Below are 55783 nucleotides of genomic sequence, written 5' to 3'. Positions count from 1 at the left end.
TCACGGCGGTGGACGACCTCTCCTTCACCGTCCATCCCGGCGAGGTGCTGGGCTTCCTCGGTCCCAACGGCGCCGGCAAGTCCACGACCATGAAGATGCTCGCCGGCTTCGTGACCCCCACCGCCGGCACGGCCCGCATCATGGGCGAGGACGTGACGGAGCGCCCCGTTCAGGCCCGTCGTCACCTCGGATACCTGCCGGAAGGGGCGCCGACCTACCCGGAGATGACCGTCACCGGATTCCTCCTCTTCACCGCCCGCGCCCGGGGATACCGCGGCACCGATGCGGGCGACCGGGTGCACGACGCGATGCGGATGACCCAGCTGGAGGAGGTTCGCCTCCAGCCGATCGAGACCCTGTCCAAGGGCTTCAAGCGCCGCGTCGGCCTCGCCCAGGCCTTGCTGCACGACCCGCCCGTGCTGGTGCTGGACGAGCCGACGGACGGGCTGGACCCAAACCAGAAGCACGAGGTCCGCAGCCTCATCGCCCGCATGGCGGCGGAGAAGGCCATCCTCATCTCCACCCACATCCTGGAGGAGGTGGGCGCCGTCTGCACGCGCGCCATCGTCATCGCCCGCGGCCGCATCGTGGCGGACGCCACCCCGGCGGAGCTGGCGGCGCGCGGCCCGGACCTCGACACCGTCTTCCGCAACCTGACGCAGGAGGCCGCGTGATGGGCCCCGTGATGACCGTCGCGCGGCGGGAGCTGGCCTCCTACTTCGCCACCCCGGTGGCCACCGTCTTCATCGTCATCTTCCTGGTGATGTCGGGCACCCTCACCTTTACCCTGGGTAACTTCTTCGCCCGCGGCACGGCGGACCTGCAGCCCTTCTTCGCCTTCGTGCCGTGGCTCTTCCTCTTCCTCGTGCCCGCCATCACCATGCGCCTCTGGGCGGAGGAGCGGCGGCTCGGCACGATCGAGCTGCTGCTCACCCTTCCCATCGCCGGGTGGCAGGCCGTGCTCGGCAAGTTCCTGGCGGCCTGGGCCTTCTGCGCCATCGCGCTCGCCCTCACCTTTCCGCTGATCATTACCGTCAACGTGCTGGGAAACCCCGACAACGGCGTGATCGCGGCGGGCTATCTCGGCTGCCTTCTCGTCGCCGGCGCCTACCTGGCCATCGGCGCCGCCATCTCGGCCCTCACGAAGAACCAGGTCATCGCCTTCGTCCTCGGGGTCGCGGCCTGCTTCCTCTTCGCGGCCGCCGGCTCGCCGGTCGTCACGGAGTTCCTCTCCCGCAACCTGCCCTGGATGGCGGAGACGGCGCGCGGCCTCTCCGTCACGGACCGCCTCGGCGCCTTCTCCCGCGGGGTGGTCGCCTTCCGCGACATCCTGTTCTTCGCCAGCTTCATCGGCGTGTGGCTCTTCGCCAACACCATCGCCGTCGACCTTCGCAAGGCGGACTGAGCCCGTGAGCGACCTCCCCACCATCCCCGTCGGCGCCCCGAAGCCGCGGGGCCGCGGCACCGTCATCGCCCTCGGGGCGCTCGCTGCCGCCGCGGTGCTCGCCGTCGGCGTCAACGTACTGACGGACCGCTACCTCTCCGGCGCCCGCGTCGACCTGACGGAGCAGCGCCTCTACACCCTGTCCGACGGCACGCGGCGGGAGCTGGCGAACCTCCGGGACCCGATCACCCTCCGCCTCTTCTACTCCCGCCGCCTCGGCGCCGCAGTCCCGGTCTTCGGCGCCTATGCCGACCGCGTCAGGGAGATGCTGCGGGAGTACGTCGCCCTCTCGGGCGGGAAGATCCGGCTGGAGATGCTGGACCCTGAGCCCTTCTCGGAGACGGAGGACCGGGCGCTCGGCCTCGGCCTTCAGGCCGCGCCGCTCAACAACGAGGGGGAGCAGGTCTATTTCGGCCTCACTGGCACCAACCTGCTGGACGACGAGCGGACCATCCCCTTCTTCCAGCCGGACCGCGAGCGCTTCCTGGAATACGACCTGACGCGCCTCGTCCACGAGCTCTCCAATCCCTCCCGCCCCGTCCTCGGCCTCATCTCCTCCCTGCCCCTGAACGGCGACCCGCGCGCGATGATGATGCGCGTGCCCGGCGCCGGGCAGCCCTTCCAGGTGATGACCCAGCTCCGTCAATTCTTCACCGTGAAGGAGGTGGGGCCCGACACCCAGTCGATCCCGTCCGACGTGCAGGTGCTGATGGTCGCCCACGCCCAGGACCTGCCCGCCCCCGCCCTCTACGCCATCGACCAGTTCGTCATGCGCGGCGGCAAGCTGCTGGCGCTGACGGACCCGCACAGCGAGAGCCAGGCCGCCCGCCCCGACCCCACCGGGCGCCCCGCCGGGCCGACCTCCTCCTCCCTCGACCGCCTGTTCAATGCGTGGGGGATCGAGGCGCCTTCGGACCGTGTCGTGCTGGACCAGCGCGGCGCCTGGCGTGTCCGCGCCGCGCCGACGGACCGCGTCGGCTCGGTGGACTACCTCGCTTGGTTCACCGCCCAGGGCGAGAGCCTGGACCGCTCCGACGTGGCCACGGCGGAGCTGAACGGCCTCGCCTTCGCGAGTGCCGGGGAGGTGCGGAAGCGCCAGGGCTCCACCGTGGAGCTCACCCCCCTCGTCACGGCATCGCCTCAGTCGCAGCTGGTGGATGCCGCCCGCGTGCGGCAGGCGCCGGAGCCGGCCCGGATCCTGGCGGATTTCCGGCCCGACGGGGGGCGCCACGTCCTCCTCGCGCGCGTCCGCGGCATTCTCCGCAGCGCCTTCCCGGAGGGGCCGCCCGCCCTGCCGGAAGGGGTGCAGCGCGCCCCCGGCCTGCCCGCCCATGTTCAGCAGACGAGTGCCCCCGCCAACCTCGTCGTGGGCAACGACACGGACATCCTCGAGGACCGTTTCTGGGTCCGGGTCCAGGACTTCTTCGGCCAGCAAGTCGCGACCCCCACCGCCGACAACGGCGCGCTGGTGACGAACCTCGCCGACACGCTGGCGGGCGGGGACAGCCTCATCTCCCTGCGCTCCCGCGGCGAGAGCCTGCGGCCCTTCACCCTGGTGGACTCCATGCGCTCGGAGGCCGATGCCCGCTACCGCCAGACCGAGCGCGGCCTGACGGAACGGCTCCAGGCCACCGAGCGCCGCCTGCGCGAGCTGCGCCAGGGCCCGTCCGGCGCCGCGACCGGCGCGAACGGCGGCGCCGCGGCCGGCGCCGGCACGGTCATCACCCCGGAGCAGCGGGCCGAGATCGACGCCGCCCGCACGGAAATCCTGAACACCCGCCAGCAGCTGCGCGGCGTGCAGCGGGAGCTGCGACAGGGGATCGAGGGGCTGGAGACCTGGCTACGCGTGGTCAACATCGCCCTCGTGCCCGCGCTCCTCACCCTTTTCGCGATCGGTCTCGCGGTGATCCGCGCCCGGCGGCGCGCGGAGGCGCGGGGGTAGCGCCATGCCGCTGAACCGACGTCACCTGACCGTCCTCGGCGGCGCCGCGGTGGTGGCCGCGGGCGCCGCCGCCCTCCTGGCCGGGCCGGAAGGCACACCGCCCCGCCCGGAGGCTCCGCTGGCCTTCCCTGCCCTGTCGGGCCGCCTCGCCGCCGCGCAGCGCGTCGAGGTGCGTCAGGGGCCGGGCAGTCTCACGCTCCAGCGCGGCACGGGCGATGTCTGGGCGCTGCCGCAGAAGGCAGGCTACCCGGCCCGGGCCGACCGGGTACGCGCCCTCCTCGTTGCCCTCACCGAGCTGCGCCTGGCGGAGCCGCGCACGGCCGACCCGGAGGCCCTGGCCCGCCTCGGCCTCGACGAACCGGGCCTCAACACCCCCGCGCTGCTCCTGCGGGTGCTGGACGGCGCCGGCGCCCCGCTGGCCGAGCTCGTCGTCGGGCGCCGGCGGGTGCGGACGATCGGCGGGCCGGAGGGGCCGGGCGGCGAGACGGCCTATGTGCGCCGCCCCGGGGAAAACCAGTCCTGGCTGGCCGAGGGAAGCCTGCCCGTCGATGCCGACCCCGCCCTCTGGATCGAGCGCGAGATCGCCAACATTCCGGAGGAGCGCGTCCGCCGCGTCTCCGGCACGCGGGACGGCAGGACCGTGGAGCTGCAGCGGGAGGAAGGTCCCGATGGCCGCCTCCGCCTCGCCGCCCCCGCGAACGCCCCGCCGGCCGACGAGGTCTCGCTCGACGAGGTCGGCCGCGCCCTGGAAGGGCTGACCCTCGTCGATGTCCGAACCGAGGCGGAGGCGCCCGGCGAGGCGGCGGGCGAGGGCCGATTCACCCTGACCGACAACCTGAGCGTCACGGCCCGGTTGCGCCAGGAGAACGGCAACGTCTGGCTCCTCCTCTCCGCGACCGGCGACGAGGAGGCCGCGCGTCTCAACGCCCGCTGGCGCGGCTGGGCCTATCAGGTCGGCGCCTGGAAGCTTCCCGCCTTCGCGCCGAGCCTCGACACGCTGAAGAAGCGCGAGGGGTGAGCGGGCGGGAGTATCCGGACCGGCCCTGGATCGGGATCGGCCTCCTTGCCTTCCGCGGGGAGGAGGTGCTGCTCGTCCGCCGCGCCCGCCCGCCGCGCGAGGGCGAGTGGACCGTGCCCGGCGGGGCGCAGGACCTGGGCGAGTCGGCCGAGGAATGCGCCCGGCGCGAGCTGCGGGAGGAGACGGGGGTGGAGGTCGGGCCGCTCTCCCTCGTCGCCTGCGTGGACATCGTCCAGCGCGACGGGGAAGAACGCGACGGGGAAGGGCGCGACGGGGGCGGGCGCATCCGCTTCCACTACACCATCATCGACTTCGCCGGCCGGTGGACTGCCGGCGAGCCGAGGCCGGGCGACGACGCGACGGAAGTGCGCTTCTTCTCCCCGGCGGAACTGGAGGGGCTCGACCTCTGGGACGAGACCCTCCGCGTCATCGCCGAGGCGAGAGGGCGGCTGCCTCCGGCCTAACCGGCCCCCTTCCCGCTAGGCGTAGAGCCTCTCGTTCTGCAGGTTGGTGTAGATCCCGCTCACGAACTCGGCGTAGCCGTTGAAGAGCTTCGTCGGCACCCGCTCGTTGCTGCCCAGCAGCCGCTCGCTCGCCTGGCTCCAGCGCGGATGCGCCACCTCCGGGTTCACGTTGGCCCAGAAGCCGTACTCGCTGGCCTGCAGCTTCTCCCAGTAGCCAACCGGCCGCTCCGCCTGGAACGTCACGCGCACGATCGATTTCGGCGCCTTGAACCCGTACTTCCAGGGCACGATCGCCCGGATGGGCGCGCCGTTCTGCGGCGGCAGGGGCTTGCCGTACATGCCGGTGGCGATGAAGGCCAGCTCGTTCCGCGCCTCCGCCATCGTGAAGCCGTCGGAATAGGGCCAGGGATACCAGCCCTGCCGCAACCCGGGCATGGTGTCACGCTGGGTCGCCGTCTCGAACACCACGTAGCGCGCCTCGGGCTTCGGCGCCGCCAGGCGCACCAGCTCCGACATCGGGAATCCGGTCCAGGGCACCGTCATTCCCCAGGCCTCCACGCAGCGGAAGCGATAGACCCTCTCCTCCAGGTTCACCTGCCGCAGCAGGTCCTCCAGCCCGATCTCGCGGGGGTTCGCCACCATCCCCTCGAAGCGGATGGACCAGGGGCTGACCTTGAGCCGCTGGGCCGCGGCGGCAATGCTCTTGGACCCGCCGAACTCGTAGTAGTTGTTGTAGCTGGCGACGTCCCGCTCCGGCGTCACGTCGCGCCCGGGCTGGAAGCGCGTGTTGCGCATCGCTGGGGCGGCGGCCTGGGCGGCCGCGCCGCCGGGCGCCAGGGCAGCCCCGGCCAGCGCGGCGCCAGCGCCGAGCGCGGCCCGGCGACCGAGGACGAGGGCTTCGGGGGTCGCGGCGCTCTCGGGCAATTCCCAGCCGCGGCGGATGCGGATCAGCATGCTGACCTCCAAGGAAGGTGCACCACAACTCGGGTCCTCGGCGCCCGATTCAAGACGCCGCTTTGCGTTGCCCCACTCATGACACAAGCCCAGCCCGCAGCGGAGCGATGCGGGGGTCTCGCCCGGCCTCGCCGCCTGCTTCCCCCACGGCCGGCCGGGGCCGGGATTGCCGCTAGCCCTGCAGGCGCAGTCCCGCCTGCCGCACGATGCCCCGGAACTTCGCCAGCTCCGAAACCAGGAACTCCCGCGTCTCCTCCGGCGTCGTCGGGCGGGAGGGATCGACCCCGGCCCCGGCCAGCCGGTCCCGCACCGCGCCCTCGGCGAGCGCACCGTTCACCGCCGTGTTCAGCGCCGCGAGCGCCGACGCGGGCAGGCCCTTCGGGGCGAGCAGGACGTTCCAGGTCGTCACCTCGAAGCCCGGCGCCACGGTCTCGTCCAGGGTGGGGATCTCCGGGAAGAGCGGGTGGCGCGCCCTCGACGTCACCGCCAAGCCGCGCGAGTACCCGTCCCGCAGGTGCGGCGCGGAGGAGGCCAGCACCTCCAGCGAGTAGGCCACCTCGCCCTTCGCCAGCGCCTCCATCACGGCGGAGCCGCCGCGGTAGGGCACGTGCTCCGCCTGCAGGCCGCCCACGGAAATCTTCAGGTACTCCCCCGTCAGGTGCCCCACGCCGCCGACGCCGGAAGTGGCCCAGGAGAAGGCGTTGGGCCTCGCGCGCACGGCCTCCACCATTCCGCGCGCGTCCCGCCAGGGCGAGGCGGCCGGCACCACCACCACCAGCGGCCCGCCCCCGATCGCCGCGATCGGGGTGAAGTCCGTCACCGGGTCGTAGGGCGTCTGGGAGGGCAGCGCGGCAGGGTTGGTGGCGTGGGAGGAGGCGGTGGCGACGAGCAGGGTGTACCCGTCGGCAGGGCGCTGCCGGACCCATTCCCCGCCCACAGCCCCGCCCGCCCCGGCCCGGTTCTCCACGATGATCCGCGCCCCCGGCCCGAGGCGCGGCCCCATCCGCTCCGCCAGCACCCGGGCCGCGATGTCGGTGGAGCCCCCGGCGAGGAAGGGCACGACAAGGCTGATCGGCCGGTCCGCCACCCAGGCCGGGGCCTGCGCCAGGGCGGGCATGGCCAGGACGGGCATAGCCACGGGCAGGGCGGGGGCCGACAGGGCGGCCTTCACGAGGGCGCGGCGACGCATGGAACGATCCTCTCCGGCGCGACCCCTCTGCCAGTCGGCGGGAGCCATTGTCGGGAGTGTGCCAGGACCGTCGGGCCGGTGCATAGGCGTCCGGGCCGGAGATCAGCGAGACGGGGTCAGCGAGACGGGGTCAGCGCGGCCGCGGCAGCAGCGCGGCGGGTTCCTCTCCCGGCGGCGTCTCCACCCGGAACAGCCGGTATCGCTCCGCCTCGACGCCCTCGCGCGCCCGCACGACCTCGCCCAGCGGCGCGGCGCCCGGCCAGAGGGGCGCCCCCTCCCCCCGCCGCAGGCTGCGCAGCATCAGCCCGGCCCGCCCGGCGGACGGCCTGGGCAGGGTGAAGAGATCCCAGCGCCCGCCGACCGCGACCACGGGCATTCCGGGTGGCAGGTGGAGCGCGAGCTGGGCCGCCAGCCCGTACTCCTCGGCGGCCACGAAATCGGCGCCGGCCGCCGCTCGCGCGGCCTCCACGTCCCGCGCCAGCTCCGGCCATCCGGCCAGCCGGGCAAGGGTGGGGTCCGCGGCGCGCGGCAATGGCACGGGCGAGAACCCGGCCTGGAGCAGGACGGCGAGGGTCATCCCGCCCCCGATCCAGGCGCCGATCCGCTGCCACCGCGCCGCCGCGAAACCGGCCGCCGCGATGCTGGCGGCGGGGTAGAGCACGGCCGGCCAATTTCCCTGCACCCGGCTTCCCGTCGCCTGCCAAAGGAAGATCAATGCCGCCGGCACGACTAGGGCGGCCAGCAGCCCCGCCCCGGCATCCCGCCGCGCCCAGGCCGCGACCGCGAGCCCCGTCCCGGCGGCGCAAAGAATCAGCAGCACCGGCGAGGCCAGGGCGAGCTGCCCCCCGAGCAGTTCCCAGACATAGCGCAGGCCGAACTCCGCCCCCGCCCCGGCCCGCCCGCCCTGCTTCGCGAAGGAGGCCCAGCCATGCGCCGCGTTCCACACCAGCACCGGCAGGAAGAGCAGCACGGCAACCGCCCCGCCGAGGTAGAGCCGGCCATCCCGCCACCAGCGGCGGGCCGAGGGCTCCGCGACCAGCCAGAGCAGCAGCCCGGCCCCGAACAGCGCGGCCGTGTACTTGGAGAGCAGGGCGCAGCCGGCCAGGGCGCCGACCGCCAGCCACCAGCGCCCGTCGCCCGATGCGTGGAGGCGCGCCGCCGCCCAGAGCGAGAGGCACCAGAAGACGAAAAGCGGCGTGTCCGGCGTCATCAGCACCGCGCCCGCATTCGTCAGCGGCATCGCGTTCAGCAGCAGCGCCGCCCACTTCCCCGGCCGCCGGTCCGGGAAGAGCGCGTCCCCCGCCGCGGCCACCGCGAGCGAGGCCAGGGCCATCCCGAGCGGCCCGAACAGCCGGATGCCCAGGGCATCGTCGCCCAGCAGCGCCGTGCCGGCAGCGATCCACAGCGCGACCATGGGCGGGTGGTCGAGGTAGCCCGCCTGCAGGTCCCGGCCCCAGACCCAGTAGTAGGCCTCGTCCGGCGCCAGGGGCAGCAGCGCCGCCGCGGCGAGCCGGAGGGCGGTAAGCGCCAGCAGGCCGAGGATCCAGGGGCTCACCGCCCCCGCCAGACCAGGGTGGAGGAGACGGCGTAGTTCCACACCACGGTCAGCAGCGCCCCGGCCGCCCCGGCCAGGCCCCAGCCGGCCAGCCCCTCATGGACCAGCAGCCCGGCGATGCCGACATTCGCCACGGCCCCGATCGTGCAGACCGCGTAGAACAGCGCCAGCCCCCGCGCCAGCCGCGGCCCGCGCAGCCGCAGGTCGCGGTAGGTGATGCGGTTGTTCAGGAGGAAGTTCACGGTCATTGCCGTGAAGGTGGCGGCCCATTGCGCCGCCTCGAACTGCAGCCCCGGCACCTGCGAGGCGAGCAAGAGCACGGCCAGGTGCACCACCAGCCCCACCGCGCCCACGGCGGCGAAGGAGATGAAGCGCCAGGGCAGCAGCCCGCCGAGCGCCTTGTCCGCTAGCAGCCCGAGAAATTCCAGCAGCACCGTGGCGTCGAGCTTGGACTCGCCCGCTACCCGAGGCCGGAAGCGGTAGGGCACCTCCGCCACCCGAAGCGGCCGCCCGGCCGAGAGCAGGATGTCCAGCAGGATCTTGAAGCCGCGGACGGAGAGCCGGGGCGCGATCGCCTCGAAGAGCGGGCGCGGCATCAGGAAGAAGCCGCTCATCGGGTCGCCCACCGGGGTGGGCAGCAGCATCGCGGCCAGCCGCGTCCCGGCGTCGCTCACCCGGGCGCGGCCGGCGGAGAAGCCCGCCCCGGCCTCGCCACCCTCCACGTGGCGGCTGCCCACCGCTACCTCGGCGCCACCCCTCCGCACCGCCGCCAGCATGGCCGGCAGGATCGTCTCGTCGTGCTGCAGGTCGCCGTCGATCACCGCGACATAGGGAGCGGAGGAGGAAAGCACCCCTTCGGTGACCGCGGAGGCGAGGCCGCGCCGCCCGACGCGCCGGATGCCGCGCACACGCGGATCCCGGGCGGCCAGCTCCCTCACCCGGGCGGCGGTGCCGTCCGGGCTGTCGTCGTCCACGAAGACGACTTCCCAGGCCGTGCCGGAGAGCGCCGCGCCCAGCCGCTCCACCATCGGGGCGACGTTCGCCGCCTCGTTGTAGCAGGGCACGACGACCGTGATCTCGGCGGGGAGGAGGATTTCGGCCGGCACGGCGGCGGCTTACCCCGCGCGCGCACCCGCCGGAAGGGGGCCCGGCGCTACGCCCATCCCGTGCCCCCTTCCCGGCCCCGCCGGATGGGCGTAGCGCCGGGCCGATGCCCGACCTCCTCCTTCCCGGCCCTCTCTCCTCCGGCGCTCCCTCCCCGGGCATCCTGGCGGCGGTCGCCCTCATCGTGGCGCTCTGCGCGGTCTTCCGGGGCTTCACGGGCTTCGGCTTCGCCATCATCGCCGTGCCGCTGATGAGCCTTGCCCTCCCGCCGATCCTGGCGGTTGCGGTGGCGGCCGGGCTGCAGCTCCTGGGCGGGCTGATGGATTTCCGGGGCGCCGCGCGCGAGTGCCACTGGCCCTCCGTGCGCTGGCTGGCGGCCGGCTCCGTCGTCGCCTCGCCCCTGGGCACGGTGCTGCTGGCCTGGCTGCCGGCGGATGCGGCGCGTCTGGTGCTGGCCGGGGCCTGCGGCATCGCGGTGCTGGCGCTCGGCATCGGCCATGGCTTCCGCAGCATGCCCGGGCGCAACACCACGGTGGCGGCCGGGGCCCTCTCCGGCCTGTTCAACGGGCTGGCCGCCATGCCCGGCCCGCCCGCCGTGGCCTACTACCTCGCCCTGCCGATGGCGCCCGTGCAGGTCCGGGCCTCGCTCCTCGTCTTCTTCCTGTTCTCCGCCCTGCTCTCCAGCGCCAGCCTCCTCGCGATCGGCGCCTTCGGGCGTGTGGAGACGCTGCTCGTCCTCGCCGGCACGCCGCTGATGCTCGCCGGCTCGTATCTCGGTGCCCGGCTGTTCAGGCGGCTGGGCGGGGCGCATCGGCGCGTCTCCCTGCTCACCCTGGCCCTCGTGGCCCTCCTCACCGCCGCCCGGGGCCTCGCCGGGCTCCTGGCCGGCGCCGGGTAGCGCGCGAGGGCGGAGGAGCGGGAGGGCGCCGTCAGGGCCAGCCGACCAGCCGCAACGCGGCTTCCGGCCCGGCCAGCATCTCCACCAGCCGCAGCCGCTCCACATGGGTCAGGCCCGCGGACGACCCGTCCCGGGCAACCCTTTCCGCCGCTGCCGTCAAGGCGAGGTCGTAGCTCTCCGCCCCGCCCAGGCGGCGCCCGCTGCCCTCGATCCGGCGGAGCAGGCGCGCCGCCTCCTCCAGGGACGGTGCCGCGGCCCGGGCCGCGGGGCGGCCGGATCTCCGCAGCGCGGCGAGCGGGGCCAGCAGTTCCTCGGAGAGAAGCCCGGCAAAGCTCGCCCGGCAGGTCTCCTCGGCGGCCCGCCGGATCGCCTGAAGCCGCTCCCGCCTGGCCGGCAGGCCGAGAAGGCCGGAAGCCTCGAAGTCATCGGCCAGGGCGCAGACAGCCAGGGCGTCGGTCGCGGCGCGGCGCGCGCGCCCGCAGGCATCGGCCGGCGGCACGCCCGCCGCCTCGCGCCGGTGCAGGTACTCGTCCACGGCGCCCTGCACGGTGCGGGCCGCCTGGGCCGAGCCGGGGGGTGAGAGGCGGGCGGCGAGCGCCGCGATGCTCGCCGGGCGCGAGGCCCGCACCATCAGCAGCCGGAGGACCACCTCCAGCGCCGCGCCGCCCTCCGCGACCGCGCCCTCCAGCGCCTGGTGGGCCAACACTTCCGGAGGCCCTTCCGACGCGGCCTGCAGCGCGGGCCAGATCGCCACGGCATGGCGCCAGCCCGCCGCGCAGCGCTCCCGCAGCGCCGGGTACTCCCGCCGGGGCAGGCCCGAGGCCTCCCACCCCGCGGGCGGGATCTCCGGCAGGATCCCGGCGGCAACCGGCCAGAGCGTCCGGCCGAGCTCGAGGACGCGCAGGGGCTGCTCGGCGGTCAGGCCCGCGCAGAGGGCGTCCAGCCGCCCCGCCTCCGGCCCCAGCGCCGCCTCGACCGCGGCGGAGATCGCCCGCAGCGCCGTGCGCGGGACCCCCGCCGCGCCCGGCCTCCAGGCCGTCGGCGGCACGATCAGCGTGTCGAGGGGGAGGAAGAGGAGCCGGGTGAAACCGAGCGGGCGCGGCAGGTTCATCTCACGCAGCCGCGGCCGCGCGCGCTCCAGCAGGCGGTCGGCGCCGGCGCGATCGGGCAGGTCGTCGATCAGGGAAACCACCCGGGCCAGCTGCTCCCGCGACGCGTCGGCGAGCGCGCCGCTCAGCAGCCGCAGCTCGGTGAGGGCGTGGCCGGTAAGGGCAGGCCCAGTGGGTGAAGAGCTGAGGGGCGTGGGGCCGAAGGGGGCGGGGCCGGTCGGGGTGCAGGCCGTCACAGGCATTCTTTCACGATCGCCTCGTTCCGCTCCGTCAGCTCGAGCAGCCGGCCCGTGCGCCAGTCCGTCATGCGGATCACGAACCGGCTGCGCATGCTGTGCGTGATGCTGTGCGGCTCGTCCGGTGCCTCCCCGGTCGCCTCGCCCGTCCAGCGGGTGACCTCGCGCGGCATGCTCGGCACCATCACGGCCATCTCACCGATCGTCGCGGCGCGCCCCATCCGGTCCGCGCTGCGCCAGAGGCCGGTCATCACGGACCAGCCGTCCAGCAGCCAGGCCAAGCGGGCGGTCTCGTCCAGCACGCCCTCCGCATCCCTCGTCCAGCGCAGCAGTAGGCCGCGCAGGTCCTCGGTCGCGGCGAGGACCCGCTCCACCAGGATCCGCCCGGCATCGACCGTGAGTCGGGCGGAACGGGCGATGAGCGAGGCGCAGCCGGAGTGCTGCGAGTCCACCGCCAGCTCGCCCCATCGCGCGACCTCCTCGGCCATCTCGCCGAGGACGAGGAGTTCGCCCTGGTAGCGCGCCCGAGTCGGGTCACCGCGGAAGCCCACGGCGAGATAGGCCTCGGTGAGGCCGTCCATGGCGGTCACCACGGCCGCGGGGGAGAGCCCGGCCTCATGGGCGAGGCGGGCGACGGCGCGCTCCGCGCGGCGCTGCACGCTCAGCGGCGCGTCCCGCTCCGGCGGGAGCGCGTGCTCCCCCGGCGACTCCGTCTGCCGGATGAGGAGCAGCAGGAGACGGTAGTTGGTGACCAGCCGCTGGTTGGCCTGGGTCCGCGCCGCCTCGGTGGCTGCCGCGGCGGCGTCCTGCCCCGCATAGCCTTCCCGCGCGACCTGCCGCGTGGCCCCGGTGATGGCGTCGGGCGTCACGGCCGGGATTCGTTCGATCAGTTCTACCAGCTGCCGGTCGTGCAGCGTGGGCGTGCAGATGTCCGAAAGCCCCCGCAGCGGCAGGACGTAGAAGCCCCGGACGCCCGCCGGGCTCGGGACGGCGATCTCCAGCCCTCGCCGGCCGCTCGGCCGCACGCGGCTGCCGAGCAGCATCGGCGTGGTGAAGCGCACCATTACCCCGCGCTCGAGGAATGTCGTCGGACGGGCATCGTCCACCGGCCCGGGAAGGACCGCCTGCTCTGGCCTGGGCTGCATGAGGTCAGGGTGGGGCAGAATGCCGAAGGAAGCGTAACCGCCGGCGCCTGCGGCAGAAGATCCGGGAGCGGATGCGACATCCGCTGCGGCGCCGCCGAACGGCGCTGTTCTCCGCAGGCCCGCTGTCTCCTGCCCTCGCCAGGCCGGACGCCCGGGGGTGGGAAGCGGCGACCCCGTCATCGAAAACGCGCGGGAAGCGCTGGCCGCGGCTTACCGAGCGGCGGGACCTGGCGGGGCGGTCAGGCGAAGACCGCCGAGGCGATCCACTGCGGCGTGAGGGTGGCCATCTCGGCCGGCGACCAGCCTTGTACCGCGCCGGGAGGCGGAACCTCGGTGGTGAGCCGCGTGTGCAGCTTGCTGCAGGTGCCTTCCTTGGCCAACCACCTGGCGAGGTCAAGCGAGACGACTTCCTTGGGGGCTCTGGGCGCACCGCCCGGCCCGGTCGCCTGCTTCACCGACAGGCGCCGGGACACGCGCCGGCCCTCGTTCTGCTCCTGCCACCTCTTCAGTTCGCCCTTGTACAGCGTGTCGGCCTGCTTGTTCTTGCTCCTCACCCCTCTCTCATAGAGGCCGTGCTGATCGCGGACGTATTGCATCATCATCTGCCGGCGCCAGTACTCCCGGTCGATCGGCGGCATGGCCGTGAGCTCGAGATCGAGCCGCTCGACGACGCCGATGCCGGAGAGCGCCGCGAAGAGCGCGGCGACGCCGGCCTCCTTGCCCGCGTCGTCGGCGGCGAGATAGTCGGCAACGCCCTTCGCACCGGCCGTGGCCGGCTTCCACGCCTTGTCCACGGTCCAGACACGGAATCTCGTGGGGATGCGCGCCTCGGTCCAGTGGAACAGCTTCTCGCCGCCGTTGAAGGCGGCGTACTGATCCGCGTGGGTGCGGGCGAAGGGGCCGGACCCGTAGCTGACCTCGACCAGCATGACATCGGCGTTGACGGAGGCGTTGACGATCTCCGTCTCCATGGCGCGCCAGGCCCCCCGGGCATTGCCCTGCCACTGGCCGTACTGCGGCACGATGTTGGCGGAGACGTCGCAGCCGCCGAGCTCGAGGGCCATGACGTGGCCGAGCGCGAAGGGGGTGCCGGCCGTGTCGAACTCGCTGAGGCAGGGCGGCGGGTTGTCGCGGCCCTGGCTCGACTGCCGGAAGACCTGCCCGACAAGGTAGCGGGCGCTCCTCTTGCCGCCGACGGTGGTGGTGTGGATGAAGCAGTTCGGCTGCGCCTGCGTCAGCCCGGATCCCTTCTCCAGCATCGGGCGCCTCCTCCTAGTTGCGGATGCGGCACGCCGGGTCGCTTGCTCAACGGAAACCGCTTAGCGATGCAATCATGCACCTTTGCGAAACGTCAAGGCACCCTCGGCCGGGATGCGCCCCGCCGTCCGGGGGTCGCCCTACGCGAGGGCGGGGAAAGCGTGGTGCGCCCGCTGGGGCTCGAACCCAGGACCCCAAGATTAAAAGTCTCGTGCTCTACCGACTGAGCTACAGGCGCAAGCCGCGGCTTCCGCCGCGAGGGGTGCCCGACCTTTGGAAGGCCGGGCACCGGACGTCAAGACAGTTCGATCAGGCGACGCCCGCCGGGCGCATCCTCACGATCTTGTCGGGGTTCTGCACCGTCCCGCTGCCGCCGGCGCCGCGCTTGATCTTGTCCACGTGCTCCATGCCGGAAGTCACGCGGCCCCAGATCGTGTACTGGCCGTCCAGGCTCGGGTAGGGGCCGAACATGATGAAGAACTGGCTGTTCGCGCTGTTCGGGTTCTGCGTGCGCGCCATACCGCAGGTGCCGCGCAGGAACCGGGCCTTGGCGGCCGGGGTGAACTCCGCGGGCAGGTCCGGCATCTGGCTGCCGCCGGTGCCGGTGCCGGTCGGGTCGCCGCCCTGGGCCATGAAGCCCTCGATCACGCGGTGGAAGGGCGTGTTGTCGTAGAAGCCCTCGGACGCGAGGGCCTTGATGCGCTCGCAATGCTTGGGCGCCAGCTCGGGCAGGAGCTGGATGGTCACGGTGCCGTCCTTCAGCTCCAGCAGCAGGGTGTTCGCGTCGGCCTCGGCGGCGGGGGTCACCGCGCTGGTCTCATCGCTCATCTCGGATTCCCGTTCGGTTATGCGGCGGCGCATGGCCGCCGATGATGGGTCGGCCCTTGCTCAGGACCGGTGCCCAGGACCGGCGCTCAGGCCGGCACGTCGGCGGCGACGCGCATGCGGACGATGCGGTCGGGGCCCTGCACCATCCCGCTGCCGCCCGCGCCGCGCTTGATCTTGTCCACGTTCTCCATGCCGGAGATCACGCGGCCCCAGATCGTGTAGTTGCCGTCCAGGCTCGGACCCGGGGCAAACATGATAAAGAACTGGCTGTTGGCCGTGTTCGGCGCCGCGGTCTTCGCCATGCCGCAGGTGCCGCGCAGGAAGCGCGCGCGGGAGGGGGGTGAGAACTCGTCGGGGAGGTCGGCGAAGCCCTTGTCGCGGGCGCCCCCGGTGCCGGTGCCGGTCGGGTCGCCGCCCTGGGCCATGAAGCCCTCGATCACCCGATGGAACGGGGTGTTGTCGTAGAAGCCCTGCCGCGCGAGCGTCTTGATGCGCTCCACATGCCTCGGCGCAAGGTCCGGCCGCAGCTCGATGACCACCCGCCCATCCTTCAGGTCGAGGAAGAGCGTGTTCTCGCGATCAGCCTGCGCCATGGCAGGCGTCGTCAGGGCTCCAGCAGCCAGCCCAGCCGCCAGGAAATTCCGTCGCCGCATCGGCATTCTCCTCCAACCCTGCCCGGCTCGGTGCCGGGCTGTCAGCCGGTCCGGCCCAGGCGCCGGAGCGTGCGCTCCCGCGTCAACCCGGGCACGAAGCCGGAAATGTCTCCCCCCAGCGCCGCTATTTCCCGCACGAGGCGGGAGGCGATGAACTGGGTGGACTCCCCGGCCATGAGGAACACCGTCTCAACCCCGGGGTCGAGACGGCGGTTCATCCCGGCCATCGGCGCCTCGTAGTCGAAATCGGTGACGGAGCGGAGGCCGCGGATGATCACATTCGCGCCCACCTGCCGCGCCAGCGTCACCAGAAGCCCCTCGAAGGGGACCGCCTCAATGACCGTCCCGGTCTCCTGCGCGATGGCCCTGGTCTCGGCCAACACCAGCTCCAGCCGCTCCTCCAACGGGAAGAGCGGACCCTTGCCGGCGCTCCGGGCCACCCCGATCACCAGCCGGTCCACCAATCGCGCAGCCCGCCCAATCACGTCCAAATGGCCGTTCGTGACCGGGTCGAAGGTGCCGGGATAGACGCCGGTACGCTCCGCCGTGGGACGCTCAGCCACGGGGTCGCTCAGGCATCGGCCGCGCCGGGCTCGGCGGCGGCGCCCTCCGTCGACGTCCCGTCATCCACCACGACGAAGCAGGAGGTCACCTCCTCCCCCTTGTCCAGGCGGAAGAGGGTGACGCCAGCAGCCGGGCGGCCCATCACGCGCACCTGGTCGGCGGGCATGCGGATCAGGCGGCCGTTATCCGTCACCAGCATCACGTCGTCGCCCGGGCGCACCGGGAAGGTCGCGACGACCGCGTGGCCCTTGCTGCGGCCCAGCGGGATGCTCGCGATCCCCTGCCCACCCCGGCCGGAGCGGCGGTACTCGTAGGCAGAGCTGCGCTTGCCGAAGCCGGTGTCGGTGACGACGAGGAGAATCTCCTCCGCCTCCGTCAGCTCCTGCGCCCGCTCATCGCTCAGCGCCACCTCCTCGGCGGGCTCGGCGCCCTCCTCGGCCGTGGCATCGGCCGCCGCGCTCGCCTCCGCGGCCTCCTCTGCCGTCGCCTCGCCCTGGGCGCGGCGGCGGGCGGCGGAGAGCTTCAGGTAGGCGGCGCGCTCGCCAGGGGTGGCCGGGACGTTGCGCAGGACGGAGAGGGCAATGACCGCGTCGTCCTTGCCCACCAGCTTGATGCCGCGCACGCCCGTGGAGTCGCGGCCCGCGAAGACGCGCAGCACGCCCTCCTCCGCCGTGAAGCGGATGGCGCGGCCGAGCCGGGTGGCGAGAAGGATGTCGTCGCCCTCCCGGCAGGTCTGCACGCCCACCAGGCTGTCGCCCTCGTCCAGCTTCATGGCAATCAGGCCCGCCGCGCGCACGTTGCGGAAGTCCGAGAGCTTGTTGCGCCGGACATTGCCCGAGACGGTCGCGAAGACGAGGTGCAGGTTCTCCCACAGGCTCTCGTCCTGCGGCAGCGGCAGCACCGCCGTCACCTGCTCGCCGTCCTGCAGCTGCAGGAGCTGGCGGAGCGAGCGGCCACGCGCCGTCGGGCCCGCCTCCGGAAGACGCCACACCTTCTCGCGGAAGGCCATGCCGCGGCTGGTGAAGAACAGCACGTGCTGGTGCGTGTGCGCGTTGAAGCTGCGGATGACGACGTCGTCCTCCCGCGTGCCCGCCGCGCTGCGGCCGCGGCCGCCCCGGTTCTGGGCGCGGAAGGTCTCCAGCGGCGTGCGCTTCACGTAGCCGTCGCGGGTCAGGGTGACGACCATCAGCCCCGGCTCGATCAGGCTCTCGTCGTCCTGCTCGGCCAGCCCGTCCACGATCTGCGTCATGCGCGGGGAGGCGATCTGGGCGCGCACCTCCGCCAACTCCTGCGCCATCAGCTCCAGCCGCCGCGGGCGGGAGGAAAGAATCTCCAGCAGCTCGCGGATGTTGGCGGCGATCTCGTCCAGCTCCTGCTGGATCTTCTCGCGCTCCAGCCCGGTCAGGCGGCGCAGCGTCAGCTCCAGGATGCCGCGCGCCTGTGCCTCGGTCAGATGAACCGTGTCGTCCTGCACGAGGTTGCCGGCATCGTCCACCAGCGCCAGCAGCGCGCCGATGTCCCCCGCCGGCCAAGCCTTCGCCATCAGAGCTGCGCGCGCCTCGGCGGCATCCGCGCTGGCGCGGATGATGCGGATCACCTCGTCGATGTTCGCGACCGCGATGGCGAGGCCGATCAGGATATGGCCGCGATCCCGAGCCTTGTTCAGCCGGAAGCGGCTGCGGCGGGTGATCACCTCCTCGCGGAAGCGGATGAAGACCTGCAGCGCGTCGCGCAGGCCCATCTGGCGGGGCGTGCCGTCGTCCAGCGCCAGGAAGTTCACGGCGAAAGAGGTCTGGAGGTTCGTGAAGCGGTAGAGCTGGTTCAGCACCACCTCCGCCGTCGCGTCCTTCTTCACCTCGATCACGATGCGCATGCCGTCGCGGTCGCTCTCGTCCCGCAGGTCGGAGATGCCCTCCACCTGCTTGGCCCGCGCCAGGTCGGCGATGCGCTCGATCAGCGTCGCCTTGTTCACCTGGTACGGGACTTCGGTGACGATGATGGCGGAACGCCCGCCGCGCATCTCCTCGATCTCGCAGCGCGCGCGCACGGGGATGGAGCCGCGCCCCGTTTCGAAGGCGGCCCGGATGCCCGCACGGCCGAGAATGAGACCGCCTGTCGGGAAGTCCGGCCCGGGCATGATCCCCATCAGCTCCTCGAGCGTGACGTCGGGGTTGGCGATCATCGCCAGCGTCGCGTCGATCACCTCGCCCGGGTTGTGGGTGGGGATGTTTGTCGCCATGCCCACGGCGATGCCGTTGGAGCCGTTGACCAGAAGGTTCGGGTAGGCGGCCGGGAGGACCCGCGGCTCCTCCGCGCTCTCGTCGTAGTTGGGCGAGAAGTCGACCGTGTCCTCGTCGATCCCGGCCAGCAGCGCGGTCGCGGACTTCGCCAGCCGCGCCTCGGTGTAGCGCATGGCCGCCGGCGGGTCGCCGTCCATGGAGCCGTAATTGCCCTGGCCGTCGATCAGGGGCACGCGCATGGAGAAGGGCTGCGCCATGCGGACCATGGCGTCGTAGATCGCGCTGTCGCCGTGCGGGTGGTACTTACCCATCACGTCGCCGACTACGCGGGCGGACTTCTTGTAGGGCTTGTCCGCCGTGAACCCGTTCTCGTTCATGGAGAACAGGATGCGGCGGTGCACCGGCTTCAGCCCGTCCCGCGCGTCCGGAAGGGCGCGCGCCACGATCACGCTCATCGCGTAATCGAGGTAGCTGCGCTGCATCTCCGCCTCGATGGTGACGGGCGCCGTCTCGTCGAAGGGCCGCTCGTCCGGCGGTCCGCCTTCCGTCTCGCTCACTTATCGCCTTCCAATCCGGCCAGAACGGCCATCAAGAGCCTGCCGCCAGCATTGCGGCCATCAGAACGGGATGTCGTCGTCCAGGTCGGCCTTCGGCGCGTCCCAGCCGCCGCCACCCCCGCCGCTACGGGGCTTGCTGGCGCCGCCGGAGGAGGAGGACCGGCCGCCGTAGCCGCCGCCGCTGGATCCGCCGCGCTCGCCATAGCCGCCACCACCGGAGGAGCCGCCGCCGAAGCCGCCCTCCTCACCCCCGCCGCCGCCCTGCCCGCGGCCGCCGATCAGGGTCAACTCGCCCCGGAACTGCCGCAGCACGATCTCGGTGGTGTACTTCTCCTGGCCCTGCTGGTCGGTCCACTTCCGGGTCTCCAGCGCGCCCTCGATGTAGACCTGGTTGCCCTTCTTCAGGTAGCGCTCGGCGATCTCGCCCAGCTTTTCGTTGAAGATAGCAACCGAGTGCCACTCGGTCCGCTCCTGCTGATTCCCCTCGCGGTCCTTGTAGCGCTCGCTGGTCGCCAGGCGCAGGTTCACCACCCGGCCGCCGTTCTGGAAGTTCCGCACCTCGGGGTCGCGCCCCAGCGTGCCGAGGATGATCACCTTGTTGACGCCGGCCATGCCACCCACATCCCTGCCCGGCCGGGGAAGCCCGGGCCGAAGCCATCCACAACCAATTTCGAGCGGTTCCGCGCGCCGGGGCCGCGAATCGCTGCCGCCCGCCCACGAATCCTCACGGGGAAACCCAGGCGGGTCGCAGAAGCTACCCCCCGGGAGGCGGCAAGGCCACCCCCCGGGGGGAAGGGACGAGGCGCCCCCCGGCAACCTCTTCCCGCCGCCATTATATGGTGGCAAACATCCCTGAACACAATGCGAACAAAGGGTCGGATCGCCTGTGCCTGACAGCCTTCCCGAGACCAGCGGCCGCCTTGCCAACCGGGGCGGGCTCGAGATCGGCAGCGGCGGCCATATCCGCATCCGCGGCGCCCGGCAGCACAACCTCAAGAACATCGACCTCGACATCCCCAAGGGGACGCTGACGGTCATCACCGGCCTCTCCGGTTCCGGCAAGTCCTCCCTCGCCTTCGATACGATCTACGCGGAGGGCCAGCGACGCTACGTGGAGAGCCTCTCCGCCTATGCCCGGCAGTTCCTGGAGCTGCAGCAGAAGCCGGACGTGGACAGCATCGAGGGCCTGTCGCCTGCCATCTCGATCGAGCAGAAGACCACCTCCCACAACCCCCGCTCCACCGTCGGCACGGTGACGGAGATCGCCGACTACATGCGCCTGCTCTGGGCGCGGGTGGGCATCCCCTACTCCCCGGCCACAGGCCTGCCGATCGAGGCGCAGACCGTCTCGCAGATGGTGGACCGGACCCTGGCCATGCCGGAAGGGACCCGGCTGCTGGTCCTGGCCCCGATCGCCCGCGGCAAGAAGGGCGAGTGGAAGAAGGAGATCGCCGAACTCCAGCGCCGGGGCTTCGAGCGGGTGAAGGTGAACGGCACCCTCTACCGGATTGAGGAGGTGCCCGCCCTCAACAAGAAGCTGAAGCACGACATCGAGGCGGTGGTGGACCGCGTGGTGGTGCGGGAGGGCGCCCAGCAGCGCCTGGCCGACAGCTTCGAGACGGCGCTCGGCCTCTCGGACGGGGTCATCTACCTGGAAGGGGCGGATGCCAAGCCCGGGGAGGAGGGGGCGCGGACCGTCTTCTCCTCCCGCTTCGCCTGCCCGGAATGCGGCTTCACTATCGAGGAGATCGAGCCCCGGCTCTTCTCCTTTAACTCGCCCCAGGGCGCCTGCCCGGAATGCGACGGGCTGGGGATGGAGAAGTTCTTCGACCCCGCCCTGGTCGTGCCGGACGACGTGAAGACCATTGCCGAGGGCGCCGTAGCCGCCTGGGCCGGCGGCTCCTCCTCGCCCTACTACGACCAGACGCTCGAGAGCCTGGCGCGGCACTTCAAGGTTTCCACCAACACCGCTTGGGCCGACCTGCCCAAGGCGGTTCGGAGCGCCATCCTGCACGGCACCTCGGATGTCGTGACCCTGAAGTACAAGGACGGGCTGCGCGCCTACGAGGTGAAGAAGGCCTTCGAGGGGGTGATCCCAAACCTCGAGCGGCGCCTGCGCGAGACGGACAACCCTTGGGTCCGGGAAGACCTGCAGCGCTACCAGTCCGAGCGCCCCTGCCATGTCTGCCAGGGCGCGCGGCTGAAGCCGGAGGCGCTGGCCGTCCGGGTGGCGGACCTGAACATCGCCCAGGCCTCCGACCTGTCCATCCGGAAGTCCATGGAGTGGTTCGCGGGCGTCTTCGACCAGCTCTCCCCCCAGCGGCAGGAGATCGCCCGCCGGATCCTGCGGGAGATCAACGACCGGCTGCGCTTCCTCGTGGATGTCGGGCTGGATTACCTTTCCCTCGCCCGTGGCTCTGCAAGCCTCTCGGGTGGCGAGAGCCAGCGTATCCGGCTGGCCTCCCAGATCGGCTCCGGCCTCACGGGCGTGCTCTACGTGCTGGACGAGCCCTCCATCGGCCTGCACCAGCGGGACAATGAGCGCCTGCTCGTCACGCTCCGGCGCCTGCGTGACATCGGCAACACCGTGCTGGTGGTGGAGCACGACGAGGACGCGATCCGCGCCGCCGACTACCTGGTGGATATCGGCCCAGCTGCCGGCGCCGGGGGCGGCCGGATCATCGCCCAGGGCACGCCGGAGGAGGTGATCGCCAACCCGGACAGCGTCACCGGCGCCTACCTCTCCGGCCGCCGCTCCGTGCCCGTGCCGGCGCAGCGCCGGCAGCCCGACCCCAAGCGGCAGCTCAAGGTGGTCGGCGCCTCGGGCAACAACCTGAAATCCGTGTCCGCCAGCATGCCGCTGGGCACCTTCACCTGTGTCACCGGCGTCTCCGGCGGCGGTAAGTCCACCCTGGTGATCGAGACCTTGTACAAGGCCGCGGCCCGCCGCCTGATGGGGGCCGGCACGGTCCCCTCCCCGCACGAGCGGATCGAGGGGTTGGAGCTGCTGGACAAGATCATCGACATCGACCAGTCGCCGATCGGCCGCACCCCGCGCTCCAACCCTGCCACCTACACGGGCCTCTTCGCGCCCATCCGGGACTGGTTCGCGGAGCTGCCGGACTCCCGGGCGCGCGGCTACAAGGCCGGCCGCTTCTCCTTCAACGTCAAGGGCGGACGCTGCGAGGCCTGCCAGGGTGACGGCCTCATCAAGATCGAGATGCACTTCCTGCCCGATGTCTACGTCACCTGCGACACCTGCAAGGGCAAGCGCTACAACCGCGAGACGCTGGAGGTGAAGTTCCGCGGCAAGTCCATCTCCGACGTGCTGGAGATGACAGTGGACGAGGGGCTGGAGTTCTTCTCCGCCGTTCCGGCCATCCGGGACAAGCTGAAGGTGCTGAGCGAGGTGGGGCTGGGCTACATCCACCTGGGCCAGCAGGCCACCACCCTCTCGGGCGGCGAGGCGCAGCGCATCAAGCTGGCGAAGGAGCTGGCCCGCCGCGCAACCGGGCGCACCCTTTACATCCTCGACGAGCCGACCACAGGCTTGCACTTCGAGGATGTGCGCAAGCTCCTGGAGGTGCTGCACGCGCTGGTGAACCAGGGCAACACCGTGCTGGTAATTGAGCACAACCTGGAGGTCATCAAGACCGCCGACTGGATCCTGGACATGGGCCCGGAGGGCGGCGATGGCGGCGGGCGCGTGGTGGCCGAGGGCACGCCGGAGGAGGTGGCCGCGAGCCCGGAGAGTCACACCGGCCGTTTCCTCGCGCCCCTGCTCTCGGCGCATGGGGTCCAGGCACCGCTGCCCGCGAAGAAGCGCAAGCGCGCCTGACCGCGGCGCCCCGGTCAGGGGCGCCGCCACGGCTCAGGCGTTCCAGACCACCATCGTGGCCCGGGCGCATTCGTGCATCACGGTCAGGGCCCGCTGCACGGCGTCCTTGCCGATGACGAAGGGGTTGGGCCCGCCCGCCCGCTTCGCGGCCAGCTTCTTCGCCGCCTCGTCCCAGCCCGTATGGTTGGAGAGGAGCACATCCACCCCCTGCCGCGCCGCTATGTCGCGGGTCCGCGCCGTGCCGTCGATATAGGCCTGAAGGCGGCGAATGCGGTCGGGCTGGCGGTTGAAGTTGAAGGCGGTGCCGCCCCAGAGCACGCCGCGGTGCGTCTGCCCGCCATCCTTCAGGTCGATCAGCAGGGAGATGGTGCCCATGGTGTGGCCGGGAGTGGCGATCACGTCCAGCGCTGTGTCGCCGAGCGAGACCTTGCCGCCATCCTCCACCGCGATGTCCCGCTGCGGCGGGCGGCCCCAGGCCGGCAGGTCGAATTCGAGCTTCGTCTCCACCATCCGCCAGTCCTCGCCGCTCATCACGACGCGGGTGCCGTAGCGCCGCTGGAAGTGGCCGCAGCCGCCGTAGTGGTCGCCGTGGCCGTGGGTGACGACGAGGAGCTTCACCGCCGCCGGGTCCAGCCCGGTCCGGCGCATCCCGGCATCCGTGATGGTCTCGGCCTGCTCGTCATTGTCCATGGCGTCGATCAGGATAATCCCGTCGGAGGTCGGGACGGCCCAGGACGTCACCCACTCGCTGCCGAGGAAGACGAGGTTGTCGAAGGCCCGGCCCGGCGGGGGCGCGGGCATGCGGATCAGCTCCTCCATGCCCGGCCGGCGCTCGGTAGGCGGCACGATCATGTCGGCCAGGCGCATCAGCGGCGTCAGGTCCGTCCCCGCCGCCTCTCGCGCCAGGGCGAGGTGGCGCTGCGCCTCGGCGGAGAGCGCCGCCTGCGCCTCCGCGCGGGTTAGCGGGGCGGCGGCCATAATGCAGCAGGCGCAGCCGAGCTTCAGGAAGCGCCGCCGGCCGGGGTCAACCGCTTCCGCCACCAACCGGGTGGGCGCGCGGCCTCGCTGGAAGAACATCGGATCTCTCCTCCCCTGTGCTTCCCGGCAGCTTGCACCCGTGCGCCGGGCGGCGTCATCAGGAGTGCGTCAGATCCGCCCTGTCCAACCGGCCCAGGCCACGGCGACCCGGTCCCCCAGCCCGCGCGGCGCGGCCGGGGCGCCGGGCTGCCAGCTGGGGGAGAGGACCCGCCGCAGGTCGCGCCCCGCCAGCACCGCCGGCAGCGCGGCGGCCACGGCCCGCCCCGGCAGGCCCGCAACGGCCTTCCGGCCCGCCTCCAGGATCGACAGCCCCTCCCTCGCCAGGGCGCGCCCCGCCTCGACCGGGTCGGCAAATTCCGGCAGCGGGTCCCGCCCCTGCGCGACGAGGGCCGAGAGGCTGCGCAGCGTGCCGCCGAGCCCGTAGGCCGTTCCGATCAGCCGAAGCCCCTCCATGGTACCGTCAGTGGCACCGAGCAGCCGGCCGGTCTCGGCGGCCATGGCCCCGGCGGTGCCGCGCAACCTCTCCAACAGCGGGGTGGCCTCCTCGCCCGTCTCATCGGCCTCGCGCGCGTCGATCATCGCCAGCAGGGGCTCCGGGGCCAGCGCACCGGCCCGGAGGGCATCCGCCAGCGGCCCGGCCACCTCGTGGCGGCGTGCGGGGTTGCCGGACGCCGCCTCCTCCACCGCGTCCCGCCACCATTGCAGGCGGATCAGCACCATCATCGGCTCCCGCGCCGCCTCCCGCGCCCGGGCGAGCTCGTGGTTCAGGGCGATGAGGGTGAAGATCGCCTCCCGCGACGCGGCGGGCGCGAAAAGGGCGCAGAGGAAGCGGTCCGGGTCGTGCCGGCGCGCGAACTCGGCGAGGGATGTCGGGGCGGGCGTCTCGGCCATGCCGCGCCCCTTGGCCCGCGCCCGCCCCGCTGTCCAGCGGCTCTCGCGTTGGATTGAGCCGGCCCGCCCTTGGCCGAAGGACCCATCGGGGCGACATTGCGCGCCGAATCAGCGGCCCCGATTCAAAGCAAGGAGATGCCCCATGGCTTTCAGCCTGCCCCCCCTGCCCTATGACGTGAACGCCCTCGCCGCCCGCGGCATGCAGCAGGAGACGCTGGAGCTGCACCACGGCAAGCACCACCAGGCCTATGTCACCGCGCTGAACGGGCTGGTGGAGAGCAAAGGCCTTGCCGGCAAGACCCTGGAGCAGATCGTGGCCGAGGCCGGCAAGGGCGGCGCCGACTCCCTGCCCGTGCTGAACCAGGCCGGCCAGCACTGGAACCACCTGCTGTTCTGGCAGGTGATGTCCCCCAACGGCGGCGACGACAAGATCCCGGACGCGCTGAAGACCCGGATCGAGAGCGACTTCGGCGGGCTGCAGAAGTTCAAGGACGACTTCAAGGCCGCCGGCGTGGGGCAGTTCGGCTCCGGCTGGGCCTGGCTGATCGAGGACACCTCCGGCAAGCTGAAGATCACCAAGACCCCGAACGGCGCCAACCCGATCTCCACCGGCGAGGGCACCCCGCTCCTCGGCGTGGATGTGTGGGAGCACTCTTACTACCTGGACTTCCGCAACCGCCGCCCGGACTACCTCTCCAACTTCCTGGACAAGCTGGTGAACTGGGAGTTCGTGGCCTCGCTCATGGGCAAGGGCATGCAGTCCGGCCAGTCCGCCTGATCCAAGGGCGCTGAAACGAGGAAGGGCGCCGTGGGGAAACCCACGGCGCCCTTCGCGTATCCGGTCGTGGCCCCATCGGGCCGCGCGGCTCAGGCCTTGGCGGCGGCGTCGTTCGCGGCCGTCGGGCGGATCACGCTGCCGATCGTGGTGCGGACGATCGTCACGCGGACGTTCGGGGCAATCTCGGCCTCGATCTCGTCAGACCCCTCCTTCACCCGCGTGATCGTGGCCACCATCCCGCCGCCCGTCACCACGCGGTCCCCGCGCTTGAGCTGGCCGAGCATGTCCCGGTGCTCCTTCATCTTCTTCTGCTGGGGGCGGATGAGGATGAAGTAGAAGACGATGAAGATGAGGATGAGCGGGGCGAACTGCATGATCATGGCAGTCGCGCCGCCGGCGGCCGCGTCCTGGGCGTAAGCCGGGGAAATGAACATGGGGCTGGGCTTCCGTCCGGTATCTTGGGGTGCGAAGAGGGGCGGAAACTAGCCGTCCACCCCCCCGCGTCAAGCGCGGGCGGGCCGGCCACCGGGAAACGACGATGGACACCGCCCTTCTCACCCGCATCGCCGAGGCGCTGGAGCGCCTGGCGCCCCCGCCGCCGGCCCCGCCCCGGCTGGACGGGGCCGACGCCTTCATCTGGCACCCCGGGCCCCGCCCGCGCCTCTCACCCGTCCGGAAGGTCGCGGCCGTGGATATCGCCCTGCTACAGGGGGTGGAATCGCAGAAGGCGGCGCTGCTGGAGAACACGCTGCGCTTCGCCCGCGGCCTGCCGGCCAACAACGCCATGCTCTGGGGCGCGCGGGGCATGGGCAAGTCGTCCCTGGTGAAGGCGGCGCATGGCCAGGCGAACGCGGAACGCCCCGGAAGCCTGGCGCTGATCGAGATCGCGCGGGAGGACATCGTCACCCTGCCCGAGCTGCTGGAGATCTTGCGGGACAGCCCCCGCCGCACCCTGGTGTTCTGCGACGACCTCTCCTTCGAGCGGGAGGATGCCGACTACAAGGCGCTGAAATCCGTGCTGGACGGCGGAATCGCCGGGCGCCCGCCGAACGTCATCTTCTACGCCACCTCCAACCGGCGGCACCTGATGCCGCGGGACATGATCGAGAACGAGCAGCAGCGCGCCATCCACGCGAGCGAGGCGGTGGAGGAGAAGGTCTCCCTCTCCGACCGCTTCGGCCTCTGGATCGGGTTCCACAACTGCGACCAGACCACCTACTTCGCCATGGTGGAGGGCTATGCCGCCGCGCTCGGCCTGCCGATCGAGCGCGACGCGCTGCTGGCGCGGGCGAAGGAATGGACGATCACGCGCGGCGCCCGCTCCGGCCGCGTGGCCTGGCAGTTCGCGCTCGACATGGCCGGGGAACTCGGCGTGAAGGTGGAGGCCTGATGCGGCCAGGGGCTCGTCACGGCGCCCGGCAGGGGCCGGACGGACGCTTCCTCAACCCGGACGGAGGCGTGGCGGGCAATTCGCTGCGCGAGGTGTGGCGGATGATGCGGGAGGGGGGCGGCACGCCCTGGCCCCGCCACCTGGACGACCCGGCGGAGGACCCGCCGGCCGAGCCGCCGCCCGGCCACGCCGCGATCACCTTCATCGGCCACGCGACCTTCCTGATCGGCCTGCACGGCGGCCCCACCCTGCTGACGGACCCGATCTGGTCGGAGCGGTGCAGCCCCTTCTCCTTTCTCGGCCCGCGCCGCGCCCGGGCGCCGGGGCTGCGGCTGGAGGCGCTGCCGCCGCTGGACGCCGTGCTCCTCTCCCACAACCACTATGACCACCTGGACGTCCCGACGCTGCGCGCGCTGGAAGCGCCGCGGATCGTCACGGGGCTTGGGAACTCCCGCATCCTGACCCGCAACGGCCTGCCGGAGGCGGAGGAGCTGGACTGGTGGGGGGAGACCACGGTCGGCCGGGCCACGGTCACCTACCTGCCCGCGCGGCACTTCTCCGCCCGTGCCATTGGCGACCGCGGCCGGTCTCTCTGGGGCGGCTTCGCCATCCGCGTGACGGAAGGCGCGATCCTCTTCGCCGGGGACACGGCCCATGGCGGGCACCTCGCGGAGATCGGGGCGGAGGCGGGCCCCTTCGCCATCGGCCTGATCCCCATCGGCGCCTACGAGCCGAACTGGTTCATGCGCGTGGTCCACATGAACCCGGAGGAGGCGGTGCGGGCACGGGCGGAGACCCGGACGCGCACGGCCGTGGCGATGCATTTCGGCACCTTCAAGCTGACCCAGGAGGGCATCGACGAGCCCCCCCGCGCCCTGGCCGAGGCGCGCGCCGCGGCCGGGCTGCCGGCGGGCGACTTCGTCGTCCCGCGCTTCGGCCAGACCCTGATGCTGCCGCTGGGGAGCTGACGTTCAGAGGATCGTGGCGAGGCGATCGAACATGACGCGCCAGTCGCCCTCGGTCTCGTCGCTCAGGTCGGGCGGCAGCCCTTCCTTCGTCAGGGAGAGAAGGCTCCCGGCGGGATCGGGCGCGATCTCCACGACGAAGCGGTCCAGGCCGGAGCGCAGGGCGGGGACGCCGAAGGCCAGGACGATCCGGCGCGGCGGATCCACTTCGATGAACTCGCCGTAGCCCTCGTGCCGGGCGCCGCGCAGGCGGAAGACGCCGCCCGGGCGGGCATCCATCGCCAGCTCCTCGACATCCCCCACCAGGCCGGTGAACAGCCAGCGCGCCGCCACCTCTGGATCTGTCCATGCCTCGAAGAGACGCTCCGGCGCCGCGCCGAAGCGCCGCTGGACGAACAAACCCTCGGTGGTGGGATCGACGGCCATTATCAACCTCCGGTTGGGAGGAGGTTAACGCGCATTCCCGAAGATTCGCTGCTCCACCCTGTCGCCCACGCGGATGCCCAGCCGCTCCGCCGTGCCGGCCGCCAGCTCCAGCGTGGCCCGGACCGGGCCGTTGGAGCTGATGCTCGCGAGACTGCGGGGCACCGTGCGCTCCGCAATCCGCAGCACCGTGCCGTTTGCCGTAATGAACAGCATGTCGAGCGAGGTGATGGTGTTGCGCATCCACATGCTGCTCTCGCGGGGCTGGCCCCAGTCGAAGAGCATGCCCTCGTTCGGGGCGACCTCGGGGCGGAACATCAGCCCGATCGTCTGCTGCTCCGGCTCCAGCGCCATCTCCACCTGGAAGGCGTGGCGGCGGCCGTCGCGCGTCACGATCGCCAGCGGCTCGGTCGGCAGCTTCGGCTGCGGTCCCTCCTGCGCCAGGGCCGCCCCGGCGGGCAGCGCTGCCAGAAGGCCGAGGAACAGGCGGCGGTACATCCTCACTGCGCCCCGCCGGCCCGGCGCTGCGGCATCCCCTCCGGGATGACGGTCCTCACGAGGGTGGAATCCAGCGCCTCGTAGGCGTGATAGCCAATCGTCTCGTAGAGCTGCGCCCGGGTCTGCATCCGGTCCACCATGCCCTGGGTGCCGCCGTCCCGGCCGATGGCGGCGTAGAGTTCCTCCATGGCCCGGTTCGCCACCCGGAGGTGGGAGACGGGCCAGATCACCATCGCATAGCCCATCTCCTCGAACTCCTTGTCCGTGAAGAAGGGGGTGCGGCCGAACTCCGTCATGTTCGCCAGCAGCTTCACCCCGGGCATGCGGCGGGCGAACTCGCGGAACATCTCGGCGGTGTTCAGCGCCTCGGGGAAGATCGCGTCGGCCCCGGCCTCCATGAAGAGCTTCGCGCGGCCCACCGCCCCGTCCATGCCCTCGCTTGCCGCCGCGTCCGTGCGGGCGATGATGAACAGGTGCTTCCGGGCCCGCCGGGCGGCCGCGATCTTCGCCGCGAAGTCGTGCGGGTCGGCCAGCTTCTTGTCGTTCAGGTGGCCGCACTTCTTCGGCAGCAGCTGGTCCTCCAGCTGCACGGCGGCCGCGCCGGCATCCTCGAAGGAGCGGACCATGTTCATCACGTTCAGCGCCTCGCCGTAGCCCGTGTCGCCGTCCACCAGGGCGGGGAGGGAGGAGGCGCGGGAGACCTGGCGGACGTGCCAGCACACGTCCTCGACCGTGATCATGCCAAGGTCGGGCAGCCCCATATTCGCCGACATGGCCGCGCCGGAGACGTAGAGCGCCTCGAAGCCCGCCCGCTTGGCCAGCAGCGCCGCGAGGCCGGTGTGCGCCCCCGGCATGCGCAGGATCCCCGGGCGGTCCAGCAGCGCGCGGAAGCGCTGGCCGGCCGGGGCATCCGGCAGGTCGTCGCCGATCACGTAGGGCATTGGGGAACCTCCCGGGCGTGGCGCGGGGCAGGTGCGGCCCCGTCGGGGCGCCGGAACGGCCGGCGTCTTCACTTCAGATCAGGCTACACCGGCCCTTCCGAAGCGGCCAGGGGTGCGGCCCAGGGGGCGGCCCGGGCCGCGGCCGAACCGGGCCCGCCGAACGGGGCGCCCCTTCCCACCACACCTCCCCTCCCCTAGCTTGCGCCGCAGGACAGAACATCGCCGGAGAGACGCGCATGGACATGACGGGGAGCCGCCGCATCGAGGCGCCGCGCGAGCGCGTCTGGGAGGCGTTGAACGACCCCGCCGTGCTCCAGGCCAGCATCCCCGGCTGCGAGTCGGTGGAGCGGACGGGGCCGGACAGCTTCGCGGCCAAGGTGGCGGTGCGGATCGGCCCCATGTCCGCGAAGTTCGCCGGCAAGGTCACGCTAACCAACGTCAATCCGCCGGAGGGCTACACCATCACCGGCGAGGGCCAGGGCGGCGCCATGGGCTTCGCGCGCGGCGGCGCGGACGTGGCGCTGGTGGCCGAGGGGCCGACGACCACCACCCTCAACTACAACGTGAAGGCCCAGGTCGGCGGCAAGATGGCCCAGCTCGGCGCCCGGCTGGTGGACAGCACCGCCCGGCAGATGGCGGACCAGTTCTTCGACCGCTTCGCCGCCCAGGTCGGCGCCGCTGAGACGGCCCAGGCCTCCGCGGCCGGACCCGCCACCGCCGCGCACGCCGCGCCGGACATGGTGCCGACCACCGGGCCGTCCGTGGCCAGCACGGGGCAGCCGATCGAGCCGCGTCAGACCGCCGTGGCCGCTCTGCGCCCCGCTGCCGCGACCGGAAACCTTGCCGCCATGCTGGCCGCCATCCCGCGCGAGCCCTTCGGCCTGCCGATCAACCTCTGGCTCGGCGGCGCGGTGTTCGTCGTCGTGCTCGGGCTGCTCTTCGTCATTGGCTGACTTCCCGCCGAGGGACGTCGAGGCGACCCAGGCGCTGCTGGAATCGGGCGGCTACGTCGCCGACCGCGCCCTCGCCACCACCGTCCACCTGGCGCTGGCCATGGGCCGGCCCCTGCTGCTGGAGGGCGAGCCCGGGACGGGCAAGACGGAGATCGCGAAGGTCCTGGCGGCGCAGCTTCCGCGCCGGCTGGTGCGGCTGCAGTGCCACGACGGCATGGACCTCGCCTCCGCCGCCTATGAGTGGAACCACGCCCGCCAGCTCATGGCCATCCGCCTCTCCGAGGCCGGGGGCGAGGCCGACCGGGCGGCGCTGGAGAACGGCCTCTACGACCGGCGCTTCCTGGAGCCGCGCCCGCTCCTTCAGGCCCTCGAGGGCAGCCCCGCTCTGCTGCTGATCGACGAGCTGGACCGCGCGGACGAGCCTTTTGAGGCCTTCCTGCTGGAGGTGCTGGCGGATTTCCAGATCACGGTGCCGGAACTCGGCACCATCCGGGCGGAGACCCCGCCCGTGGTCGTCATCACCTCCAACCGCACGCGGGAGGTGCACGACGCCATCCGCCGCCGCTGCCTCTACCACTGGGTGGACTACCCGGACGCGGCGCGGGAGCGGGCCATCCTCGCCCGCCGCGCGCCGGAGGTCCCGGCCGCGCTCTCCGCCCAGGTGGTTGCCTTCGCGCAGGCGCTGCGCGACGGCGACGCCTTCTTCAAGCCGCCCGGCGTGGCGGAGACGGTGGACTGGGCCCGTGCCCTGACCGCACTGGACCGGCGGGATCTGGAACCGGCGGCGGCGGAGGCCACCCTCGGCGTGCTGTTGAAGTACCAGGACGACATCGCGCGCCTGCGCGGGGCCGAGCTCGCCCGCCGCGTGGAGGAGGCGCGGGAGGCGGCGCCCTGAGCGCCCTGGCCCCCAACCTCCTCGCCTTCGGGCGCGTGCTGCGCCGGGCCGGGCTGCCCGTCGGGCCGGCGGAAACCCTCACCGCCGCCGAAGCCCTTTCCCACGTCCCGCTCTCCGACCGCGCCGCCTTCCGCGCGGCCCTACGCGCGACCATGGTCCACCGCCGCGACGGCTTCGAGGTGTTCGACGCGGCCTTCGACCTCTTCTGGCGCAACCCCGACACTCCGGTCCGCCCGCCCGGCCCAGATGACGAAGCGCCGGAGGCCCTGCCGGCCGCCGCCCGCCGCGCCGCCGAGGCCATGCCCGGCGCTGGCCCGCCCGCCCGGGCCGGAGAGGCGGACCGACGAGAGGACGCCGCCCTCACCGTCTCTGAGAGGGAACAGCTGAACCGCCTTGATTTCGAAGCAATGTCAGCCGAAGAGCTGGCCGAGGCGAAGCGGGAAATCCGCCGCTTGGTCCTGCCACTGGCCGAGCGCCCGACCCGCCGCTTCCGCCCCGATCCGAGCGGTCCCCGCGCCGACCTGCGCGGCACCATCCGCGCCTCCATGCGCCTGGGCGGCGAGGTGGTGCGGATCGAGCGGCGCCGCCGCATTACCCGCCCGCCACCGCTTGTTCTCCTTTGCGACGTCTCGGGAAGCATGGCCCGCTACGCGCAGATCCTGCTGCATTTCATGCACGCCGTGGAGAATGACCGGGCCCGCGTCCACAGCTTCGTCTTCGGCACGCGCCTGACGAATGTCACCCGGGCGCTCCGGCACCGCGATCCGGAGGTGGCCTTCCAGGCCGTGTCCCACATCCTGCCGGACTGGTCGGGTGGCACCCGGATCGGGGAGGCGCTGGACCGCTTTAACCGCCTCTGGGGCCGGCGCGTGCTCGGGCAGGGCGCGGTGGTGCTGCTGATCACGGACGGGCTGGACCGGGGCGGGGCCGAGGGGCTTCCCGAGGCGGCGGAACGGCTGCGCCATTCCTGCCGGCGGCTGATCTGGCTGAACCCTCTTCTCCGCTACGCCGGGTTCCAGCCCCGCGCGGCGGGCATACGTGCCCTCCTCCCCCATGTGGACGAGCATCGCCAGGTGCATAACCTGAACAGCCTGCGGGCCCTGGTCGCCACCCTCTCCGGTGCCGGGTCCAGCGACACGGGGCGCAGCGACAGGAGGCCACGATGAGCGGTACCGAGGACATCCTGGAGACCGCCCGCGCTTGGCGCGCGGAGGGGGAGAGCGTGGCCCTGGCCACGGTGGTGGAGACCTGGGGCTCCTCCCCCCGGCCCGCCGGATCTCGGCTGGCGGTGACGGGAAGCGGGCGGCTGGCGGGCTCCGTCTCCGGCGGCTGCATCGAGGGCGCGGTGGCCGAGGTGGCGCAGGGGGTCATGAAGTCCGGCACGCCGCAGCTGCTGGATTTCGGCATCACGGACGAGCGCGCCTGGGAAGTCGGCCTGGCCTGCGGCGGCAAGCTGAAGGTCTTCGTGGAACCCCTGGCGTGACCCCCGCCACCCTCGATGCCCTGCAGGCGGCGCGCGCCGCCCGGCGCCCTGTGGCCCTGCTGACGCGGATGCCGGACGGTGCGCAGCACCTGCACCCGGACGAGGCACTGCCCCCTGCCCTGGCCGAGGCGGCATCGGCCGCTCTCCGCGACGACAGGGCCGGGCCGGTGACGGTCGGGGAGGAGACCTGGTTCATCCAGCCCCAGACCCCGCCGCCGCGGATGATCGTCGTCGGCGCGGTGCACGTGGCCCAGGCGCTGGTGCCCATGGCGGCGGCTGCCGGCTTTGCCGTGATCATCGTCGATCCGCGCCGCGCCTTCGCGACGGAGGAGCGCTTCGCGCAGGGCGCGGAGCTGGTGACGGAGTGGCCGGACGAGGCGCTGGAGGCGCTGCGGCCGGACAGCCGGACGGCGATCGTCACCCTGACCCACGATCCCAAGCTGGACGACCCGGCCCTCGACGTGGCGCTGAGGTCGGAGGCCTTCTACATCGGCGCCCTCGGCAGCCGCCGCACCCACGCCAAGCGGGTGGCCCGGCTTGAGGAAGCGGGGCACGGGGCGAAGGCCATCGGCCGCATCCACGCGCCGGTCGGGCTGGACATCGGCGCCGTGACGGCGCCGGAGATTGCCCTCTCCATTGTCGCGCAGGTCGTCGCCGCCCGGCGCGGCAAGCTCTCGGTCAGGCTGCCCGGATGATCTTTGGCCCCACCCCGCTGGACGAGGCGCGCGGCGCCGTCCTCGCCCACACCCTGCGCCTTCCCGGCCGTGTCCTGAAGAAGGGCACGGTGCTGGAGGCGGAGGCCCTGAAGGCGCTGCGCGACGCCGGCCACGCGGAGGTTGTGGCCGCGCGGCTGGAGTCCGGCGACGTGCCGGAGGACGAGGCGGCGGACCGCATGGCCGGCGCCATGCTGCGTCCCCTCATCGCCCGCACCCGCGCCGCCACCGGCCGCGTGAACCTGACGGCCGAGACCGCCGGCCTGCTGCGGGTGGACGCGGCGCTGGTGGACCGGCTGAACGCGCTGGACGAGAGCCTCACCCTCGCCACCCTGCCCGACTTCACCGTGGTGCAGCCCAAGGACATGCTGGCGACGGTGAAGGTGATCCCCTTCGCCGTGCCGGGCGACGCGCTGCACGTGGCGGAGGCCATGCTGCGCGGCGGCGCCGCCCTCTCCGTTCACCCCTTCCGCCCGCTGAAGGTCGGCCTTGTCAGCAGCGAGCTGCCGGGGATGAAGGAGGCGGTGCTCGAGAACGGTATCGAGGCCACCCGCACCCGGATCGAGGCCCTGGCCGGCACGCTGCTGCCGCCGGAGCGCTGCGCGCACGAGACGGGCTCCATCGCCGAGGCCCTGGCCCGGCTGCGGAAGGCCGGGGCGGAGATGCTGCTGGTGCTGGGCGCCTCCGCCGTGGTGGACCGGCGGGATGTGGCTCCGGCCGCGATCCTGCGCGCGGGCGGCACGATCGAGCATTTCGGGATGCCGGTGGACCCCGGGAACCTCCTCTGCCTCGGGCGGATCGGGGAGGTGCCGGCGATGGTGCTGCCGGGCTGCGCGCGCAGCCCGAAGGTGAACGGCTTCGACTGGGTGCTGGAGCGCCTCTTCGCGGGCGTCCCGGTCGCTCCGAAGTCTCTCATGAAAATGGGGGTAGGCGGGCTGCTGAAGGAGATCGAGACGCGCCCCCTGCCCCGCGGCGACGCCCCGCGCGGGGAGCCCGCGAAGGCGCCGCGCCGCCCGCGGCGAGTCGCTGCCCTGGTGCTGGCCGCCGGGCGGTCCCGCCGGATGGCGCCGCTGAACAAGCTCATGGTGGCGGACCGGGAAGGCCGGCCGATGGTGGCGAGGGTGGTGGAGAACGCGCTGGCCAGCAGGGCCCGCCCCGTCCTCGTCGTCACCGGGCACGAGCACGAGCGGGTGGAGGAGGCGCTCGCCGGCCGCCCCGTGCTGATCTCCCACGCCGAGAGTTACGCGGAGGGCATCTCCGCCTCCCTCAAGGCCGGGATCGCCGCCCTGCCGCCCGAGGTGGAGGGGGTGCTGGTGCTGCTGGGGGACATGCCCCTCGTCTCGCCGGCCGTGCTGGACCGGCTTCTCGCCGCCTTCGACCCGGAGGAGGGCCGCGCCATCGTCCAGCCGACCTTCCGGGGCAAGCAGGGCAACCCCGTGCTCTGGGCGCGGGAGTTCTTTCCGGAAATCCTCGGCATCAGCGGGGATGTCGGCGCCCGGCACCTGACGGGACGGCACGCCGACCGCCTCGTCAACGTGGAGGTGTCCGATGACGGCGTGCTGCGGGACTTCGACACGGCGGACACGCTGAAGGGGCTCTGACCCGTCAAGCCCTGACCTTCCGGCGGGCGCACCCCATCTGTTCCGGGTGCCGACCGCCTACGCCATACCCTTCACCCCCGAGGCGACGCCCGCCATCGCGCCCCGCGCTCTGCTGCGCGCCTGGGACGCGGCGCGGGACGCCGCGACCGCCGCCCTGGAGGGACCGCCCCGCGCCTTCCGCTTCCGCAGCGCCGCGCGGGACGCGCCCGCGCTGGACCTGCTGCTGGAGGACCGCGACGCCTGCTGCTGGGCGGAGGCGCTGGACCGCCGCATCGGGCTGGACCACGCGGAGGGGATGGCGACCCTGCTCCGCCTCCTCGCGCTTCTGGAGGTGATGGGCCGCGTGTCCTGGCTGCGCGGTCACTTCGATATCGGGCGCGAGGGGACGGTGCTGCACCCCGAACTTCTGCGCGCCGCGGCCACGCAGCCCCTGGACGGCGCCGCCCGCTTCGATGAAGAGGGTCTTCGGCGCCGTCTCGCGCGGCCCCGCCTGCCCCATCGCCCTTCCCCGAGTGCTGCCGGAGCGCTGACCGCATGAAGCATCTGTCCCCGACGACGCGCCCGGGCACGCCCTTCCTCCGGGTTCTGCTGGTGGCCGCGCCCCTGGGCCTTGCCGCCTGTGCCCAGGCCCCTACCGCGCCCGTGGCGCAGCGCGCCGGCGTGCCGAATGCCGGGGCCGAGGCTGCCCGCTCCGACCGCGCCGCGGCCTGCCTGGCGGATGCCGAGCGGGTGGTCCGCTACCGCGACCGTGGCCAGCTCATGCGGCAGGACGACTACAACGCGCGCATCGGCACCACCTCCCATCTCGGGCCGCAGGTGATCTCGGACCAGTTCGCCCAGGTCTATGACCGCGACCGGATGGCCGCGGAGTGCGTGCGGGGCGGCAGCACGCCCGCCGCCACGGCGCGCCCGGCCGCCGCCACGGCGCCTGCCCCCGCGCCCGGAGCCCCGACGCGGCGCTGAGGCGCCCTTGCCCCCCGCCCCGATCGCCCGCCTCGTCGCCGGCCCGCTGGGGCGGGCGCTCGCCAGCCGCAACGCGCGGATCTTCTTCGGGGCGAGCCTCGGGGCCTGGACCGGGCTTTGGATGCACCGGATCGGCGTGGCCTGGCTGGCCTGGGAACTCACCCGCAGCGCCGCCTGGGTCGGGCTGATCGCCTTCGCGGACCTCGCCCCGGCCGTGCTCGTCAGCCCCGTCGCAGGGGCGCTCGCGGACCGGGTGGACCGGGTCCGCCTGACCATGATCTCCCAGGGGGTGATCGCGCTGGAGGCGCTGGCCGTCGCCGCCCTCGCGGCCACCGGCCACATCTCCATCGGCCTGCTCTTCGCGCTGGAGATGGTGAGCGGCACCGCGGCCTGCTTCTCCCAGCCCGCCCGCCAGACTCTCATCCCCGCGCTGGTGCGGCGGGAAGACCTGCCGGCGGCGGTGGCCGCGAACAGCCTTCTCTTCAACGTGGCCCGCTTCGTCGGGCCGGGGATCGCGGGCTTCGTCATCGCGGCCTGGGGCGTGGCCCCGGCGATCTTCTGCAATTTCCTCGGGCACGGCTTCGCCACCATCTCAATGCCCTGGCTGCGGGTGGACGCGGAGCAGCGGCGCGGGCACCCGGCCACGAGTTCCTTGGTTGCCGAGACGCTGGAAGGGTTCCGCTACGCGGCGCGGCACCCCGGCCTCGGGCCGATCGTCGCCTTCTCCGCCCTCTCCTCCGTCCTGCTGCGGGGCGTGCAGGAGATCCTGCCGCCCTACGTGGAGCGGCTCTTCGGGCGGGGTGCCGAATCGCTGGCGATGCTCACCGCTTCCTTCGCGGTCGGCGCGCTCGTGGCGGGGCTCACCGTCGCCTCGCGCGGGCGCCTGGCCGGCACCACGCGGATCGCGGTGCTCGCCATCCTGGCGCAGGCGGTCGCAACCGGGCTCTTCGTCGCGACGGGGTGGTTCCCCTTCGCCCTTCTCTGCGGGGCGGCGATCGGCGCCAGCGCCTCGGCCCATGGGATCTCCGTGCAGGTCCTGGCGCAGACGGCCGCCTCCCCCTCGATGCGGGGGCGGGTCATGTCGCTCTGGGCCCTGATCTCCCGCGCCTGCCCGGCGCTCGGCGCGCTCGCTCTCGGCACCGCCGGGGAGGCCTTCGGACTGCGGCTGCCCACCTTCGCCGCCGTCCTGCTCGCGCTCGCGGTGTTCGCCTGGGGGCTGTCGCGGATGCGGCGCATGTCCGCCGCCCTGGAAAGGCCGGAGGGAGGGCCAGGGGCGAAGAGTTGAGGGGTGGGGCTGAGATTAAGGATGGGGGCCGGCGCGCCCGGCCGTATGCGGACGCCTCGCTTTCGCCCTGCCCCGTCCCGCCCTAGAACGCCCAGGCCATTCCGGCCGAGAGGAACCCTATGAGCGCGATCATCCGCAAGGGCGGCAACCCCGTCCTGTCCAACACGGTGGAGTACCACGGCTTCGTCTACGTCGCCGGCGTGACGGCCGACGACCTGTCCCAGGACGTGTCGGGGCAGACTGAGCAGATCCTCGCCAAGATCGACGCCGCGCTGGAGGAGCACGGCACGGACAAGACCCGCCTTCTTCAGGCTCAGGTCTGGCTGAAGGACATTCGCGACCGCGACGCGCTGAACAAGCTTTGGGTGAATTGGCTGCCGCAGGGCGGCGCCCCCGTTCGCGCCTGCGTCGAGGCCAACATGGCGGACCCCCGCCACCTCGTCGAGATCATGGTCACGGCCTGCCGCTGAGACCCCGGCGGAGGGCCGGGCATCCCTCGGCACCTCCGCCATCCACCCGTGTCGGCCTTCCTGGACCCGCCGCCCACAGCCGCCTCCTCAGCCTCTTTCCTGTGTCGACTGGGCCGCAACACTGTGGCTTGCCTTGCAGAGAGCGGATTTTGTAGGAAAGACGTCCCGATCGCATTTCCTTGACCGATCCCCGATGGGCGAATCACGCCTCGTTGCGCCTCGAAACTTCGAGCGCTGTTGTCCCGGTTTCATGTCGACGGGTAACACCTCCGTGACGACGCCGTCACGGCGGGGCCGGATCCACGGCCCGGGGGACAAAGTTTGATCTTGGGGGTCCACATGCAGGCAAGAAGCACGGCCGCGGCGATGATCGCGGTTTGCGGGATGATGCTCGCCCCGGCGCTGAGCTCCACCGCAGAGGCTTCTGCCCCGCAGCGGGGCGGCGCCAAGCACGCCTCCGCCCGCACCGCCGCGCCCCAAGCGAGCCGCGCCGTGGTGGCCCGCCACGTCCGCGCCACCGGCGCGAAGGCCGCCTCCCGCCAGGGCGGCCGCAGCGAGGCCCCGCGCGCCTACGCCGCTTCCGGCGGCTTCATCTCCTGCGTGCCCTATGCCCGCATGGTCACCGGCATGGCCGTCAGCGGCAATGGCGGCACCTGGTGGAACAACGCCGCCGGCAGCTACGCCCGCGGGCAGCGCCCGGAGGCCGGTTCGGTCCTCGTCTTCCGGTCCTCCGGCGGCATGCGCTCCGGCCACGTCGCGGTGGTGGAGCGGCAGGTGAGCGCGCGCGAGATCACCATCCACCACGCGAACTGGGAGGGGCCCGGCATCCGCAAGGGCACCGTGACCCGCAACATCTCCGTCGTGGACGTCTCCGACGCGAATGACTGGACGGCGGTGCGGGTGCAGGTCGGGCACGACTCCGGCAGCTACGGCCGCACCTATCCGACCTACGGCTTCATCTTCAACCGCCCGGAGGGCGCACCGGCCTCCCGCGGGCCGATCATGGTGCGGAACGGCCAGGGCCTGCAGGAAGTGGCGGAGGCGCCTGCCCCCAGCTCCCATCTGCGCTTCATCAACACCTCGGTCGGCGGGCTCGGGGTCGAAGGCAGCCGCTGAGGCGGCTTTCGCGGCTGACACATGATGAGGGGGGTGCCGGGCGCAGGTCCGGCGCCCCCTTCCGCCGTTCCGGTCCGGAGAGATGCGGGCCCGGAGATGGCGATGCGCCAGCGCCGGCCAAGTTCAGAGTGCGTCGGAACAGCGTGCGGCCGGGCGGGGGCGGAATCATCCCACCCGGGGCCTCCCTGGGCCGGGGCGGCAGGCCGGGATCAACCCTCGCGCCGCGGCCAGTCCTCGTCCTCGGCGATCTCGACGCGGTTCCGGCCATTCGCCTTGGCGCGGTAGAGAGCCACGTCGGCGGCGGCCGCCAGCTCGTCCACATTGCAGTCGGGGATGCCGACGGCGACGCCGATGCTGATGCTGACCCCGAGCGCCCGGTCGCCGGCCGCCACGGGGGTCTCGCAGACGGCGGTGCGGAGGCGCTCCGCCACCAGGCTCGCGTCCTCGGCGGGCTGGGGCGCCATGGCCACCACGAACTCCTCCCCGCCGAAGCGGGCCACCACGTCCACGGCCCGCACGTGCAGGCGGAGGCGCTCCGCGACCTCCTTCAGCACCACGTCGCCGACCGCGTGGCCATAGGTGTCGTTCACGGACTTGAAGCGATCCACGTCGATCAGCAGCAGGGTGGCGCCGCCGGCGCGCAGCAGGCCCTCCAAGTGGCGAACGACGTAGCGGCGGTTTCGCAGCCCCGTCAGGCTGTCCGTCACCGCCATCTCCAGGCTGCGCTGCAGGTCGGCGCGCAGCCGCTCCTGGTAGCGCTTGCGGCGGATCTGGTTGCGGGCGCGGGCGCGCAGCTCGTTGGCGTCCACCGGGCGCAGCACGTGGTCGTTGGCGCCGAGGTCGAAGCCGCGCAGCACCTGGTTCCGCTGGTCGGCATCCGCCACCAGCAGCACGGGCACCTCCCTCATGGAGGACTGGGCGCGCATGCGGGAGGCGAGGCGAAGCCCCTCCCCGTCATCCAGCCAGAGGCTGAGCACGGCGAGGTCGAAATCCTCGTGCAGCAGCCGGTCCCAGGCGATGTTCACGTCGGCCGCCCGCGTCACCACCACCCCGTCCTGCGCCAGGATGGAGGAAAGGGCGATGGCCTCGGAATCATCCTCGGTCGCGAGCAGGGCGCGGGAGCCAGCGACGCTGCGCGACGGGTCGGGCATCGGCTCGAAGCCCAGGTCCCGTGCTGTCTCGGCGCGCAGGCGGAAGGCATCCAGCACCTGCTTCGTCCGCAGCAGGGCGCGCAGGCGCGCGAAGAGGGTCGCGTGGTCCACGGGCTTGGAGAGGAAGTCGTCCGCCCCGGCCTCCAGCCCCCTCACCCGCTCCGTCTGGTCCACCAGGGCGGTAATCATCACCACGGGGATATGGGCGGTGGCGGGGGAGGCCTTCAGAAGACGGCAGACCTCGTAGCCGTCCATGCCGGGCATCATCACGTCCAGCAGGATGACGTCGGGTCCCCAGGACTGGGCGAGGCGCAGCGCCTCCGCACCGGAGCTCGCCAGGGACACCTCGTAGTACTCGGCGTTGAGGCGCGCCTCGAGGAGCTTCAGGTTGGCCGCGATATCGTCAACGACGAGGACGCGCGCGGTCATGACCGGCCCGAATCCTTCGGGCCGGCATCCCTTGTGCCGGCCGGGGCCGTCCTCTGAAACGCGGTCAAGAACAAGCTACAACTCACTGCTGCAAGGACCAGAGGTTGGGTTGGCAGCCATCGATGTCCTGACGACTCCCGTCATTCCGGCCCACTGACCCGCTACCCTGTCCGCGCCCGCCCGACCGCGCAAGGCACCCCGGCCAATAAACGGGAGGGGCGACATCCTTGCCACGCTCCGTGCAACCCGGGATGCTCGCCAGGAGCACGCCGCCCCTCCTCAGCCCTTTCCCGGAGAACCTCCGGGCGCCGGAAAGGTTGTCCGGGGCGGCGGGACACCGATCAGGCGTTGCCGGAGAGGAGGTCCATGGCCGCCTTCACCCCGCCCTCCCCGTGCGGCACCCCGGCGACGCGCAGCCCCATTTCCACCCCGCCGAGCGTGCCGAGGAGGGACAGGTCGTTCAGCGCGCCGAGATGGCCGATGCGGAAGACCCGGTCGTTCAACCGCCCCAGCCCGTTGCCGAGGGACATGTCGAAGCGCTCCAGGATCGCGGCGCGCAGCGCGTTGGCGGAATGCCCTTCCGGCAGGCGCACGGCGGTGAGCACGGGGGAGAAGTGGCGGGGATCCTCGCACTGGACCTCCAGCCCCCAGGCCCGCACGGCGCGGCGGGTGGCTTCGGCGTGGCGCTCGTGCCGGGCGAAGACGTTCGCCAGCCCCTCGTTCATCAGCAGGTCCAGCGCGGTGTCCAGCGCGTAGAGCATGTTGGTGGCCGGGGTATAGGGGAAGTAGCCCGTGGCGTTGGAGGCCAGCATCGGCTTCCAGTCCCAGTAGGCGCGCGGAAGCCGGGCCGTCTCCGCTGCCTCCAGGGCCTTCGCGGAGACGGCGTTGAAGGAGATGCCGGGGGGCAGCATCAGCCCCTTCTGACTGCCGGAGATGGTGACATCCACGCCCCACTCATCGTGCCGGTACTCGACCGAGCCGAGGGAGGAGATGGTGTCCACCAGCAGCAGCGCCGGGTGGCCGGCCGCGTCCATGGCCCGGCGCACCTCGTCGATGCGGGAGGTGCAGCCCGTGCTCGTCTCGTTGTGGACCACGCAGACGGCCTTGATCTCGTGGGCCTTGTCGGCGCGCAGGGCGGCCTCGATCGCCGGCACGTCGGCGGCCCGGCGCCAGTCCGTCTCCAGCAGCCGGGGGCGCAGGCCCAGTCGCTCCGCCAGCTCCCGCCAGAGATGGGCGAACCAGCCCGTCTCGCACATCAGCACCGTGTCGCCGGGGGAGAGGGTGTTCACCAGCGCCGCTTCCCAGGCGCCGGTGCCGGAGGCCGGGTACACGATCACCGGCTGCGTCGTGCCAAAAACGGGCTTCAGCTTCTCCAGGATGCGCCCGCCGAGGACCCCGAAATCCGGGCCGCGATGGTCCATGGTGGGGTTGTCGAGCGCCCGCAGCACGCGGTCCGGCACATTGCTCGGGCCGGGGATCTGAAGGAAGTGCCGGCCGTTCTCGGTCCGGCTCGTGAAATAGGCCATGGGGCGCCCTCCGCTCTGCCCGCGGGTCTAGCCCCCTGCCCCGCGCGGCGCCAATGAGTTCGGCAGGTTCGATTGATGAGCATTATGGATGCGACGCGCCCTTCCGGCGCGGCTAGTTTGCCCGGAGGAGACGCCCGCATGAACGCCATCACCCGGTCCCGCATCACCCCCGGCGACAGCCGGCTGTCCGCCCGCCTGAAGCGGGAAACGGAGGGGGAAGTGCTGTTCGGGGCCGGGGACCGGGGCCGCTACGCGACGGATGCCAGCATCTACCAGGTGGAACCGATCGGTGTCCTGATTCCACGTACCGTGGAGGATGTGGCCGCCGCCATGGCGATCTGCCGGGAGGAGGGCGTGCCGGTACTGCCGCGCGGCGGCGGCACGAGCCAGTGCGGGCAGACGGTGAACCGGGCGCTGGTGCTGGACTGCAGCAAGCACCTGCGGAAGGTCACGGCGGTGGACGCGGCGGCGATGCGGGCCACGGTGCAGCCGGGGATCGCCCTCGGCGCGCTGAACGACGCGCTGAAGAAGGACGGGCTGTTCTTCCCCGTGGACCCCTCCACCTGGGCGCGCTGCACGATCGGCGGGATGGCGGCGAACAACTCCTGCGGCTCCAAGTCGATCCGCTACGGGCTGATGGCGGACAACGTGACGGCCATCGACGCCATCCTGCCGGGTGGCGAGCGCTTCACCTTCGGGGCACTGCCGGACAACCTCGGCGAGGGCGTGCCGGGAAGCGTGGCGGAACTGGTCACCCGCCTGCGCGCCCTGGGCGCGGCGGAGGCGGCGGAGATCGCCGCGCGCTTCCCGAAGGTGCTTCGCAAGGTCGGCGGCTACGCCCTTGAATCCCTAACTCCGGAGGCCCGCGCGAACGGCCGCGGCAACCTCGCCCGCATCCTCGTCGGCAGCGAGGGCACCCTCGCCTTCTCCGCCGGGCTGGAACTGAAGCTCTCGCCGCTCAAGCCGCGGAAGGCTCTCGGCATCTGTCAGTTCCCGACCTTCCGCGCGGCGATGGCGGCCTCCCAGCACCTCGTCACCCTCGACCCGGAGGCGGTGGAGCTGGTGGACCGGACGATGATCGACCTCGGCCGGTCTATCGACATCTACCGGCCCACCATCGACCGGATGGTCAAGGGCGAGCCGGACAGCCTGCTGATCGTGGAATTCCATGGGCATGAGGACGCGGTCCTTGCGCGGGACCTGAGGCGGCTGGACGAGATGATGGCCGATCTCGGCTATCCCGGCGCGGTGGTGGAGTGCATCGACGCCGGCTTCCAGGCCGCCGTGGCGGAGGTGCGCGAGGCCGGGCTGAACATCATGATGTCCATGAAGGGGGACGGTAAGCCGGTCTCCTTCATCGAGGACACGGCGGTGCCGCTGGAGGACCTGGCCGACTACACCGAGCGGCTGAACGAGGTCTTTGAGCGTCACGGCACCAAGGGCACCTGGTACGCCCATGCCAGCGTGGGCTGCCTGCATGTCCGCCCCGTGCTGAACATGAAGGATGGCGGCGACGTGCGCCGGATGCGGCAGATCGCCGAGGAGTGCTTCGCGCTGGTGCGGGAGTACAAGGGCAGCCATTCCGGCGAGCACGGCGACGGCATCGTCCGCTCCGAGTTCCACGAGGAGATGTACGGGCCGCGCATCGTCCGCGCCTTCGAGGCAGTGAAGGACGCCTTCGATCCGGCGGGGATGATGAACCCCGGCCGGGTGGTGCGGCCGCCGTCGATGGATGATCGCAGCCTCTTCCGATACAAGCCTGATTATGCAGCAGATACGGGCGTTCAGCCGGTACTGGACTGGTCGGCCTGGCCGGGGCCGCAGGGCGGTTTCCTCGGCGCTGTCGAGATGTGCAACAACAACGGCACCTGCCGGAAGTTCGACGCCAACGTCATGTGCCCTTCCTTCCGCGCCACGCGGAACGAGCGGGACCTGACCCGCGGCCGCGCCAACACCCTGCGCCTGGCGCTGACCGGCCAGCTCGGGCCGGATGCCCTGGCGTCCGACGAGGTGGCGGAGGCCATGTCCCTCTGCGTTTCCTGCAAGGCGTGCAAGCGGGAATGCCCGACCGGCGTGGACATGGCGAAGATGAAGATCGAGGCACAGCACGCCCGCGCGCAAAAGCACGGCGTCTCCGCGAAGGATCGGCTGATCGCCTCCCTCCCCCGCTGGGCACCGCTGGCCTCGCGCGCGCCCTGGCTGGCCAATGCGCGGGAATGGGTGCCGGGGGCGCGGACGATCGGGGAGAAGACGCTCGGCTTCGCGCGGGACCGCGAGCTGCCCCGCTTCGCACGCGATCCGTTCCGCGAGGGCGAGGCCGGGGCGCCGGCACCGCGCGGCGACGTGGTTCTGTTCGGGGACACCTTCAACCGCTACTTCGAGCCGGAGAACCTGCACGCTGCCCGGCGCGTGCTGGCGGCGGCCGGCTACCGCGCCGTGGCACCGCGCGCGGCGGACGGGGCGCGCCCGCTCTGCTGCGGCCGCACCTACCTCGCCGCCGGCATGGTGGAGGAGGCGCGGGCCGAGGCGCGGCGGACGATGGAGGCCCTCTCCGCTTCCGACCTGCCGGTCGTCGGGCTGGAGCCCTCCTGTCTTCTCACCCTGCGCGACGAGTTCCGCTCCCTCCTGCCCGGCGAGGCGACGGACCGGCTGGCGGGGCGGGCGGTGCTGCTCTCGGAGTTCCTGGTGCGGGAGAAGGCGGCGCTGCCGCTGAAGGCCGTGGCGCCGGCGGCCCATATCCACGGCCACTGCCACCAGAAGTCCTTCGGCGCCTTCCCCGCTGCGGTGATGGCGCTGCGGTCGGTCCCCGGGCTGGAGGTGCGGCCGATCACCTCCTCCTGCTGCGGCATGGCCGGTGCCTTCGGCTACGACTCCCGGCGGGTGGAGGTCTCGAAGGCAATGGGCGAGCTCTCCCTTGCGCCCGCGGTGCGGGCGGCAGGGGCGGAGGAGCTGATCGTGGCGGACGGCACCTCCTGCCGCCACCAGATCGCCGAGTTGACGGGGCGCACCGCCCTGCATAGCGCGCGGGTCCTGGACATGGCGCTGGAGGCGGACGGGTGAGCGATTCGGTGCGGGCGGACCTGCTGGAGTTCTGGTTCGGCGGCGAGCCCGACCTGTTCCGGGAGGCCTGGTTCCGGCCGGACACAGCCTTCGACGCCACCCTGCGGGACAGGTTCGGCGCGGCCGCGGCCGAGGCCGCGGCGGGCGGCCACGCGGGGCTGGTGGAGACGGCCGAGGGCGCGGTCGCGCTCCTCCTGCTGCTGGACCAGCTGCCGCGCAACCTGCACCGCGGATCCCCACAGGCCTTCGCGGCCGACCCGCTCGCGCGAGAGGCGGCGCGCGAGGCGGTGCTGGTTCGGAGACATGACCGCGCGCTGCCGGTGATGCAGCGGATCTTCCTCTACCTTCCCTTCGAGCACTCGGAGGCGATGGCGGACCAGGACGTCTCCGTCGCGCTCTTCGAGGGGCTGCGCGACGACCCTCGGGCCGCAGCGCCCGGCGGGGTCATCGATTACGCCTGGCGTCACCGCGACGTCGTTCTCCGATTCGGCCGCTTTCCGCACCGCAACGCCGTTCTGGGCCGTGAAAGCAGCCCGTCCGAGCTCGAGTTCCTGGCCTCCGGGGGCGGTTTTTAGGGCCTCCGCGGGCGGATTCTGTGGCGTGCCGGCAACAAGGTGATCGATGCTGCACTGCGGGGGATGAAGGGGAGCGTACCGCAATGCATCATGCGGGAACGAAGCGGCGCTCCCGCGGCGTCACCCACTCACCAAGGATCGCTACCCCAATGACCCGGCTCCGTTCCGCCCTCCTGGCGACGACCATGCTCGCGCTGCCGCTCGCGGCACAGGCCCAGCCGGTCACCGGCCTCTACATCGCCGGCGGCGGCGGCTACAACTACCTGCAGGGCACCGAGGACCGGCTGAGCGGCACCGCCCGCGCCGACGCCATCCGGGCCGGCCGCACCACCCGCACCGAGCTGAACTGGGAGAATGGCTGGGTCGGCCTGGGCTCCATCGGCTTCGGCTTCGGCAACGGCCTGCGCGCCGAGGTCGAGGGCTTCTACCGCGAGAACGACCTGCACGGCTTCGCGGCCGCCGGCCTCTCCACGCGGCGCAACGACGGCAAGCTGTGGCAGGCCGGCGTCATGGCGAACCTGATCTACGACATGGACCTCCGCATGTTCGGCTGGGCCAACCCGATCTTCACGCCCTACATCGGCGGTGGCGTCGGCTGGTCGCACGTGAACGCGGACGGCGTGCGCGGCGACTTCCGCCCGGGCCGCACGCAGGTCATCGGTGCCGATGACGACGACGACGTCTTCGCCTTCCAGGGCATCGCCGGCGTCGCCTTCCCGCTCGGCGTCCCCGGGCTGAGCCTGACGGCCGAGTACCGCTTCTTCGGCACCACGGAGCCGGAGGTGCGCGGCACCCAGATCAACTCCAGCGGCGTGGCCACGCGCGCCACGGTGAGCTTCGAGAACTTCAACCACAGCGCGCTGCTCGGGCTGCGCTACGCCTTCAACCAGCCGCGCCCGGTGGCGGCCCCGATCGCCGCGGCGGCCCCGGCCGCCGCGCCGGCCCCGGCCCGTACCTACCTCGTGTTCTTCGACTTCGACCGCGCCGACCTGACGGACCGCGCCCGCCAGATCATCGCCGAGGCCGCGCAGGCCGTGTCCTCCACGGGCACGACCCGCATCGAGGTGGCCGGCCACGCCGACCGCTCCGGCACGCCGCAGTACAACCAGCGCCTCTCCATGCGCCGCGCCGAGGCCGTCGCTGCCGAGCTGACGCGCCGTGGCGTGCCCCGCTCCGCCATGTCCATCCAGGCCTTCGGCGAGAGCCGCCCCCTGGTGCCGACCGCGGACGGCGTGCGCGAGCCGCAGAACCGCCGCGTCGAGATCGTGCTGCGCTAAGCAGCCCGGTCCCTTCACGGGTGACAGGTTGGGGGCGGGACCGAAGGGTCCCGCCCCCTTCTTCTTGAGAGGTCCGGCGTCTCCAGCGTCCGGTATCAAACCTTAACAAAGCTGTGGCTTTGCTGCCACAGTGGCTTCTTCTGACGTGGCTGTGTGTTGAGGAACCAAACCGCGGGGCGCATTTCGCCTTCCTGTCGTGCCGCACCTGATCGCGGACCGCCACCATACGAAGGATGAACTAATGTCGTTCCGTAAGGCCCTCCTGGCCGCCACGATCCTCGCCGTGCCGGGCGCCGCCATGGCGCAGAACGGCGCCCCGCCCGTGACCGGGCTCTACATCGCCGGCGGTGGCGGCGCGAACTGGCTGATGGATCGCGGCCTCGAGGCGCGCGGCGGCAACCGCAGCTACTTCAACGGCCTGCCCACCACCTCCTACGGCGAGTCCCGCCAGAACACCGGTTGGGTCGGCGCCGCCTCGCTGGGCTGGGGCTTCGGCAACGGCGTCCGCGCCGAGGTCGAGGGCAGCTACCGCGAGAACGAGGTGGACAAGTTCGGCGGCTTCGGCGGCCCGGGCCGCACCAGCGCCTTCACCCGCATCGATGGCGACATCCGCCAGTACGGCGTGATGGGCAACGTGTTCTACGACTTCGCCTTCCCCGGCCTGCCTGTGCAGCCCTACATCGGTGCCGGCGCCGGCTACATCTGGACCGAGTATGACGGCGTGCGCGCCACCCGTGCCGGCCAGAACCAGAACAGCGTCGTGATCGACGATACGGATGGCCGTTTCGCCTACCAGGGCATCGCCGGTCTCGCCTTCCCGATCTCCGCTGTGCCGGGCCTGACCACCACGCTCGAGTACCGCTACATGGGCACGCTCTCCCCGCGCCTGAACGGCCGGATCGTGCGCCCGAACGGCACCACGGTTGAGCGCGGCACCTTCCGCGCCGACGAGGCCGAGAATCACTCGGTGATGCTGGGCCTGCGCTACGCCTTCAACCAGCCGCGCCCGGTGGCCGCCCCGATCGCTACTCAGGCTCCGATCGCCGCCCAGCCGGCTCCCGCCCGGACCTATCTCGTGTTCTTCGACTTCGACCGCGCCGACCTGACGGACCGTGCCCGCCAGATCATCGCGGACGCGGCCCAGGCCGTGTCCTCCACCGGCACGACCCGGATCGAGGTGGCCGGCCACGCCGACCGCTCCGGCACGCCGCAGTACAACCAGCGCCTCTCCATGCGCCGCGCCGAGGCCGTTGCCTCGGAGCTGAGCCGCCGGGGCATCCCGCGCTCCGCCATGTCCATCCAGGCCTTCGGCGAGAGCCGCCCCCTGGTGGCCACGGCCGACGGCGTGCGCGAGCCGCAGAACCGCCGCGTCGAGATCGTGCTGCGCTGAGCAGCCCGGTCGCTTCACGGGTGACAGGTTGGGGGCGGGACCGAAAGGTCCCGCCCCTTTCTTTTGTCGCGCGTTCCGGCCTAACCCCTGCCCCATGACAAACCGGCCCGACCGAGACGCCATTCAGGCGGAGATCCTCAGACAGACCGAGGCCTGCGCCCCGGGGCGCAGCATCTCCCCGAGCGACGTCGCGCAGGCCCTGTCCGCGGAGGGCTGGCAGTCGCTGCTCGGCCCCATCCGGCAGGTTGCCATGGCCCTGGCGCAGGCAGGCCGGCTGGAGGTGCTGCGCAAGGGCAAGCCCGTGGGGCCCGAGGCCCTGCGCGGCGTCGTCCGGCTCCGCCGGCCCGGAACGATCCCGCCGCCGGATTGACCGCGGCCGGGGGTGGAGGACACTCACCGGCCAGAACCCGACCGGATCCCCCCGCGCATGCGCCAAACACTCGTCGCCCTTCGCGACGCCTGGGCCCTCTCCCGCCCCTTCTGGAACGGGGAGGGCCGCTGGGCCGCGCGGGGGCTGCTGGCCGTCGTCGTGGTGCTGAACCTCGGGATCGTCGCCCTGAACGTGATCCTCACCTACTGGCAGCGCGGCTTCTACAACACGATGGAGTCAAAGGACTGGGAGGGCTTCATCAACCTCCTGCTCCTCGGCGCACCAACCGACGACTTCGCCTTCATGCCGGGCTTCAGCGTCCTCGCGGCCCTCTACATCGTCGTCGCGGTCTACGCCCTATACTTGAAGCAGGCGCTACAGATCCGCTGGCGTACCTGGCTGACGAACGACCTGCTTCGCCGCTGGATGGGGCACAAGGCCTATTACCGCCTCGCGGTCCGCGACGGCGGCGCCGACAACCCGGACCAGCGCATCTCCGACGACGCCCGGCTCTTCGTTGAGAGCAACCTCACCCTCGGCCTCGGGCTGATGCGGGCCGTGGTCACGCTGCTCTCCTTCATCCTCGTGCTCTGGAACCTATCGGAGGGGATCACGGTCTTCGGCCTGCAGATCCCCGGCTACCTTGTGTGGGTCGCCCTCGCCTACTCCGTTGTCGGCACCTGGATCACGCACCTCATCGGGCGGAAGCTGATCCCGCTCAACTTCCTGCAGGAGAAGGTGGAGGCGGATTTCCGCTACGCCCTCGTCCGCGTGCGGGAGAACGTGGAGGGTATCGCCCTCTACCGCGGTGAGGAGGAGGAGCGGCGCGGGCTGTTCGACCGCTTCGGGGCGGTGATCGGCAACTGGCGGGCCATCATGAGCTCGACGAAGCACGTCTCCTTCTTCACGCTCGGCTTCGCGCAAGTGGCAAGCATTTTCCCCCTGGTCGTCGCCGCGCCGAACTTCTTCGCCGGCCGGATCCCTCTGGGCGCGCTGATCCAGACCTCCTCCGCCTTCAATTCCGTGCAGGAATCGCTGTCCTGGTTCGTCACCAACTACACGGATGTCGCCTCCTGGCGCGCCACGGTGCAGCGCCTGACCGGCTTCGAGGCGGCGGTCGCGGAGGCCGAGGCCACGGTCCATAGCGGCCCGGCCATGGCGGCCACCGGCGACCGGCTGGAGGCCGGCGCGCTGGAGTTGCGCCTGCCGGACGGCCGCGAGCTGCTGAAGGACGCCTCCCTCTCGGTCGGCGCGGGCGAGGCGGTGCTCGTCACCGGCGCCTCCGGCAGCGGCAAGTCCACGCTGTTCCGCGCCATCGCCGGGCTGTGGCCCTTCGGCAGCGGCCGGATCGCCGTGCCGGCCGGGCCCAGCCTCTTCCTGCCCCAGCGCCCCTACCTGCCGATCGGCACGCTGCGCCGGAGCCTGGCCTACCCCGCCGCGGCAACGGCGTTCGACGACGCGGCGCTGCGCGGTGCCCTTGAGGATGTGGGGCTCGGCCACCTGGTTCCGCAGCTCGACACGGTCGCGACCTGGGACCGCACCCTCTCCGGCGGAGAGCAGCAGCGGCTCGCCTTCGCCCGCGCGCTGCTCCACCGCCCGGCCTGGCTCTTCCTCGACGAGGCGACGGCCAGCCTGGACGCGGAGGCGGAACGGCACCTCTACGCGCTGCTGCGGGAACGCCTGCCCGGCACGGCGATCCTGTCCATCGCCCACCGGCCGGCGGTGGCGGCATTCCACGACCGGGTGGTGCGGGTGGAAGGGCAGCGGCTGCGGCCGGCGTAGAGATGGGGGGGCGGTCCGCCCGCCCCCTGCCCTCGGTCGGGGAGGCAGAGCCTCCCGGAGCCGGTCAGTGCTCCTGGTCGGGCGCCGGGTCGGAGTTGAGGAGGGTGTAGCGCTCCTCGCCGATCTTGCTGATCAGGGTGAACTGGGCGTGCAGGAAGTCCTCGTGCTTCTCCTCATCGGCCAGGATCTTCAGCAGCAGGTCGCGGGAGACGTAGTCGCGCACCGCCTCGCAATGGGCGATGCCCTCCTTCAGGTCGGCGATCGCCTTCTGCTCAAGGCGGGAGTCGCACTCCAGCACCTCCTTCACGGACTGGCCGATCAGGATCTGGTTCAGGCGCTGCACGTTGGGCAGGCCGTCGAGGAAGAGGATGCGCTTGATGAGCCAGTCGGCATGGCGCATCTCCTCGATCGACTCCTCGTACTCGTGCTTGCCCAGGCGCGTGACACCCCAGTGGTTCAGGGTGCGGGCGTGCAGGAAGTACTGGTTGATCGCCGTCAGCTCGTTGGTGAGCTGGATATTCAAGTACTCAATGACCTTCGGGTCGCCGCTCATGGCTCGGGCCTCCAATCTATGGAGCCGAGATGGAACCTCGCGGATTTCCGGTCAAGTCTTTGTTTTTATTAGCCTCTGCGACTAATTCGCGATTGGCTCGGGCTCCTGATGCGCATTCTGATCCCCGCCCCCGTTGGCGCGGAGCATGCAGAGGATGCTCATGGTGCAGGTGCCGCACTGGGCCCGGCAGTTGCAGGCGGAATAGACGTCCCGGGTGCGCTCAGCGCCGGAGGCGATGGCGCTCTGGATGTGCTTGTCGGTCAGGCCATTGCAGATGCAGACATACATGCCGTGCAGTGCTCCCCCCGCCGCTTGCGGGCGGGAGCGTTCTAGCAAACGAGTGACCGGATGCAAGTAATTCTCATCGCCATTCGCGTTAACTGCCGGTCATCGGGGTGGCGGGGCCCCTAACCCGCCTCCCGCAGCACCCGCAGCACGTCCAGCCCGTAGCGGTCGAGCTTGGAGGCGCCGACGCCGTGCACCTCGGCCAGCCCGTCCAAGGTGCGCGGGCGCTGGGCCGCGATCTCCGCCAGGGTCCGGTCGGGGAAGATGACGTAGGCCGGCACGGATTGCCGCGTGGCCTCCTCCTTTCGCCAGGCGCGCAGCGCGTCGAAGACGCCGGTCTCGACGGGGCCCTCAGCGAAGGAAACGGTGGAGGGAGCGGAGCGAGCCCGGCCCCGGCGCGGGGCACGGGCGGCCTCGCGCAGCGCGCGCTCCTGCAGCAGCACGGGTTCCTGGCCGCGCAGGATCGGCCGGGCGGCCTCGGTGGCCTGGTACACCGGCAGGGTGGTGTCGGCCGCCAGCTCCAGCGCGCCATGGGCCAGGAGGTGGCGGGCGATGTTCTTCCACGCCCCCTCCGCCACGTCGCGCCCGATGCCGAAGACGGAGAGCTTGTCGTGGCCGAGCGATGTGATCCGGTCCAGCGGCTTGCCCCTGAGCACGTCCACCACGTAGCCCAGCCCGAAGCGCCCGCCGGTGCGGTGCACCGCAGAGAGCAGCTTGCGGGCCGCCTCCGTCGCGTCCACCAGCCGGGGCGGGTTGAGGCAGGCGTCGCAGTTGCCGCAATCCTCGGGCAGGTCGTCCCCGAAGCAGCGCAGCAGCAGGCGGCGGCGGCAGGTCGCGCTCTCCACGATAGCCACCAGCCGGTCCAGCCGCTCATGGTCCAGGCGCTTCTGGCCGTCCGCGGCCGGGCTCTCCACGATGCGGCGGCGGGCCACCGCGATGTCCTCGGCGCCGTAGAGCAGCATGGCGCGGGCGGCGGCGCCGTCGCGCCCGGCCCGGCCGATCTCCTGGTACCAGCTCTCCGGCCCGCCGGGCAGGGCGAGGTGGGCGACCCAGCGCACGTCCGGGCGGTCGATTCCCATGCCGAAGGCGATGGTGGCGGCCATGACCACCGGGTCGCCGGAGGAGAAGCGGCGCTCCGCCGCGCGGCGATCGGCCGCGTCCATGCCGGCGTGGTAGTGGAGCGCGTCGTAGCCGTCCCGCTTCAGCCGGGCGGCGGTGCGCTCGGTCTCGGCGCGGCTGGGGCAGTAGATGATGCCGGCGCCGCGGCCGTCATCCGCCTCGTCCATGAAGGCGGCGATCTGGGCGGTGGGGTTCTCCCGCGGCGCCACCTCGATGCGGATGTTCGGGCGGTCGAAGCTGCCGCGGAACACCGGGGCGTCGGTCAGGGACAGGCGCTCGCGGATATCGTCCACGGTGCGGGCGTCGGCGGTGGCCGTCAGCGCCACGCGCGGCACCTCCGGGAAGCGCTCGGCCAGCATCGTCAGGCCGCGATATTCCGGGCGGAAGTTGTGACCCCAAGCGGAGATGCAGTGCGCCTCGTCCACGGCGAAGAGGGCGATGTCGCGCCGGGCCAGGCGCTCCGCCGTTCCCTCCACCGCCAGCCGCTCCGGCGAGACGTAGAGGAGCTTCAGCTTGCCGTTGGAGAGGTCCAGCGAGACGCGGCGGCGCTCCTCCTCGTCCAGCCCGGAATGCAGTGCGGCCGCGGCCACGCCCTGCTGTCGCAGGGCGGCGACCTGGTCCTCCATCAGCGCGATCAGTGGCGATACGACGACGCCGAGCCCCGCCCGGCAGAGGGCGGGCACCTGGTAGCAGAGCGACTTGCCCCCGCCCGTGGGCATGAGGACGAGGCCGGAGCCGCCCGACGTGACATGCGCCACGATCTCCGCCTGCCGGCCGCGGAAATCGGCGAAGCCGAAGACGTCGTGCAGGACCTGGCGAGGGTCGGCCGTCATGCCGCCCCCGCCCGCGTCCCGACCCCGGCCTGGGTCAGGGACCGACCTTGATCTCGACGCGCCGGCTCTCGACCGGGAAGGCGATGAAGGGCACGGCACCGCGGGGCGAGACGGCGATGCGCGCGGGGGCCACCCCGTCCTCCCGCAGGGCGGCCGCGACGTTCTGCGCCCGCGTCTCGGAGAGCGCGCGGTTGTAGGCGCGCCCGCCATCCGGGTCGGCGAAGCCCGCCACAAGCACCGGCACGGTCGGGTTGCGGTTGGCCAGCGCCGCCGCCTCCGAGACCACGGCGCGGCCGGCGGGGTCGATCGCCGCGCTGTCCTCCGTGAAGAAGACCACCCGGGGCGGCTGCTGCGCCAGGTTGTCCTCCGCCGCGCAGGCGGCCAGCAGCGGCAGAGAGAGGGAGAGGAGGAACAGCGTTCGGCGCATGGGGGGGAGCCTCGCTTTGACGGGGTTCCACCTTGGCGGGGCCGTAAGGGATTCGGTCAATCCGTTGCGGGACGTTTACGGTAAATGAATCGGTGCGCGGCATGATCTAGCGTTCAAATGGGGCGGAGAGGGCTGGCGCGGCAGGGCACGGCCGCGCAACGAAGCGCCTTCACGCCATCGCGGGCAAGGCCTGTCGGCCGGCCAGGCGCAGGATGCGCGTCGGCCGCTCCACCCCGATCAGGCGATGGGTGATGAGGATGGCGCTGCGCCCGCCCAGCGCCGTGTCCAGCGTCTCCAGGAAGGCGCGCTCCGTCGCTGCGTCCAGCCCGGCAGTCGGCTCGTCCAGGATGATGACGGAAGCGGGGGAGAGGAGCGCGCGAGCGAGCGCGATGCGCCGCGCCTGCCCGCCCGAGAAGCGCGCCCCGGCCTCGCCGCAGCGCGTCTCCAGCCCTTCCGGCAGGGCGCGGACGAGCTCGGCGATCCGCGCCTTCTCCAGCGCGTCCCACAGCGCCGCGTCCGGGGCATCGGGCGCGGCGAGCCGGAGGTTGGCGGCGATGCTGTCGTCGAAGAGCGTCGCCTCCTGCGTCAGGCAGGCGATGCGGGCGCGGACGGTGTCGGCGGAGAGGGTGGCGTAGTCGGCGCCGCCAAGGGTGATGCTGCCCTCCTGCGGGGCCGCCAGCTTCAGCAGCAGCGCGGCGAGGGTGGACTTGCCCGAGCCCGAGGGGCCGAGCAGCGCGATGCGCGCCCCTTCCGGCAGGTCGAGCGAGAGGCCCTCGAAGACCGGCGGGCGGTCCGGTGCCCAGGCGAAGCGCAGGTCGCGGATCGTGACGGCGTGGCCGGCAGGGGTGGCGGAGGCGGGCGGGTCCGGCACGGGCACGGGGTGGTCGGCGGCCTCGAAGAGCCGTCGCGCCCCCGCGCCGGCCAGGGCCAGGGCGGCACCGGCGCGCGGCAGGGCGCCGAGCGCGTCCGTCGCGGCGAGAACGAGGAAGAGGGCCACCACCACGGCGCCGGCTGTCGCACCGCCCTCGGCCAGCCCCCAGGCCAGGGCGCCGAGCAGCGCCGCCTGGGTCAGCAGCGCGCCCGCGGCGGCCCCGAGGGAGCCGGCGCGGGCGAGGCGGCGCCGGGCCGCGTCCATCCCAGCCGCGGCGCCCTCCAGACGGGCCAGGGCCCGACCCTCCGCATTGGCGGCCAGGATGTCCTCCATCGCCGTCAGCGGCTCCGCGGCCTCGGCTCGGAGCGCGCCGGTGGAGGCGGCGAGCCCAGCGGCGGCGCGGGCAGCGACGGGGGCGACGAGGAGGGGCAGCAGCAGGGCAAGGGCGAGCGGCAGGGCCACGATCGCAGCCAGCCCCGGCGAGAGGCCCCCGAGAATGACGGCAACCGCCAGGACGACGGAGGCTGCGGCGGCCATGGGAACGAGGGCCCGGAGGTAGAGCCCGTCCAGCGCCTCCACATCCGTGACCAGCCGCCCGAGCAGGTCGCCGGAGCGGGTGAGGCCGGGGCCGGCCGAGAGGCGGGCGGCGAGGCGCCGGAAGAACCAGCCGCGCGTATCGGCCAGGGCGCGGAAGGTGGCCTCATGCGTCGCCATTCGTTCCCCCCAGCGCAGAAGGG

At 72.4% G+C, this 55783-nt stretch carries 52 protein-coding genes and 1 tRNA gene (2 of these 53 running past the window's edge); 27 read left to right on the top strand and 26 right to left on the bottom strand.

From position 1 onward, the window contains the following. The 5 genes in view from VQH23_RS21490 to VQH23_RS21470 are tightly spaced (at most 4 nt apart) and all read left to right on the top strand, a layout consistent with a single transcriptional unit that may run on beyond the window. Positions 1–674, top strand: the 3' portion of a protein-coding gene (locus VQH23_RS21490; protein ID WP_338662711.1) for an ABC transporter ATP-binding protein. 52 nt of this gene lie to the left of the window's left edge; 674 of the gene's 726 nt are visible here — the last part of the coding sequence; its start codon lies off the left edge, out of view; it ends in the stop codon at positions 672–674. Continuing rightward, complete coding sequence (locus VQH23_RS21485; protein ID WP_338662710.1) at positions 674–1405, top strand: ABC transporter permease; 732 nt, start codon at positions 674–676, stop codon at positions 1403–1405. Before VQH23_RS21490 ends, VQH23_RS21485 begins: the two co-directional genes overlap by 1 nt. 4 nt (positions 1406–1409) lie before the next feature. Beyond that, entirely contained in the window at positions 1410–3386 is a 1977-nt protein-coding gene (locus tag VQH23_RS21480) for a GldG family protein (RefSeq protein WP_338662709.1), read from the top strand. A gap of 4 nt (positions 3387–3390) precedes the next feature. Continuing rightward, the gene (locus VQH23_RS21475; protein ID WP_338662708.1) at positions 3391–4404 is read left to right on the top strand and encodes a DUF4340 domain-containing protein; all 1014 of its coding nucleotides are present in this window, start codon (positions 3391–3393) and stop codon (positions 4402–4404) included. Next, entirely contained in the window at positions 4401–4868 is a 468-nt protein-coding gene (locus tag VQH23_RS21470) for an NUDIX hydrolase (protein ID WP_338662707.1), read from the top strand. The genes VQH23_RS21475 and VQH23_RS21470 overlap by 4 nt, the downstream gene beginning before the upstream one ends. Positions 4869–4883: 15 nt before the next feature. Here VQH23_RS21470 and msrP read toward each other — a convergent pair whose 3' ends face one another. The 4 genes from msrP to VQH23_RS21450 form a co-directional block, all read right to left on the bottom strand. After that, positions 4884–5822: a protein-methionine-sulfoxide reductase catalytic subunit MsrP gene (gene msrP / locus VQH23_RS21465; RefSeq protein WP_338662706.1), complete on the bottom strand. Its 939-nt coding sequence runs from the start codon at positions 5820–5822 to the stop codon at positions 4884–4886. 172 nt (positions 5823–5994) lie between these two features. Continuing rightward, a complete protein-coding gene (locus tag VQH23_RS21460) occupies positions 5995–7011 on the bottom strand; it encodes a tripartite tricarboxylate transporter substrate-binding protein (protein WP_338662705.1) in 1017 nt (338 codons plus the stop codon). 130 nt (positions 7012–7141) lie between these two features. Next, complete coding sequence (locus VQH23_RS21455) at positions 7142–8566, bottom strand: glycosyltransferase family 39 protein (RefSeq protein ID WP_338662704.1); 1425 nt, start codon at positions 8564–8566, stop codon at positions 7142–7144. Beyond that, positions 8563–9672 carry a glycosyltransferase family 2 protein gene (locus VQH23_RS21450; protein ID WP_338662703.1) on the bottom strand — a complete coding sequence of 370 codons (1110 nt, stop codon included), beginning with the start codon at positions 9670–9672 and terminating at the stop codon, positions 8563–8565. The genes VQH23_RS21455 and VQH23_RS21450 overlap by 4 nt, the downstream gene beginning before the upstream one ends. A gap of 104 nt (positions 9673–9776) precedes the next feature. On the opposite strand from VQH23_RS21450, the gene VQH23_RS21445 reads away from it, so the two are divergent. Beyond that, positions 9777–10568 (top strand): sulfite exporter TauE/SafE family protein, encoded by a 792-nt coding sequence (locus VQH23_RS21445; protein ID WP_338662702.1) that lies wholly within the window; start codon positions 9777–9779, stop codon positions 10566–10568. Positions 10569–10599: 31 nt separating this feature from the next. Here the strand turns inward: VQH23_RS21445 and VQH23_RS21440 are convergent, their stop codons facing one another. The 9 genes from VQH23_RS21440 to ssb form a co-directional block, all read right to left on the bottom strand. Continuing rightward, complete coding sequence (locus VQH23_RS21440; RefSeq protein WP_338662701.1) at positions 10600–11919, bottom strand: hypothetical protein; 1320 nt, start codon at positions 11917–11919, stop codon at positions 10600–10602. After that, positions 11910–13019: a hypothetical protein gene (locus VQH23_RS21435; protein WP_338662700.1), complete on the bottom strand. Its 1110-nt coding sequence runs from the start codon at positions 13017–13019 to the stop codon at positions 11910–11912. The genes VQH23_RS21440 and VQH23_RS21435 overlap by 10 nt, the downstream gene beginning before the upstream one ends. A 278-nt stretch (positions 13020–13297) precedes the next feature. After that, positions 13298–14317, bottom strand: a complete 1020-nt coding sequence (locus VQH23_RS21430; RefSeq protein WP_338662699.1) for a hypothetical protein — start codon at positions 14315–14317, stop codon at positions 13298–13300. 160 nt (positions 14318–14477) lie between these two features. Continuing rightward, positions 14478–14553: transfer RNA gene (locus VQH23_RS21425), tRNA-Lys, on the bottom strand. A gap of 71 nt (positions 14554–14624) precedes the next feature. Continuing rightward, complete coding sequence (locus VQH23_RS21420; RefSeq protein WP_338662698.1) at positions 14625–15143, bottom strand: peptidylprolyl isomerase; 519 nt, start codon at positions 15141–15143, stop codon at positions 14625–14627. An 86-nt stretch (positions 15144–15229) separates the two neighbouring features. After that, positions 15230–15796, bottom strand: a complete 567-nt coding sequence (locus VQH23_RS21415; RefSeq protein ID WP_338662697.1) for a peptidylprolyl isomerase — start codon at positions 15794–15796, stop codon at positions 15230–15232. Positions 15797–15837: 41 nt separating this feature from the next. After that, entirely contained in the window at positions 15838–16359 is a 522-nt protein-coding gene (coaD, locus tag VQH23_RS21410) for a pantetheine-phosphate adenylyltransferase (RefSeq protein WP_338662696.1), read from the bottom strand. A gap of 8 nt (positions 16360–16367) precedes the next feature. Then, complete coding sequence (gene gyrA, locus VQH23_RS21405) at positions 16368–19082, bottom strand: DNA gyrase subunit A (protein ID WP_408904351.1); 2715 nt, start codon at positions 19080–19082, stop codon at positions 16368–16370. 135 nt (positions 19083–19217) lie between these two features. Beyond that, positions 19218–19769 carry a single-stranded DNA-binding protein gene (gene ssb / locus VQH23_RS21400; protein WP_338662694.1) on the bottom strand — a complete coding sequence of 184 codons (552 nt, stop codon included), beginning with the start codon at positions 19767–19769 and terminating at the stop codon, positions 19218–19220. A 331-nt stretch (positions 19770–20100) separates the two neighbouring features. On the opposite strand from ssb, the gene uvrA reads away from it, so the two are divergent. Beyond that, positions 20101–22995 carry an excinuclease ABC subunit UvrA gene (gene uvrA, locus VQH23_RS21395; protein ID WP_338666138.1) on the top strand — a complete coding sequence of 965 codons (2895 nt, stop codon included), beginning with the start codon at positions 20101–20103 and terminating at the stop codon, positions 22993–22995. Positions 22996–23028: 33 nt separating this feature from the next. Here the strand turns inward: uvrA and VQH23_RS21390 are convergent, their stop codons facing one another. Both VQH23_RS21390 and VQH23_RS21385 read right to left on the bottom strand, forming a co-directional pair. Beyond that, complete coding sequence (locus VQH23_RS21390; protein ID WP_338662693.1) at positions 23029–24072, bottom strand: MBL fold metallo-hydrolase; 1044 nt, start codon at positions 24070–24072, stop codon at positions 23029–23031. Between the two features lie 69 nt (positions 24073–24141). After that, positions 24142–24924, bottom strand: coding sequence for a squalene/phytoene synthase family protein (locus VQH23_RS21385; protein ID WP_338662692.1), 783 nt, complete (start codon positions 24922–24924; stop codon positions 24142–24144). A gap of 142 nt (positions 24925–25066) precedes the next feature. Here VQH23_RS21385 and VQH23_RS21380 point away from each other — a divergent pair, with 142 nt between their 5' ends. Beyond that, the gene (locus VQH23_RS21380; protein ID WP_338662691.1) at positions 25067–25702 is read left to right on the top strand and encodes a superoxide dismutase; all 636 of its coding nucleotides are present in this window, start codon (positions 25067–25069) and stop codon (positions 25700–25702) included. 89 nt (positions 25703–25791) lie between these two features. Here the strand turns inward: VQH23_RS21380 and yajC are convergent, their stop codons facing one another. Continuing rightward, positions 25792–26136: a preprotein translocase subunit YajC gene (gene yajC / locus VQH23_RS21375; protein ID WP_338662690.1), complete on the bottom strand. Its 345-nt coding sequence runs from the start codon at positions 26134–26136 to the stop codon at positions 25792–25794. Between the two features lie 104 nt (positions 26137–26240). Between yajC and VQH23_RS21370 the strand changes: the two genes are divergently transcribed. Together VQH23_RS21370 and VQH23_RS21365 are read left to right on the top strand one after the other, a co-directional pair. Then, on the top strand, positions 26241–27092 hold the full coding sequence (locus VQH23_RS21370) for an ATP-binding protein (protein WP_338662689.1): 852 nt from the start codon (positions 26241–26243) through the stop codon (positions 27090–27092). Beyond that, positions 27092–28060: an MBL fold metallo-hydrolase gene (locus tag VQH23_RS21365; protein ID WP_338662688.1), complete on the top strand. Its 969-nt coding sequence runs from the start codon at positions 27092–27094 to the stop codon at positions 28058–28060. Before VQH23_RS21370 ends, VQH23_RS21365 begins: the two co-directional genes overlap by 1 nt. A 3-nt stretch (positions 28061–28063) precedes the next feature. Here VQH23_RS21365 and VQH23_RS21360 read toward each other — a convergent pair whose 3' ends face one another. Genes VQH23_RS21360 through prpB form a run of 3 tightly spaced genes read right to left on the bottom strand, consistent with a single transcriptional unit; the run spans position 28064 to position 29919 of the window. Further along, on the bottom strand, positions 28064–28483 hold the full coding sequence (locus VQH23_RS21360) for an SRPBCC family protein (RefSeq protein ID WP_338662687.1): 420 nt from the start codon (positions 28481–28483) through the stop codon (positions 28064–28066). A gap of 24 nt (positions 28484–28507) precedes the next feature. Beyond that, complete coding sequence (locus VQH23_RS21355) at positions 28508–28978, bottom strand: DUF192 domain-containing protein (protein WP_338662686.1); 471 nt, start codon at positions 28976–28978, stop codon at positions 28508–28510. Between the two features lie 2 nt (positions 28979–28980). Beyond that, positions 28981–29919: a methylisocitrate lyase gene (prpB, locus tag VQH23_RS21350; RefSeq protein ID WP_338662685.1), complete on the bottom strand. Its 939-nt coding sequence runs from the start codon at positions 29917–29919 to the stop codon at positions 28981–28983. Positions 29920–30155: 236 nt separating this feature from the next. Between prpB and VQH23_RS21345 the strand changes: the two genes are divergently transcribed. From VQH23_RS21345 to VQH23_RS21295, 11 genes are all read left to right on the top strand, one after another. Then, a complete protein-coding gene (locus VQH23_RS21345) occupies positions 30156–30872 on the top strand; it encodes a carbon monoxide dehydrogenase subunit G (protein ID WP_338662684.1) in 717 nt (238 codons plus the stop codon). Continuing rightward, positions 30865–31767 (top strand): MoxR family ATPase, encoded by a 903-nt coding sequence (locus VQH23_RS21340; RefSeq protein ID WP_338662683.1) that lies wholly within the window; start codon positions 30865–30867, stop codon positions 31765–31767. Before VQH23_RS21345 ends, VQH23_RS21340 begins: the two co-directional genes overlap by 8 nt. 35 nt (positions 31768–31802) lie before the next feature. Beyond that, positions 31803–32933, top strand: a complete 1131-nt coding sequence (locus VQH23_RS21335; protein ID WP_338662682.1) for a VWA domain-containing protein — start codon at positions 31803–31805, stop codon at positions 32931–32933. Further along, the gene (locus VQH23_RS21330; RefSeq protein ID WP_338662681.1) at positions 32930–33250 is read left to right on the top strand and encodes an XdhC family protein; all 321 of its coding nucleotides are present in this window, start codon (positions 32930–32932) and stop codon (positions 33248–33250) included. Before VQH23_RS21335 ends, VQH23_RS21330 begins: the two co-directional genes overlap by 4 nt. Further along, positions 33247–33945, top strand: a complete 699-nt coding sequence (locus VQH23_RS21325; protein ID WP_338662680.1) for an XdhC family protein — start codon at positions 33247–33249, stop codon at positions 33943–33945. Before VQH23_RS21330 ends, VQH23_RS21325 begins: the two co-directional genes overlap by 4 nt. After that, positions 33942–35564, top strand: a complete 1623-nt coding sequence (locus VQH23_RS21320) for a molybdopterin-binding/glycosyltransferase family 2 protein (protein ID WP_338662679.1) — start codon at positions 33942–33944, stop codon at positions 35562–35564. The genes VQH23_RS21325 and VQH23_RS21320 overlap by 4 nt, the downstream gene beginning before the upstream one ends. Before the next feature lie 46 nt (positions 35565–35610). Further along, positions 35611–36102, top strand: coding sequence for a hypothetical protein (locus VQH23_RS21315; RefSeq protein WP_338662678.1), 492 nt, complete (start codon positions 35611–35613; stop codon positions 36100–36102). Further along, complete coding sequence (locus VQH23_RS21310; RefSeq protein ID WP_338662677.1) at positions 36099–36527, top strand: hypothetical protein; 429 nt, start codon at positions 36099–36101, stop codon at positions 36525–36527. The genes VQH23_RS21315 and VQH23_RS21310 overlap by 4 nt, the downstream gene beginning before the upstream one ends. A gap of 7 nt (positions 36528–36534) precedes the next feature. Next, positions 36535–37812: an MFS transporter gene (locus tag VQH23_RS21305; RefSeq protein ID WP_338662676.1), complete on the top strand. Its 1278-nt coding sequence runs from the start codon at positions 36535–36537 to the stop codon at positions 37810–37812. Between the two features lie 119 nt (positions 37813–37931). After that, positions 37932–38282: a RidA family protein gene (locus VQH23_RS21300; protein WP_338662675.1), complete on the top strand. Its 351-nt coding sequence runs from the start codon at positions 37932–37934 to the stop codon at positions 38280–38282. Positions 38283–38621: 339 nt separating this feature from the next. Further along, entirely contained in the window at positions 38622–39398 is a 777-nt protein-coding gene (locus VQH23_RS21295; RefSeq protein WP_338662674.1) for a CHAP domain-containing protein, read from the top strand. 209 nt (positions 39399–39607) lie between these two features. Here VQH23_RS21295 and VQH23_RS21290 read toward each other — a convergent pair whose 3' ends face one another. Both VQH23_RS21290 and VQH23_RS21285 read right to left on the bottom strand, forming a co-directional pair. Further along, a complete protein-coding gene (locus VQH23_RS21290; protein WP_338662673.1) occupies positions 39608–40978 on the bottom strand; it encodes a PleD family two-component system response regulator in 1371 nt (456 codons plus the stop codon). A 341-nt stretch (positions 40979–41319) separates the two neighbouring features. Then, the gene (locus VQH23_RS21285; protein ID WP_338662672.1) at positions 41320–42504 is read right to left on the bottom strand and encodes an aminotransferase class V-fold PLP-dependent enzyme; all 1185 of its coding nucleotides are present in this window, start codon (positions 42502–42504) and stop codon (positions 41320–41322) included. A gap of 138 nt (positions 42505–42642) precedes the next feature. Between VQH23_RS21285 and VQH23_RS21280 the strand changes: the two genes are divergently transcribed. The 6 genes from VQH23_RS21280 to VQH23_RS21255 all read left to right on the top strand — a co-directional run bounded on the left by VQH23_RS21280 (position 42643) and on the right by VQH23_RS21255 (position 50958). Continuing rightward, positions 42643–45564 carry an FAD-linked oxidase C-terminal domain-containing protein gene (locus VQH23_RS21280; protein ID WP_338662671.1) on the top strand — a complete coding sequence of 974 codons (2922 nt, stop codon included), beginning with the start codon at positions 42643–42645 and terminating at the stop codon, positions 45562–45564. After that, entirely contained in the window at positions 45561–46139 is a 579-nt protein-coding gene (locus VQH23_RS21275) for a DUF924 family protein (protein WP_338662670.1), read from the top strand. The genes VQH23_RS21280 and VQH23_RS21275 overlap by 4 nt, the downstream gene beginning before the upstream one ends. A gap of 149 nt (positions 46140–46288) precedes the next feature. Further along, positions 46289–47416 (top strand): OmpA family protein, encoded by a 1128-nt coding sequence (locus VQH23_RS21270; protein WP_338662669.1) that lies wholly within the window; start codon positions 46289–46291, stop codon positions 47414–47416. Positions 47417–47657: 241 nt separating this feature from the next. Next, on the top strand, positions 47658–48806 hold the full coding sequence (locus VQH23_RS21265) for an OmpA family protein (RefSeq protein ID WP_338662668.1): 1149 nt from the start codon (positions 47658–47660) through the stop codon (positions 48804–48806). 94 nt (positions 48807–48900) lie between these two features. Continuing rightward, positions 48901–49176, top strand: a complete 276-nt coding sequence (locus VQH23_RS21260; RefSeq protein WP_338662667.1) for a DUF3253 domain-containing protein — start codon at positions 48901–48903, stop codon at positions 49174–49176. 57 nt (positions 49177–49233) lie between these two features. Beyond that, positions 49234–50958, top strand: a complete 1725-nt coding sequence (locus VQH23_RS21255) for an ABC transporter ATP-binding protein/permease (protein WP_338662666.1) — start codon at positions 49234–49236, stop codon at positions 50956–50958. Positions 50959–51022: 64 nt separating this feature from the next. Here VQH23_RS21255 and bfr read toward each other — a convergent pair whose 3' ends face one another. The 5 genes from bfr to cydC form a co-directional block, all read right to left on the bottom strand. Then, positions 51023–51511, bottom strand: coding sequence for a bacterioferritin (gene bfr / locus VQH23_RS21250; protein ID WP_338662665.1), 489 nt, complete (start codon positions 51509–51511; stop codon positions 51023–51025). Between the two features lie 81 nt (positions 51512–51592). Further along, a complete protein-coding gene (locus VQH23_RS21245) occupies positions 51593–51799 on the bottom strand; it encodes a (2Fe-2S)-binding protein (RefSeq protein ID WP_338662664.1) in 207 nt (68 codons plus the stop codon). 119 nt (positions 51800–51918) lie between these two features. Continuing rightward, entirely contained in the window at positions 51919–53748 is a 1830-nt protein-coding gene (gene recQ / locus VQH23_RS21240; protein WP_338662663.1) for a DNA helicase RecQ, read from the bottom strand. A gap of 34 nt (positions 53749–53782) precedes the next feature. Beyond that, positions 53783–54175, bottom strand: coding sequence for an OmpA family protein (locus tag VQH23_RS21235; RefSeq protein ID WP_338662662.1), 393 nt, complete (start codon positions 54173–54175; stop codon positions 53783–53785). Positions 54176–54344: 169 nt separating this feature from the next. Next, positions 54345–55783, bottom strand: the 3' portion of a protein-coding gene (gene cydC, locus VQH23_RS21230) for a thiol reductant ABC exporter subunit CydC (RefSeq protein WP_338662661.1). It continues 217 nt past the right edge of the window; only the last 1439 of its 1656 coding nucleotides appear in the window; the start codon falls outside the window, past its right edge; it ends in the stop codon at positions 54345–54347.

Source organism: Pararoseomonas sp. SCSIO 73927, assembly GCF_037040815.1.
GTDB lineage: Bacteria > Pseudomonadota > Alphaproteobacteria > Acetobacterales > Acetobacteraceae > Roseomonas.
This window is presented reverse-complemented; position numbering and strand designations above follow the sequence as displayed.

What these genes read in the sequence shown, in the direction of transcription:
- ssb (WP_338662694.1), bottom strand. Translation starts at nt 19,769, where the DNA reads ATGGCCGGCGTCAACAAGGTGATCATCCTCGGCACGCTGGGGCGCGAC.
- VQH23_RS21235 (WP_338662662.1), bottom strand. Translation starts at nt 54,175, where the DNA reads ATGCGCCGAACGCTGTTCCTCCTCTCCCTCTCTCTGCCGCTGCTGGCC.
- recQ (WP_338662663.1), bottom strand. Translation starts at nt 53,748, where the DNA reads ATGACGGCCGACCCTCGCCAGGTCCTGCACGACGTCTTCGGCTTCGCC.
- gyrA (WP_408904351.1), bottom strand. Translation starts at nt 19,082, where the DNA reads ATGCAGCGCAGCTACCTCGATTACGCGATGAGCGTGATCGTGGCGCGC.
- msrP (WP_338662706.1), bottom strand. Translation starts at nt 5,822, where the DNA reads ATGCTGATCCGCATCCGCCGCGGCTGGGAATTGCCCGAGAGCGCCGCG.
- VQH23_RS21370 (WP_338662689.1), top strand. Translation starts at nt 26,241, where the DNA reads ATGGACACCGCCCTTCTCACCCGCATCGCCGAGGCGCTGGAGCGCCTG.
- prpB (WP_338662685.1), bottom strand. Translation starts at nt 29,919, where the DNA reads ATGCCCTACGTGATCGGCGACGACCTGCCGGATGCCCCGGCCGGCCAG.
- VQH23_RS21460 (WP_338662705.1), bottom strand. Translation starts at nt 7,011, where the DNA reads ATGCGTCGCCGCGCCCTCGTGAAGGCCGCCCTGTCGGCCCCCGCCCTG.
- VQH23_RS21365 (WP_338662688.1), top strand. Translation starts at nt 27,092, where the DNA reads ATGCGGCCAGGGGCTCGTCACGGCGCCCGGCAGGGGCCGGACGGACGC.
- VQH23_RS21390 (WP_338662693.1), bottom strand. Translation starts at nt 24,072, where the DNA reads ATGTTCTTCCAGCGAGGCCGCGCGCCCACCCGGTTGGTGGCGGAAGCG.
- VQH23_RS21310 (WP_338662677.1), top strand. Translation starts at nt 36,099, where the DNA reads ATGAAGCATCTGTCCCCGACGACGCGCCCGGGCACGCCCTTCCTCCGG.
- VQH23_RS21485 (WP_338662710.1), top strand. Translation starts at nt 674, where the DNA reads ATGGGCCCCGTGATGACCGTCGCGCGGCGGGAGCTGGCCTCCTACTTC.
- VQH23_RS21360 (WP_338662687.1), bottom strand. Translation starts at nt 28,483, where the DNA reads ATGGCCGTCGATCCCACCACCGAGGGTTTGTTCGTCCAGCGGCGCTTC.
- VQH23_RS21320 (WP_338662679.1), top strand. Translation starts at nt 33,942, where the DNA reads ATGATCTTTGGCCCCACCCCGCTGGACGAGGCGCGCGGCGCCGTCCTC.
- VQH23_RS21265 (WP_338662668.1), top strand. Translation starts at nt 47,658, where the DNA reads ATGTCGTTCCGTAAGGCCCTCCTGGCCGCCACGATCCTCGCCGTGCCG.
- VQH23_RS21280 (WP_338662671.1), top strand. Translation starts at nt 42,643, where the DNA reads ATGAACGCCATCACCCGGTCCCGCATCACCCCCGGCGACAGCCGGCTG.
- VQH23_RS21345 (WP_338662684.1), top strand. Translation starts at nt 30,156, where the DNA reads ATGGACATGACGGGGAGCCGCCGCATCGAGGCGCCGCGCGAGCGCGTC.
- VQH23_RS21415 (WP_338662697.1), bottom strand. Translation starts at nt 15,796, where the DNA reads ATGCGGCGACGGAATTTCCTGGCGGCTGGGCTGGCTGCTGGAGCCCTG.
- VQH23_RS21295 (WP_338662674.1), top strand. Translation starts at nt 38,622, where the DNA reads ATGCAGGCAAGAAGCACGGCCGCGGCGATGATCGCGGTTTGCGGGATG.
- VQH23_RS21260 (WP_338662667.1), top strand. Translation starts at nt 48,901, where the DNA reads ATGACAAACCGGCCCGACCGAGACGCCATTCAGGCGGAGATCCTCAGA.
- bfr (WP_338662665.1), bottom strand. Translation starts at nt 51,511, where the DNA reads ATGAGCGGCGACCCGAAGGTCATTGAGTACTTGAATATCCAGCTCACC.
- VQH23_RS21440 (WP_338662701.1), bottom strand. Translation starts at nt 11,919, where the DNA reads ATGCCTGTGACGGCCTGCACCCCGACCGGCCCCGCCCCCTTCGGCCCC.
- VQH23_RS21475 (WP_338662708.1), top strand. Translation starts at nt 3,391, where the DNA reads ATGCCGCTGAACCGACGTCACCTGACCGTCCTCGGCGGCGCCGCGGTG.
- VQH23_RS21420 (WP_338662698.1), bottom strand. Translation starts at nt 15,143, where the DNA reads ATGAGCGATGAGACCAGCGCGGTGACCCCCGCCGCCGAGGCCGACGCG.
- VQH23_RS21290 (WP_338662673.1), bottom strand. Translation starts at nt 40,978, where the DNA reads ATGACCGCGCGCGTCCTCGTCGTTGACGATATCGCGGCCAACCTGAAG.
- VQH23_RS21385 (WP_338662692.1), bottom strand. Translation starts at nt 24,924, where the DNA reads ATGGCCGAGACGCCCGCCCCGACATCCCTCGCCGAGTTCGCGCGCCGG.
- VQH23_RS21245 (WP_338662664.1), bottom strand. Translation starts at nt 51,799, where the DNA reads ATGTATGTCTGCATCTGCAATGGCCTGACCGACAAGCACATCCAGAGC.
- VQH23_RS21445 (WP_338662702.1), top strand. Translation starts at nt 9,777, where the DNA reads ATGCCCGACCTCCTCCTTCCCGGCCCTCTCTCCTCCGGCGCTCCCTCC.
- VQH23_RS21300 (WP_338662675.1), top strand. Translation starts at nt 37,932, where the DNA reads ATGAGCGCGATCATCCGCAAGGGCGGCAACCCCGTCCTGTCCAACACG.
- VQH23_RS21355 (WP_338662686.1), bottom strand. Translation starts at nt 28,978, where the DNA reads ATGTACCGCCGCCTGTTCCTCGGCCTTCTGGCAGCGCTGCCCGCCGGG.
- VQH23_RS21270 (WP_338662669.1), top strand. Translation starts at nt 46,289, where the DNA reads ATGACCCGGCTCCGTTCCGCCCTCCTGGCGACGACCATGCTCGCGCTG.
- VQH23_RS21285 (WP_338662672.1), bottom strand. Translation starts at nt 42,504, where the DNA reads ATGGCCTATTTCACGAGCCGGACCGAGAACGGCCGGCACTTCCTTCAG.
- VQH23_RS21380 (WP_338662691.1), top strand. Translation starts at nt 25,067, where the DNA reads ATGGCTTTCAGCCTGCCCCCCCTGCCCTATGACGTGAACGCCCTCGCC.
- VQH23_RS21330 (WP_338662681.1), top strand. Translation starts at nt 32,930, where the DNA reads ATGAGCGGTACCGAGGACATCCTGGAGACCGCCCGCGCTTGGCGCGCG.
- VQH23_RS21255 (WP_338662666.1), top strand. Translation starts at nt 49,234, where the DNA reads ATGCGCCAAACACTCGTCGCCCTTCGCGACGCCTGGGCCCTCTCCCGC.
- VQH23_RS21430 (WP_338662699.1), bottom strand. Translation starts at nt 14,317, where the DNA reads ATGCTGGAGAAGGGATCCGGGCTGACGCAGGCGCAGCCGAACTGCTTC.
- yajC (WP_338662690.1), bottom strand. Translation starts at nt 26,136, where the DNA reads ATGTTCATTTCCCCGGCTTACGCCCAGGACGCGGCCGCCGGCGGCGCG.